Consider the following 57,499-nt stretch of genomic DNA (forward strand, 5'->3'; position numbering starts at 1 on the left):
TATAGTCCGGCCAGAACTGCACCAGCGCGACACCAATGGATAATATGAGCCCGATTGCAGAGCCGACATAAGGAATGAAGCTCAACACTCCTGTGAGCAAACCAATAAGCAAGCCGAAATTCAAACCCGCTAAGGTGAGCGAAATGGCATAAAAGATACCAAGGATCAGGCTTACCGTTCCCTGCCCGCGAATGAAACCAGCCACAGCCTCATTCATATCCCGTGCAATCGCACGCACTGTGGTTACATGATCGCGCGGAATCCAGCCGTCAATTTTGGCAATCATTTTGTCCCAATCGAGCAACATGTAAAATGCCACAACAGGCGTAACAACCAAAAGGCTGACAATGTTCATTGCGGCCTGACCAGAATTCCAAATTCCCTGCACGACGGTTTTAACGACACCAAAACCTTCTTCCAGATAGGTGTCAAAACTATCGGTGATCTTTTTCATGTCGAAGCCAAGATCAACGGCGGCAAAATCAATGCCAAAAAATGTATTGAGCCAAGTCATGTCGATCTTCGCGCTGGAAATGACTTCGCGCAGTCGCACCAAATAGTTCGGCAAATTGCCTGCAAACTCAATTGCCTGCGATGCTAAGACCGGCACAATAATTGCCAAAGCGAGAAGAAACACAATGAGGAACGCCAGCAATATGCTGACAGTCGCCCATATGCGCGACATGCCTTTGCGTTCCAAATAGTCCGCAACTGGGTCTAAGAAATAGGCCAGAACAAAACCCGCTAAAAACGGCAGCAAAACGCTTCTGAAAATATAGAGAAGCACACCGAAAACAATGATTGCACCAAGCCAGAAAAGAGCCTGACGGCGCAGCGCTTTTGCTGATAAATGTTCGCCCATTACTTAATCCTCATATTCTGCCATATGCCGGAACCACACGACGCAATAAGCCGCCGTAGATGCCAAGGTTAATGCAGCGACAATGTAGATAAGAGCGCTGCCTAGAATCGGTATCGAAAAAAATCCAGCCTTCATTGCAATCAGATAGGCAGCCAGACCAATCTGCACAAGTGTATTCGCTTTAGAAATCATAAGTGGCTTTATAACGACATCAGCGCCCATAATTGTTGACAATACCACAGCGCCGATGATCAGCGCATCGCGTGCAACAACTAGAAACACAAACCAGATCGGCACGACCTCATAATATCCAAGTGCTATAAAGACAGCTGTTAAAAGCACCTTGTCTGATATTGGATCGAGATAGGCTCCGACCTCGCTGCCGAGACCGTATTTACGCGCAATAATGCCATCGACAGCGTCTGAAATGCCGGCCAAGATAAATAAAACCAGTGCGGCAGTCCAATTGCCCAAGACAATGAGATAAATAATCAGCGGCACGGTAAATAAACGGGCCAAAGTGATGAGATTGGGGAGAGTGTAGACGTTTTTTCCCATCGAGCTTAATCCTGTTCAGTCTTTATCTAGGTTCAATTCACGTTAAATCCAAACAACGGCTGCAAATGTAGCCAATAAAAGTCCTTTTTTCTGTGATTGTGGCACAAGACCATTGGAACATAAGGACGACCCGTGCCATAGAGCGCTAAAACCGAAGTAGCAAACGGGACAAAGTCAATGTCAGAAAATGCAAACAGTTCAAACGGATTGAGTTATGCCGATGCCGGCGTTGATATTGATGCCGGAAACGCGCTTGTCGAGGCCATAAAGCCTATCGTGCGCGAAACAAGCCGTCCTGGCTCTGATACCGAAATCGGCGGATTTGGCGGATTGTTTGATTTAAAAGCGGCTGGCTTCAAAGATCCTATTCTTGTTGCTGCCAATGACGGTGTTGGCACAAAGCTAAAAATTGCGATCGATGCCAACAAGCATGACACGGTTGGCATTGACCTTGTGGCAATGTGTGTGAACGATCTGGTTGTTCAAGGCGCGGAACCATTGTTCTTTCTTGATTACTTCGCAACGGGCAAATTGAGCGTTGAAGAAGGCACCGACATTGTGCGCGGCATTGCTGATGGCTGCAAACAGGCTGGCTGTGCATTGATTGGCGGCGAAACCGCTGAAATGCCCGGCATGTACCGCGATGGTGATTATGATTTGGCTGGCTTTGCGGTTGGTGCAGCAGAGCGCGGCGCAATGCTGCCTTCTAATGACATTCAAGAAGGTGATGTGATTTTGGGTCTTGCATCCAGCGGCGTTCACTCCAACGGCTTTTCACTCGTGCGCAAAATCATTGAGACAAACGGCCTCGGCTTTGCAGACAAAGCGCCGTTCGGTTCAAAAACAGTTGGCGAAGAATTGCTCGAGCCAACGAAAATTTATGTGAAGTCACTTTTGGCAGCCATTCGCGAGACCGATGCCGTGAAAGCAATGGCGCATATTACCGGTGGTGGATTTACTGAAAACATTCCGCGCGTTCTGCCAAAGAGCCTTGCAGCAACCATTGATCTTGACGCTTTGGAAACACTGCCTGTGTTTCGCTGGCTTGCAAAAGCTGGCGGCGTGAATGCGACAGAAATGCTGCGCACATTTAATTGCGGTGTTGGCATGATCGTTATTGTATCGCCGGAAAACGCAGATGCCGTGAGCGACATCCTTGAACGTGAAGGCGAAAAAACATGCCGCCTTGGAACGCTCACTGCGCGGAGCGGCGAAGCGGTCATTTACAAAGGCACACTTGATCTTGGTTGAACGGGTTACAAAAGTTGCAATTCTGATTTCCGGTCGCGGGTCGAACATGATCGCGCTTGCAGATGCAATTTCTGCACCGGATTTTCCAGCTGAAGTCGTCGGTGTCATTGCCGATAAAAAAGATGCGGCTGGCCTTATCACTGCTGCTGATATGAATATCGCAACAGGTGCATTTGCACGCGCAGATTATGCATCGAAAGCAGAGCATGAGACTGCAATCCACAATCAGCTTTGTGAATGGGATGCAGACATTATATGTCTTGCGGGTTTTATGCGCCTTTTAAGCGCAGACTTTATCGACAAATGGGCTGGGAAAATTATCAATATCCACCCAAGCATTCTGCCGAAATATAAAGGCCTTAACACGCACCAGCGGGCACTTGACGCAGGTGATGATGAGCACGGCTGTACCGTTCATTATGTGACAGCTGGTATGGATGAAGGCCCTGTAATCGCGCAGGCAAAAGTGCCAATATTAAGCGGTGACACTGAAACCACCCTCACCGCACGTGTGTTGGAGCAAGAACACAAGCTTTATGCGCAAGCGCTACGCGATGTGATCGAAAGGCAAGAACCATGAACTACCGCCACGCTTACCATGCTGGTAACTTTGCCGATGTCGTCAAGCACATCATTTTAACGCGCGTATTGATGTATTTCAAACGCAAGGATGCCCCGTTCTTTGTCATGGATACCCATGCAGGTGTCGGGCGTTATGATTTGAAAGGCGTTGAAGCGCAAAAAACGCGCGAAGCTGAAACAGGCATCGCGCGCCTTATAAAGGCACTACCCAACGCGCCAAAAGAAGTACGTGAGCTTTGCGAACCGTTCACAACTCTTTTGAACGACATGAACGAAGACAAACTTCAGCATTATCCCGGCTCGCCCATGGTTGCACAATCATTGATCCGCCGCACTGACCGCCTGTCGCTTGTTGAGCTTCACCCTGAAGATTTTGACGAACTTACGATCAACTTCAACTGGGCCAAGAACACCAAGACGCACCATCTTGATGCTTGGCAAGCAATGAAAGCGCAGTTGCCACCAAATGAAAAGCGTGGCCTCATCTTGGTCGACCCGCCATTTGAAGATCGCGATGAGTTCAATGCGATTTTGCGCGCGCTTTATGATGCTCAAAAACGCTTCTCCAAAGGCACCTATATGCTTTGGTATCCGATCAAAGATTTGCAGATGATTGCCAGCTTTTCCAGAGTCCTTTCCGGCATGGATTTGGGCCGCACGTTAGATGTTCGGGTGATGATTGATCGCCCCGGCTCTCAGGCTAAATTTATTGGCACCGGAATGGTTATCGTCAACCCGCCTTATGTGTTGGAAAAAGAGCTAAAGGTTTTGTTGCCTTGGCTGGTCAAATTATTTGAAGTCGTGCCGGGCTCCGGTTCGCATTCAATTTATGAGCTCGTTGGCGAGCAAAAATAGCCAAGAACGCTTGGCGCAGCATTGTGCTTGCGCTACATCTCAAAATGATAGGGCAAGGCAGGAGAAAATGATGAAGTCGAACATAAGCAAATTTGCAGCAATATTATTGAGCGGTGCAATGCTTAATGCTCCGATTTTAAGCCCTGCCTCTGCAGCTGACATGGTGTATTCGGAAGCTCAAAATAATGACTGTAGCGATGTAAAAGTAATCAATCGCATTAAGTCACGGTTCGATATTCAGGCCAATGAAGTTCACCACAATCCTGACCTTCAAGTCGCCGAACTATATAACACCTATGAGACACGCTACGAGCCAGAGGGCAAAAGCCCCTTCGCGCGGCGTTATTGTAAAGCGCAAGCTTATATGAGCGACGGCCAACAACGCTCCATCTGGTATTTACTGGAATATGGCGCAGGCTTTGCAGGGCTTGGCAATAATGTTGAGTTTTGTATTTCTGGCCTCGATCGCTGGAACGTCTATGGTGCTCACTGCAATATATTGCGCTAAGACCTATGAACCGGCTGATCCTCTGCATAGCTTTAATGCTATTGGCTGGCTTTGTTGCGAGCTGCTCAGCCGAAAATAACGATAGATCAGAACCGCTCTCAACCATTCCTATTGGCAATGGTTTTGATTTCTATGTTCTATCGTTGTCATGGTCGCCTGGCTATTGCGCTTCAGAAGGCAATAATGCGGATTCGCGCCAATGCGGACCGGATAAAAAATATGAATTTGTTGTTCATGGGTTGTGGCCGCAATTTGAACGCGGATATCCAGAAAATTGTAACAGCAATAACAAGCTCGATAACAGTCTCGTCAGCTCCATGACGGATATTATGCCAAGCTTTGGCTTGATCAAACATCAATGGCGCAAACATGGTTCTTGCAGCGGCCTTTCACCTGAAGAATATTTTAGCGTCACGCGAGCAGCATTTAGTAAAATCAGTCTTCCGCCTAGCTTTTCCGGTTTGACAGAAACAAAAACAATTTCACCCATTTCTGTTGAAAAACTATTTCAAGCCGAGAATCCGGACATTCCTAATGATGGGATTGCAGCCACCTGCAAGCGCAAATATTTGCGTGATGTGCGCATCTGCATGACAAAAGACCTTGCCTCATTCCGCTCTTGCCCAGAAATTGATAGAAACTACTGCCGCAGCCGCTCAATGGCTGTCGCCCCTTTACGATAGGAACAACAATGCCAATTATACTCTATTCACCGGCTTCTCCCTACAGCGCCAAAGTGCGCATGGCAGCAGATTATGCAGATATTGGCATTGAAGCGCGCAAAGTGACCACGAGCGACGAACCAAGCGATCTGATTGATGCCAATCCATTGGGAAAAATACCAACATTGGTTCTTGATGATGGTTTCTCGGTTTTCGATAGCCGCGCCATTATGCAAGAACTTGACCGCATGTCTGGCAAAACGCTCTATCCACGCAATGGCGACAAACGGCGCATAGCAGAGCGCCTTGAGGCAGCAGCCGATGGGCTTTGTGATTGCTTGCTCGCACAAATTTATGAAAAGCGTATGCGGCCGGAAGAAAAAGTCCATCAAGAATGGATTGATATGCAAGCACGTAAAGTAGAGCGATCACTCGATTGGCTTGAAGAAAATATTACACCTGTACGGGGAAAACTAAACGGCGGACAATTCGCCGTCGCGGCAGCCATGAGCTATATGGATTTGCGTTTTCCAGATTTAAACTGGCGCCGTGGGCGCGCCAAACTGCGCCGGTTTGAAACACGCTTTCAAGAAGCCTATCCTGCGTTTGATACTTATAAAGCACAGGCTTGAATCAAAAATGCCGCCGAACGCAATGTCGGCGGCATTTTCACTAAGATATTAAATTAGAATTTTAGACCAATACCTGCGCGAACGCTGTGATCTGAAAAGCCTGAAGAAACGGCCGTGCCATCAAGATTGTAATCTTTAGCACCATAATCAGTGTAACGGTATTCAACACGGGTAAAGATATTTTCTGTTACAAGCGCTTCACCACCGACACCAACTGTCCAGCCAAGATGTGTGTTTTTATCACTCACATGAAAACTATTGCCAGCATCATTGGTAACTGTAGCGGTAAGTTTGGCCTGTGTTGCTGCAACACCGGCTGTACCGTAGAGCATGAATGGGTCAAACGCATAACCAAGACGCGCGCGGGCAGAGCCGAAAATACCTTGCTTACCGCCTTCACCATCGATTGAGACTTTTGCATCGGAGTAACCTAGGTCACCTTCGACACCATATACAATCGAGCCGGACTGGCCGTTAACGCCGACAAATCCTAGACCAGAGATGCCTTTTGCATCCACATTGCCGCCTTGCCCTTCATCGCCGCTCAGGTCAAACTTTCCCCATGTATAGCCCAGTGAAGCACCGCCATAGATGCCAGACCAAATGTTTACTGGAGCAGTGTCTACATAGTTTGAAACTGGTGGCTCATATGGCGCTTCAATCGCATCTGCTGCTATTGCCGGCGCTGCGCTCAACAAAGCTGCGACTGCAGCACCTGTTTTTATAATGTTACTAAGCATAACTACTCCTATCGGCATTACCGTATATTAAAAAACTCACTATTCTCCATATAGTTTAATTATTCATACACATAAAGCAGTTTGTACTTAAAAATAACCAATCTTACTGCAGAAATATCAACAATGTTACGTAAATAGGAAATTACTTCACTTTACATCAGTATATTTTCTTAAACGTTCTCTCAGGCACAGAAAGTAATTTCGCTTCAAAAGAACAGGCTTGAATCAAAAATGCCGCCGAACGCAATGTCGGCGGCATTTTCATTAAGATATTAAATTAGAATTTTAGACCAATACCTGCGCGAACGCTGTGATCTGAAAAGCCTGAAGAAACGGATGTTCCACCGACACCTGTATTATAGTCTTTTGAGCCATAATCAGAGTAACGGTATTCAACACGTGTAAAGATATTTTCTGTTACAAGCGCTTCACCGCCGACACCAACTGTCCAGCCAAGATGTGTGTTTTTATCACTGCCAATAGTATCGCTAACTTTGGCCTGTGTTGCGGCAACACCTGCTGTACCGTAGAGCATAAATGGGTCAAACGCATAACCTAGGCGCGCACGTGCAGAACCGAACAGACCCTGTTTAATTTCAGCACCGACACCGATTGATTCTTTTGCATCGGTGTAACCCAAGTCACCCTCGACACCATAAACGATTGAGCCGGATTGGCCGTTAACACCAACAAATCCTAGACCAGAGAGGCCTTTTGCATCTACATCACCGCCGGATGTATCAAACTTGCCCCATGAATAACCCAGTGAACCACCGCCATAGATGCCAGACCAAGTATTTGCTGGAGCAGCCTCTACATAGTTTGAAACTGGTGGTTCAGGTGGTGTTTCAATCGCATCTGCGGCAATTGCCGGTGCTGCGATCAACAAAGCTGCGACTGCAGCACCTGCTTTTAGAAAATTCGTACGCATAACTTCTCCTATCGGTGTTAATTGTGCCCTTGATAAAAATCTTGGGCAGCCCCTCACCCTCAAGAAACGTTTTGCACCTCAATTGCGGCATTTGATTTTCAAAAATGTGGAATTCCCGTGACTGAAATAAGGCGCTTTGTAGTGTTCTAAATAAGCAACAGTTTTATTGAGCAACGAACAAAATCAATGCGCTAGCCCTTTTTATCGGCCCATAGACAACTTATATACTGGTCACATTCTAAGCAGGGACCCCATATAAATGTTACTCAATATCGCAATGCTGGTGGGCGGATTAATTCTGCTCGTTTTTGCTGGAGATTATCTCGTTAAAGGTGCTGTGGGTCTTGCGGAGAAATTTAACATCCCGCCCCTCATTATCGGCCTTACAATTGTAGCATTTGGCACGTCTGCACCGGAGCTTGTTATATCGCTCGATTCAGCGCTGTCAGGCGTTCCCGATATCGCTGTTGGCAATATTGTAGGGTCCAACATCGCCAATGTGCTGCTTGTGATGGGACTACCTGCCCTCATTACCGCCATTCATGCCAACCAGAATGGCCTTTCGCGTAATGTAGGTATTCTTCTGTTTTTCACTCTTGCATTTATGTGGATGATTTCAGACGGTGTTTTATCAAGGCTGGAAGGCGGCATTTTGTTTGCCGGCTTGGTCCTTTATATTATCGCACAAATCGTGCGCGCACGCACACAGACAGAAGATGACGCAACGATACCATCTGATTATCACGACGATGTCGGAGACGCTCCGACACAAAACTCCAAAATAATAGTCTTCCTGCTTGGCGGTCTTATTCTGCTGCCCATTGCGGCTCATTTCACCGTGGAAGGCGCGTCTGGTATTGCAAGCCACTTCGGTGTTTCCGATGCGGCAATTGGACTGACCATTGTTGCTATAGGCACATCGCTACCGGAACTGGCGACCTCTTTCATGGCAGCATGGCGCAAAAATGGTGATGTAGCGCTGGGCAACATTATCGGCTCAAACATTTTCAACATCGCAGCCATTATGGGCATAACAGGCCTGTTGATCGATGTGCCTGTTGCCGACACAATGATTGCCTATGATATGTGGGTCATGTTAGCCGCCGCCGTCTTGCTCGCGGTTATTTGCTTTGCACGCATTACGACCGGAAAATTGCTCGGTAGCGCTATGCTTCTGGCCTATCTGGCCTATATCATTTCCGTATTCTAATTTTTAAACGGAGTTATTTGTGGCCAAGCAGCACATCAATGCATTGATAACTGGCGGTGCCCGCCGTGTGGGCCGCGCTATCGCCTTGGATCTTGCGGCCAATGGTTATGGCGTTATCATTCACGCCAATTCTTCACTTGATGAAGCGCAAGCGCTTTGCGAAGAAATCAAGCGTAATGGCGGCCGTGCCTTTGCTGTTGAAGCTGATCTGACGAAAATGAGTGAAACCACGGCTTTAATAGACCAAGCCGCGCAAAAAGCTGGAAGCGTTGACATACTCATCAACAATGCGTCGGTTTTTGAAGATGATGAAATAAGCGATCTTGATGAAGCTCTATGGGACACGCATTTTAATGTTCACGTTAAAGCGCCTGCATTTTTAAGCAGCGCCTTGGCAAAACATTTAGGTGATAAGGAAGGCCTGATCGTCAATATGATCGATCAAAGAGTATGGCGGCTTAACCCTAAGTTTTTCACCTATACGCTGTCAAAATCTGCCCTCTGGACAGCAACGCAAACAATGGCACAGGCGCTTGGTCCTAACATTCGCGTCAATGCTATTGGCCCTGGCCCAACTCTAAAGAATGAGCGCCAGTCCGATGAAGATTTCGCAAAGCAACAAGCGACGCTCATTTTAAAACATGGGCCTGACTTGTCTGAATTTGGCGCGACCATTCGCTATTTGTGGCAAACAAAATCAATCACGGGACAGATGTTAGCGCTTGATGGCGGTCAGCATCTTGCATGGCAAACACCCGACACCCATGCCAATGAATAGACAATTATTGTCAGTAGGCATTATTCAAATGCGTAATATTGTTGGCTTTAAAGCGTATACCGCTTGAAGCGGCACATGGAACAAGCCCATATTATAAATATGATTCCTGATAATCCAGATATGGCTGACAATGTCCCTGATGTAGAAATTTCTGCATCTGCCCTCACTGATGTTAAGTGGGAGCAGGATGAGACAATCACCAATGATTTGTCTGGTACTGAGCTTATCAATGCCTATGTGAAACGCCTTCCCAACAAGCCCGGCGTCTACCGTATGTTCAATACGAACGGCGATGTGCTGTATGTTGGCAAAGCTAAATCGCTCAAAAACCGCGTCACGAATTATGGCCGTCATGGCGGGCACACCAACCGTATTGCGCGGATGATCCGCGAAACGGCATCAATGGAGTTTGTGACAACACGCAGCGAAACAGAAGCGCTGCTGCTTGAAGCCAATTTGATCAAGCGCCTGCGCCCAAAATTCAACGTTTTGCTGCGCGATGACAAGTCATTTCCATATATTTTAGTAACGGGCGATCATGAGGCACCGGGGCTTTTCAAACATCGTGGTGCGCGGTCAAAAAAGGGCAAATATTACGGTCCCTTTGCTTCGGCTGGCGCGGTTGGCCGCACCATTAACGCATTGCAGCGCGCATTCTTGCTGCGCACATGCACCGACAGCGTTTATGAAACACGCACGCGGCCTTGCCTGCTCTATCAAATCAAGCGTTGTTCTGGCCCTTGCACGGGTGAAATTTCACAAGAAAATTACGCGCAATTGGTGAGCGAAACGGATGATTTTCTCTCTGGTAAAAGCCGTGCGGTGCAAACAGCAATGGCACAAACGATGCAAGACGCATCGGATGAATTGGATTTTGAACGCGCAGCGCTTTACCGCGACCGAATATCGGCGCTAACGGCGATCCAAAGCCATCAAGGCATCAATCCGCAAGGTGTGGAAGAAGCCGATGTATTCGCCATTCATCAAGAGGGCGGTACAAGCTGCATTCAAGTTTTCTTTTTTAGAACAGGTCAAAACTGGGGCAACCGCTCCTATTTTCCCAAAGCAGATTCATCGCTTGAACCAACAGAAGTGCTCGGTGCATTTCTGTCTCAGTTTTACGATGACAAGCCCTGCCCACGGCTTATTCTTCTGTCGCACGAGATTGAGAATCCCGAACTTTTTGAAGAGGCTTTCACGCTTCGCGCTGAACGCAAAGTGACCATCAATACGCCGCAGCGCGGTGAAAAGCGCGATCTTGTGACCCATGCGCTTGCCAATGCAAAAGAAGCGCTTGGGCGACGTTTGGCAGAGACATCAAGTCAAGCACGATTACTCAAGGGGCTTGCTGAAACATTTGAATTAAAGCGCGTGCCGCGCCGCATCGAAGTGTTTGATAACTCGCACATCATGGGAACAAATGCTGTTGGCGCGATGATTGTTGCTGGCCCTGAAGGGTTTGTGAAAAACCAATATCGCAAGTTTAACATCAAATCGACGGAGATCACGCCGGGCGATGACTTTGGCATGATGCAGGAAGTTATGGAGCGCAGATTTACGCGCCTTATCAAAGAGCATGGTATTCCTGATCGTTCTGCCGAAACTGATGACGCGCCAGAAAGCACGGATACATTGCCTGCATGGCCAGATCTTTTGCTGATTGATGGCGGCCTTGGCCAGCTCAATGCCGTGCGCGAAATCGTCAAAAGGCTTGGCATTGAGGATGTGATAGAACTCATTGGTGTTGCCAAAGGCCCGGACCGTGATGCAGGCCGCGAACGGTTCTTTATGCCCGGTAAAACGGATTTCAGCCTTCCACCGCGCGATCCGGTTTTATATTTCACACAACGTTTGCGCGATGAATCGCACCGCTTTGCCATCGGCACGCACCGTGCGAAGCGCAAAAAAGAAATGGTGCGTAATCCGCTTGATGAAATTGCGGGGATTGGCCCTTCTCGCAAGCGCGCACTATTACATCACTTTGGTACAGCCAAGGCCGTTGCCCGCGCACCGCTGTCAGATTTAAGCAAGGTCGAAGGCATTTCAGAAGCAATGGCAAAGCTAATTCACGATCATTTTCACGATGGTGATCAGTAAATCGCTTTAATTGCTTGACCCAAACACTTTGCAGTGTTGATTTGAAATTTCACAGAGAATAGCAAAACCTATGTCTAACGCTCAAAAACTATTAATTTTCTCATTGCCCAACGTGCTCACTTATGCGCGCATTTTGGCGGTTCCGCTGATTGTCTTATGCTTTTTCACCAAAGGGGAATTAGCTTCCAGCGATACTGCGCGGTGGGTTGCCCTATTCATTTTCGCCCTTGCTAGCGTAACCGATTTTTTGGACGGTTATCTGGCACGAAGATGGCAGCAAATTTCCAATATTGGCCGCATGCTAGACCCCATAGCAGATAAGCTACTGGTTTCAGTCGTGTTACTCTTGCTGGTTGGATTAGATACCATTGTTGACTGGTCGCTCTGGGCTGCTGTGATTATTCTTTGCCGCGAAATTCTCGTCTCTGGTCTGCGCGAATATTTAGCGGCCTTAAAAGTCAGCGTTCCGGTTTCGCAAGTTGCCAAATGGAAAACAGCCATACAAATGATCGCTATTGGTTTTTTGCTTGCGGGTGAAGCGGGAGACAAAGTCCTTCCCTATACAAGCCAGATCGGCCTTACGCTTTTATGGATTTCAGCAATCGTTACGATTTACACAGGGTGGGATTATTTCCGTGCAGGTATGCGCCATGTGATTGAAGATCCAAAAGATGGTGCGGCATGACAAAGCTTGTATATTTCGCATGGGTTCGGGAGCGCATTGGGTTTTCTGAAGAAAGTGTTGAGCTGCCAGACGACATTGAAACCGGTGATGACCTTATGCGCTGGTTGAAAACACGCGGTGAAAACTTCGAACATGCGCTCGAATATTCCGATCAAATCCGCATTGCGGTTAATCAGGAACACATTCATCACAGCGAAAAGATCGGTGCGGCAAATGAGATTGCGCTGTTTCCTCCCATGACGGGTGGCTAAGCAAGTGACGCTTAAACCTCACATATCTGTACAAGCGGATGATTTCGATCTTCAAAACGAGGTCGATAAACTCACCCAAGGTCGAAAAGATATTGGTGCCGTTGTTACTTTCACAGGGCTTTGCCGTGATGAAGGCGGAAGGCTCAAAGCGCTTGAGTTAGAACATTATCCTGCAATGGCTGAAGCGCAGCTCAATCAGATTGCGCAAAAAGCCGCCCAGCGTTGGCCGCTTACGGGCCTGACTATTATTCACCGCTTTGGTAAATTTGAGCCCGGTGCGAATATCGTGCTTGTCGTAACAGCATCCAGTCATCGCCGTGCGGCATTTGAGGCTGCGGATTATTTGATGGATTATCTTAAATCCGAAGCACCCTTTTGGAAAAAAGAACATCTTGCAGACGCTGAAGATGGCGATTGGGTTCAATCCAAACAGGCAGATATTGATGATTTAAAGCGCTGGTAGGCGCTTACATCAACACCCCACCCGCAATCGCTACAAAGTGGCAGGTAGAGGCGGCCAACACAAAACTATGCCAAATCGCATTTGAATATTTAATCGTGTTGGACTGATTGAAATAAATGCCAATTGTATAAAGCAAACCGCCAATAATCACGAGCCAAACACTGCGCGCAGCTAACACCTCAAACAACGGCCATAGAAGCAAAATAGAGCTCCAACCAAGCGCAAGATAGATAAAAATCGTATGTTTATCCAAGCGCTCGCCTGCCAATAATTTAATCAAGGCACCGCTTGTTGCGACCAGCCAAATGGCTGCCAAAAGGTAATAGGCAAAATCGGTATTCACGATGAACACCATCGGCGTAAATGTGCCTGCAATTTTGAAATAGATCGCAGCTTGGTCAAAACGGCGCAATATTGGCCGTAATTCAGGGCGCGGCACCATATGATATGCAGCTGAAAAACAAAAAAGGCCGATCACACACGCCGCATAAATTTGAACAACGCCTAAATAGCGCGTATCGAATGCCGGCTGGCTTAAAAGAAGAATAAATGCAGCAATCGAGAGCGTGACACCGACTATATGGACTAACCCATCCGCTAAACGTTCTTCGAACGAATAATCAGGATAAACAAAACTCAAATGAGATGCGGAAGCTTTCGCCTTTATTGTGGTCGCCATATTAAACTCTTTACACTGCTATGATCACCCTCGTGATGAATTAAAATTTCCTCGCCATAAGCATAACAGAGATATGCGAAAAAAAAGTAAACCGGACAGATTGCTCTGTCCGGTTTGCATTAAGTAAAAATTCATTGAAGCGAAATTAAGGAATTAACCTACGATTTCGTTGCCACCAAACCAGAATGCAATTTCTTCAGCAGCTGTTTCAGCAGCATCAGAACCATGCACAGAATTCTCGCCGATTGATTCAGCAAACAATTTACGGATTGTGCCGTCAGCAGCTTCAGCTGGGTTTGTTGCACCCATAACTTCGCGGTTTTTCGCTATAGCGTTTTCGCCTTCAAGCACCTGAACGATGGTTGGCGCAGAACACATGAATTCTACAAGCTCGCCAAAGAATGGACGCTCTTTGTGAACAGCGTAAAAGCTTTCAGCCTGTTTTTGGCTCATCCATACGCGTTTAGAAGCAACAACACGAAGGCCGTTCTCTTCAAATACTTTCGTGATAGCACCAGTCAAGTTGCGCTTTGTTGCGTCTGGCTTGATCATGGAAAATGTACGTTCGATTGCCATTTTTGACATTCCTGTTTTCTTTATGAAGGGATTTGGGCGGTCTATAGCGGCCCTAGCTATGAAAGCCAAGGCTTTTATCTTTCCACTAAACGTTAAGCGGCTATCGTCGCAGCACGTCCTGCCCCATCATACATATCCAGCAGCGTCTCCATCCAAGCTTCTGCTTTGCTGCCTTTCTTCAAGAGCGATTGCCCCTTAAAGATACGGAGCCATTGCAATGCCCCAAACACAACATAGTCAGCATAAAGTGGTTTCTGCCCACCGATGAAAGGTTGATCGGCCAGCATCGCCTCTAACGGCACTAACACATTGTGCAAATCTGTTGATGATGCACCACGTGTTGCACTGAAATCTTCCAGTGTCATTCCAAACGTTTTTTCGCGGGTCGTTCTAAAATGAACTTTGTCTTCATCATTCAGTGAATGATAAATCTGTATGAGGACAAGTCTTGCGACAATCGGATGAAGTTGGTTTTGGCTCCAAGCCGTGACAAATTGTGTTGCCGCTTTGCCACCCTCGCCGTTAAACAGGCTTGGTCTATCTGGGTATTTCTCTTCAAGGTAAAGCGCGATTTTGTAGCTGTCTTCGATGATGTTTTCTCCATCACGCAAAACAGGCACGCGGCGGCTTTCGCCTTCTTCGATACGGGCGACCTTAGAAAAACCAACAGGTTCAGTCTCGTAGCTCAGGCCTTTATGGGCGAGCGCCATGCGAACCTTCCAGCAATGTGGGCTGAAAACCATCTTATTGTCAGCGCCGCAAAGCTCATAGAGTTTGATTGTCATCGTCTATTTTCCCTATCCAATTACTTGGCCCTTTGCATAACGCTTTTCTATCTTGCTAAACAAGCCAATCCGAGCCAAACAGCAGCCATGTTAAATATTAATAATCTTACATTTCGAATGATGGGCCGCCCCCTTTTCGAAGACGCATCAGCGACTATCCCAACCGGCTCTAAATGTGGCCTTGTTGGACGAAACGGCACGGGCAAAACCACACTATTTAAACTCATCAATGGGACTCTTTCGCCGGAAAGCGGCGATATCTCATTGCAAAAAGGTTTGAGACTTGGCCAAGTAGCGCAGGAAGCACCTGGCACGGATGCCACTCTTCTCGAAACCGTGCTTGAGGCTGATACTGAGCGTACCGCCTTGCTTGAAGAAGCTGAAACGGCGACGGATCCAAACCGGATTTCTGAAATTCATATTCGCCTTGCGGATATTGAAGCACATTCTGCCGAAGCGCGGGCCGGCGCTATTTTGCACGGACTTGGCTTTGATGCAGAAGCGCAGCAACGGCCATGCTCGTCCTTTTCGGGCGGTTGGCGTATGCGTGTGGCGCTGGCTGCGGTTCTATTTCTTGAGCCTGATTATCTGCTGCTTGATGAGCCGACCAACTATCTCGACCTTGAAGGCACTTTGTGGCTGGAGAACTATATCCAGAGATATCCGCATACCGTCTTTATCATCAGCCACGATAGGGATTTGCTGAATTCAGCTGCCACCTCGATTTTGCATCTGGAAAATAAACAGCTCACTTTATACCGCGGCAATTATGACAATTTTGCCCGCACGCGCGCAGAGCGCATGTCTCAACTGGTCAAATCTAAAGAGAAACAAGACGCCAAGAAAAAGCATATGGCGGCATTTGTTGAGCGTTTCCGCGCCAAAGCATCTAAAGCCAAACAGGCGCAGAGCCGCTTAAAAGCACTTGAGAAAATGGGCGACATTTCGATCATGGTTGACGAAAGCGTCAAACCTATCGTTTTCCCTTCGCCCACCAGAGAAGCCGCATCGCCAATCGTAACGATGGAATCTGCGCGTGTTGGTTATGATCCGGATAAGCCTATTTTGACGCATCTTAATTTGCGCATTGATGCGGATGATCGCATTGCGCTTTTGGGTGCGAACGGTAATGGCAAATCGACATTTGCGAAATTGCTTTCGGACCGCTTGCAGGCTCAAGAAGGCACCGTTGTGCGTGCGGATAAACTGCGCGTTGCGATGTTTGCCCAGCACCAGATGGATGACCTTCACTCAGATTGGACTGCATTTGACCATTTGCGTGCAGCGCTGCCCGAAGAACCTGAAAGCCGCGTGCGCGCGCGTGTTGCGGCGATGGGACTTGGCACCGACAAGATGGACACAAAAGCTGCTCAGCTTTCCGGTGGTGAACGGGCCCGGTTAACGCTTGGTCTTGCAACACTCGACAAGCCGCATCTGTTGATTCTGGATGAGCCGACCAACCATTTGGATATTGATAGCCGCGCAGCCTTGATTGAAGCGCTTAACGGTTATTCTGGTGCCGTGATGTTGATCAGCCACGATCGCCATTTGCTTGAGGCGACAGCTGAGCGTTTATGGATTGTTGGCGAAGGTACTGTGAAACCTTATGAAGGTGACATGGATGAGTATCGCACGCTCATCCTTAAAGGTCCGCAGAAGAAATCCAACGATGATGACGATGGTAAAAAAGGCGATGGTCTATCGGGTAAAGAGCGGCGAAAACTGGCTGCACAAGCACGCCAAAAAATGGCGCCTGTTAAGAAAAAGATCAATCATATTGAAGGCTTAATGGCGAAAGCCACCAAAGAGATTCAAGTAATTGATGAAAGTCTTGGCACAAAAGCTGTGCTTGATGATCAGGGCAAAGTCTCTGACTTGACGATCAAACGCGGCAAAATTGAAAAACAAATCGCCGATTGGGAAGCCGAGTGGATTGATCTGTGCACACAGTATGAAGAGGCAACGGGCACAAATTTAATGGACGACTAGGCTTCAGTCTTCTGAACCTCGTCCCCATTTTTGATCTGGTTGTTTCTTCTTCTTGGCGACCTCAGGCACTTCTTCCTGCCTGCCGATACGAGAAGCGCGCCCCGTTGTACCGGTTGGCGCGTTTCCAATTTTCTTCTTGCTTCGGCTGCGTGTCAAAAAATAAATGACGACGCCAAGAACCAGCAGAATAAAACCAATTTTAATGTAATCGCCCATACCAGAAAACATTAGGCCGCCCGCTCCCACTTGCCTTCCATTGACTGCTTCCAATAGGTCAATGTGTGACCGTCAGCTTTCAAACTCTTCCAATTGTTGCGCGCCTGACTGACAGCGCTTTCATCATTGCCATCAAACATAATCGCAACGCGCTCATAGCTGTTCAAACCATCAGGAAGTGCCGCATTATCAACGACAAAGCGTATGTGGCTGCCATTTTGATTCAAGTCGGTCGATGTCAGGAAAACCGGATGTTCGGCCTCGAATGGATCGCCGTCTCTTCCATGCGCCAGAAAGCTATCAGCCTTGTACTCCCATAGCCGAACATCAAGACGATCCCGCACATCATCGCTATGAGTTTGAATTGTTGCCTTCCACCCACGACCAAGCGAACGCTCGATGAGCACCGGAAGGGCCTCATCAAGCGTTGTTTCAGTTAGATGGTAGAAGACAATATCAGTCACATTTTTACCGTGCTTAGCCTTCGTAAGAATCGGCAACCATCTGGTTAAGCAACCGCACGCCAAAGCCAGATGCCCAAGATGTATTGATGTCTGATGCAGGCGATGACATCGCTGTGCCAGCAATATCGAGGTGCGCCCAAGGTGTTTCACCGACATAACGCTGAAGGAATTGTGCCGCTGTGATTGAACCAGCGTAACGTCCGCCTGTGTTTTTCATATCGGCGAATTTGCTGTCGATCATTTTATCATAAGCTGGCCCAAGTGGCAGGCGCCAAACTTTTTCGCCAGAAGCGCTTCCTGCATTGAAAATGTTTTCAGCAAGCTCATCATTGTTAGAAAACAGACCAGCATGTTCTTGGCCGAGCGCAACCAGAACAGCGCCAGTGAGCGTTGCCAAATTGACCATGAATTTTGGTTCAAATTTTGTATTACAATAATGCAGCGCATCACAAAGAACCAAACGGCCCTCCGCATCTGTATTGATGACTTCAATTGTCTGGCCAGACATTGAGGTGACGATATCGCCTGGTCGCTGCGCGTTACCATCAGGCATATTTTCAACAAGTCCGATGATGCCGATGACATTTGCTTTGGCTTTACGCGCAGCAAGAGCATGCATGAGGCCGGTTACTGCCGCAGCGCCGCCCATATCACCTTTCATGTCTTCCATGCCCGCAGCAGGCTTAATGGAAATACCACCCGTATCAAATGTAACGCCTTTGCCCACAAAGGCGATTGGCTTGTCTTTGGCTTTACCGCCGTTCCATTTCATAACCACAAGACGCGGATCATTACGCGATCCTTGTGCAACGCCAAGCAATGCGCCCATTTTGAGCTTCTTCATCTCTTTTTCAGTCAAGACGTCGATTTCAACGCCAAGTTTTTTCAAGGCAGAAGCGCGTTTTGCAAATTCAATTGGGTACAGGACGTTGGCTGGTTCATTGACAAGATCGCGCGCAAGAATTGTGCCCTGCGCAACAGCCTCTTCAATTTCCCACTGTTTTTTAGCGTCCGCCACATCTTCAAGACAGATAGAAACCGTTTGAGAAGACGGCTTTTCTTCGTCGTCTTTCTTCTTTGTTTTGTACTGATCAAAATCATAGCTGCGCAAAAGATAACCATGTGCAAAAGCTGCGGCCTGAGCACCAGAACCTGACAGTTGAACAGTTACTTGCTCTTCATTTTCAAGTGCAGCACGGGCTTTACCGCCCAGCGACATCCAATCGTCTATCGACAATTTGTCCAACTCACCGGCACCAAGCACAACGATGCGCGAAACAGGTGCACTCGCTGGTGCAAGCACATCAAGCTTAGCGCTTTTCTTGGCTTTAAATTTTGCAGAGGCTGCGGCTTTTGCGAGCACATTTTCAGGGTCCGCATCATTTACGAGAGCCGATGCGTCGTTTAACGCAGCTTGTACAATCAGCAACGCCCCTTTTTTCGGTGTAGACAGTTTTGCGAATGATATTTGCGGCACAACGGACATGAACGAACCTTTTGTATTTAATTACAAGAAAAAAGAGATTTGCATTGATTTGGGCTCACTAACCAGCTTTGACAAGTCAAATCCGACCTAAAATAGTTGTTAACCATTAAAATTGCCTAAGTGTTAGTCAAACACATGGTAAATCCTTAATAGATAGTTGTCGATGCAGATCGCTTTTTAAGTATCTGTTCGGTGAAAATCAGAGAAGCGAGTCGCCTGTGAACAGCATCCAACGCTACATTTTCGGACGTATGTTGAAAGCGTCACTTGGTTCTACCCTCGCAATGGTTGCGTTGGTTTGGGTAACACAAGCCGTCAGCCGCATTGATTTTGCGACAGGTTCCGGCAACTCCATCACATCGTTTCTACATTTCATGTCATTACTCATTCCTCAGTTTTTAACTGCGGTTCTGCCCTTCGGCATTGCCTTGGGTGCTGTTCAAGTGCTGAATGCGATGAATAGCGATTCAGAAATGCCGGTTTTAGCAAGCGCTGGCATAGGCAAATGGCAAATCGCCAAACCGATTCTTATCGTTGGCTTTATGGCAGGTGCCTACACATTGGTTTCAAGCCATTTTATTGAACCCTATACCAACGCGAAATCCCGTGATGTTTTGACACAATCACGTGCGAATCTTTTGACAACACTTATTCAGGCAGGTCGCTTCACGCGCGCTGACAAAGATCTCACCATCTATGTGAATGATAAAAATGGCAGTGCGCTTGAGCAAATCATGATTTCAGACACGCGCGATCCTAAGCTCGATCTGATTTATTATGCACAATCAGGCGGTGTCGGAGAAGTGAACGGCGAATCATTGCTCATTTTGAACGATGGCGAAATTCATCGCAAAACGGCTGGCACCCAAGACATTACCGTTATCCGCTTTGCGTCCTATGCCATTAGTCTTTCGCAATTTTCACGCGCTGACGGTAAAACCAACTATTTCGTGATGGAACGCACCACGTCTTACCTGCTCAATCCGGACCCAAATGATAGGGAAGTGCAACGCTCTCCTGGCAAAATAACAGCCGAATTGCATCGCCGTTTTTCAAGTTGGCTTTACCCCGTTTTGCTAGGCTTTGCGGGTGTGGCCTTGGCCGGAAAACCGAGATCCCATCGCGGTGCGAGTATTACCAATTTTATTTTGGCTTTTGGGGCGGCAATCATCTATCGCGGTTTGGCAGAATCTGCCATTGGCCTCAATAAAGAGACGGCTGACTACATCTACCTTCTCTATCTAATACCGCTTATCGGCATTGCGATTTCGTGTTGGATGATTGAGACACAACGTACGATTGAAGCGCCTGATTGGTTGCTCAGATATATGGATAAGGTTGCAGAATTTGTGAAAAATATCCGTCTGACTTTCGCACGTAGAAAGGTGTCCTAATGCTCGGACGAACCCTTCAGCTTTATATCTTCAAATATATGCTCAAGATGACGATTTATTTCTTCCTTGGCATAGCTTTGCTTATTTTTCTGATTGATTTCACCGAAATGAACAACCGTTTTGGCAATTTGCAAGGGTATTCATCTTCACTTGGTATTTATATCACGACGATGCGCCTACCCTTCATTTTGAGTGTTGCGATTCCGTTCGTTATTTTGGCAGCCTCTATGACAACGCTCATCCAACTCAATAAGAAAAACGAACTTGTTGTTGCGCGCTCTGTTGGGGTTTCAGCTTGGCAATTTCTTTTGCCGCTCTGGCTCGCGGCTCTGATTTTTGGCTTGTTCTCTATTTTTGTTATCAATCCAATTTCAGCCTATGGCTATTCAGTTGCAACAGAGATGGAAAGCACATTTAGAGGCCAAAAGAAAAGCGCAGATTTATTTGATGATAAGCGGCCTTGGCTGCGTCAAGATTCAGAAGATGGCGGCAGCATTTTAATCGGTGCAGAGCGTGTTTCTGGCAACGGAATTGTTCTTCTCAACCCTGTTTTTCTTGAATTGGACGGTGATGGTAGAATCAAACGCCGCCTTGATGCAAGAAGGGCGCGTCTTGAAAATGACCGTTGGATTTTAACAGAAACAACAGCGAGTATCGTAGGGCAGCCAAGCGAGGATCTGGGTCAGATTTTCGTGCCAACTGATATAGACCCTGCCGTTATTAGAGAAGCACTTGTTCCACCTGAACTTGTTCCGTTTTTACAACTATCTAAGCAAATCAATGCGGCACAGTCATTTGGCGTCACATCGGCTCCTTATCGCATGCAATTTCAAGCACTTTTGTCGACTCCGCTTTTGTTGATTGCAATGACACTTATTGGCGCAACAGTTTCGTTAAGGTTTGCACGATTTGGTCAGTCAGAACGTATGATTTTAGGTGGCATTATTGCGGGCTTCATGCTTTATGTCGTCACTGAGGTCACAAAGTCCTTTGGTGGAGCGGGAATCATATCGCCGATTATCGCAGCTTGGTTGCCAGTGGCAGCTAGCAGCATGTTTGGTATTGCGTATTTGCTGCACCGGGAGGATGGGTAATTGTTGGGTGTGAGAGTGGTGGATCAGCGTTTGATCAATCAAGGGGAAAAACGTTCGTATGGTGCTTGGCGACAAGCAGCAGCGCTTTCGTGTGCAAGTGTGCTTGCCATTGCGGCAGCCATGACAACCCCTGCCCTTGCGCAATCAGGCGAACAAGTCGGCGGCTTTACGAACCCAAGCGCTGATGCACAATTGCTGCTACAGGCCGATGAATTAGTCTACGACAACGATAATCAGACGATCACCGCCCAAGGCGGCGTGCGCATTGATTATGATGGCACTATTCTCATTGCCAAGCGCGTTATCTATCAAGAAACAGGCGGGCGTTTGATTGCCGTTGGTGATGTGGAAATTCTGCAACCTGATGGCACACGCACATTTGCCGACGAAATTGATATTACAGATGATTTCCGTGATGGTTTCGTCAACTCATTGCGTGTTGTCACGACTGATGAGACACGGTTTGCTGCGGAAAGTGCGACACGCCAAAATGGTGAAGTTACCACATTCAATAATGGTATTTACACAGCTTGTAACGATTGCGTCTCCAAAGAAGGCCGCCCTTTATGGCAAATTAAAGCCAAAAAGATCATTTGGAATGGCGAAGAGAAAACGGTTCGTTTTGAACGGGCAACCTTTGAATTCATAGGTATTCCGCTTGCCAAAATTCCAGTTTTCACGACTTCTGACCCGAGCATAAAGCGAAAAACGGGCTTTCTTATTCCGAGCTTTAAAAACTCTAAGGAATTGGGGTTTGGGTTACGTGTTCCCTATTTCATAAATCTTGCACCGAACAGAGATTTAACGCTGGCAGCGACGGGCTACACCAAGCAAGGTTTCTTAGGTGAAGCTGAATATCGCCACCGTTTGGAAAATGGTGTTTTCACGCTCAAAACAGCTGGCATTCATCAGTTTGATCCAGATTCATTTAATTCTGGCTATGTCGATTCCACTGTCGTCAATCGCGGTATGGTTGGAACGACAGGCAGATTTAAAATCAATCCACGCTGGGCTTTCGGCTGGAATGGTATGCTTCAAACCGATGCCAATTTTTCTCGCACTTACGCGGTTGAAGGTTATGACGGATCCACATTTCAGAATAATATATATTTAACGGGTCTTGGCGAACGCAGTTATTTCGATGCGCGCACGATCTATTATGACTACCAAACGTCAAGCACAGCGAGCCGCAGTGAATTTGAACAGGCTATCGTTCTGCCAAGTGTCGATTATAATTACACACTTGAAAGCCCTGTTGCAGGCGGTGAACTCTCCTTCAATATGTTCAGCCGTTATCTGAAACGTAAAGAAGAAGATGCTCGTTTTGGCGGCGATACTACGCGCAGTAACTTTGCGACCCCAGGCGTTGATGCTGATACATTCAGTCTGACAGCGGAAACAGAATGGAAGCGTACATTCATCACGGATGGCGGCCTTATGATTACGCCGCTTCTGCATGCACAGAGTAATTTCACCAACCTAGAAGACCGCACATCTGGCGACCTTTCTGCTACAGATGCTAATCTTGGCGGAAGCGATAGTTATTATCGCGGCATGGTAACGGCTGGGCTTGAAGTGCGTTATCCAATCTTGTTCTCTACCAGCAGTGCAACACATATTTTAGAGCCTATTGCTCAAATTTATGCGCGTCCGGACGAATCTCAGATTGGCCTATTGCCGAATGAAGATGCTCAAAGCCTTGTCTTTGATGCGAACTCACTTTTCGCACGTGACAAATTTTCCGGCTATGACCGCATGGAAGGTGGCACACGCGCTAACCTCGGCGTTCGTTATACGGGAACATTCGACAATGGTTGGGGTGTCAAAGCGATATTTGGTCAATCCTACCATTTGGCTGGCCTTAATTCATTCGCTCAAGCCGACACTTTCAATACGGGTGCCGATTCTGGCTTGGAAACAGACCGTTCTGACTATGTCGGCGCCGTATCGTTTACCAATGGCTCCAATTATTCATTCGATGTTGGCGCACGCTTTGACGAAAAAGATTTTGACGTAAGACGCGCTGATTTGGCCGCCAATTACACTGGCAACCGTATAAAATGGCGTGTGGGTTATGCTTTCATCGGCAGCCAACCGATCTATAATTATATCAGCGACCGCCATGAAGTATCGACTGCTGCCTCCTATGAATTTGCACCGAATTGGACGGTTTATGGCGGCGCGACCTACGATATCGAAAACTCATTCCTAGACCGCTACACAGTTGGTATTGGCTTTGACTGTGACTGCTTTAAAATGCGTGCCAGCTATAGCGAAGATCGCAGCACCAACACCGATACGATTACAAAGCAGTATCAATTGTTCTTATCATTCAGGACTTTGGGTGATTTTGGGCTTAACAGCGACGAGTTTTCTTCATCGCAATATTGATTTGTGTGACATTGTTTGAACAAACATGAATGACACTGCTATATAACACTTGCTGCATTTAGCAGCTGATTTAAGAACTGACTGTCGGAGGCATTCATGCGCGCACATTCACTTTTGACGACCGGACTGCTTGCCGCCGCTATGGCAATCACCCCTTTGGCTTTCCAAAACACCAATCTCAATGTCGTTGGTGCAACCGCTGCACATGCATCTGAGATCAAGGTCATTGTGAATGATGAAGTTGTTACCAGCTATGATATTGCGCGTCGTTCAGCGTTTTTGAAGCTTCAGCGCCGCAAAGGCAATCTTCGTCAACTAGCCATTGATGAATTGACTGATGATGCGCTCAAACGCAGCGCGATAAAGCGCGCAGGCATTCGAATTCCAGACAATCAAGTTGATGCTGCCTTCGCAAACTTTTCAAAAGGCAACAAGCTTTCTGCCCAACAAATGGGCAAAATTCTGGATCAAGCCGGCGTCACATCCAAACATTTCAAAGAGTTTATCCGTCTGCAAATCGGCTGGGGGCAAACTGTTCGCATGCGTTCGCAGCGCAACAGCCTTATGAGTGAACAAGATGTTGTTGCAAAGATGCTTGAGCAAGGTGGCCAAAAGCCCACGTCAACAGAGTATCTGCTACAGCAGGTTATTTTTGTTATTCCGCAAGACAAACGCAGTAGCTTGCTTAAAAGACGGCGCACAGAAGCAGCAAACATGCGCGGCCGTGTTAGTGGCTGCGAAAGCACACAGCAACTTGCAACGCAAATACGTGATGTGACTGTGCGCGATTTGGGCCGCGTTCTTGAATTGAGTTTGCCAGAACGCTGGGAAAAAGACGTAAAAGGCCTAAAAGAAGGCCAAACAACACGCGTGAAGGATACCGAACGCGGTGTTGAATTCCTTGTTGTTTGCCGTGCGCGTGCTGTTTCCGATGACCGTGTTGCCCAACTTGAATTTTCCACACAAGCGCTGGATGATGCAGGCGGCGATCTTGGCAAACAATATTTGGATGAATTGCGCAGCTCTGCTCGTATTCAAAAGCGCTAAGAAAAAGTACAATTGACCGACATTCACGCAACAACAGCGGGAGAAAACCCCAAGCCGCTCGCTGTTAGCTGCGGCGAACCGAGCGGTATTGGTCCCGATGTTATTTTGGCCGCATGGACCATGCGCCAAGAACAGCAGCTCCCACCATTTTATGTTCTGGGAGATGCGGCGCAACTGGCTGCACGCGCAGCAATGCTTAAGCTTGATGTGCTAATTCAAGAAACAAGTCCGCAAGGTGCTTTGTCATATTTCTCATCCTCACTGCCGGTTGTGCCGCTCTCATCTACCCTTTCTGAACACCCCTGCGTCGCATTGCCGAGCAATGCTGCCGGTGTCATTGAAGCCATAGAACGTGCGGTTGCAGATACGGTCAATGGTTTTGCATCTGGGGTTGTCACCGCTCCTATCTCAAAAAAACCGCTTTATGATGCAGGATTTAAACATCCGGGTCACACTGAATTTTTAGCCGAACTTGCTCACAAACATTATGGCCAAACATATCTTCCCGTAATGCTAATTGCCGGGCCGCAACTGCGCACGATACCCGTGACAATTCATATTGCGCTTAGCGATGTACCAACAACCTTGACGAAGGAAATGATTGTCGAAACAGCTGTCGCAACCGACATGGATTTAAAGGCGCGTTTTAAGATTGCGCAGCCAAGGCTTGCCATATCCGGCCTTAACCCGCACGCGGGCGAAAATGGTGCTATGGGCCGAGAAGATATTGAGATTGTAGAACCTGCGGTAAAAGAACTTATAGCCCGCGGCATCAATGCTTTTGGTCCGCTGCCTGCAGATACAATGTTTCATGCAAGCGCACGCGCTACCTATGATGTTGCTCTTTGCATGTATCATGATCAGGCACTTATTCCGGCCAAAGCACTCGGCTTTGATGATGCTGTGAATGTGACGCTTGGTCTTCCTTTTATTCGCACCTCACCCGATCATGGCACAGCATTTAGTCTTGCTGGCACGGGTCAAGCAAAGCCGGATAGTTTTATCGCGGCATTAAAAATGGCAGGACAAATGGCGGCATCATCAAATGTCTGAAGCTCTAGCAATTGATGGTTTACCGCCGTTACGGCAAGTTATTGATAGCCATGGTTTAGCGACTAAAAAATCGCTTGGGCAAAACTTCTTGCTTGATCTGAATTTAACCGGACGCATTGCGCGCACTGCCGGTGATTTATCTGAACTGACAGTCATTGAAGTTGGCCCTGGTCCAGGCGGGTTAACCCGCGCCTTGCTTATGCATGGCGCAAAGCAAGTGATCGCCATTGAGCGCGATAGCCGCTGCCTGCCCGTTCTCGCGGAAATTAGCGATCATTATGGCGACCGGCTTAAAGTGATTGAAGGCGATGCATTAGAGGTCGACTTGGCTTCACTTGCCAGCGGCCCGACTGCAATTGTTGCCAATCTTCCCTATAATATCGGCACACAATTGCTGGTTAACTGGCTGAGTGGGCCTGTATGGCCGCCTTTTTTCCAGTCGCTGACGCTGATGTTTCAGCGCGAAGTAGCACAGCGCATTGTGGCAACGGCAGGCGATAATCATTTCGGTCGTTTAGGCGTTTTAGCAGGGTGGCGTTGCCATTCTGAAATTGCTTTTGATGTTTCACCGCAAGCATTCTGGCCGCCGCCCAAAGTGACGTCTTCCGTTGTGCATTTGACACCGCGCCAGCAACCCATTGAATGTGACGGCGCGGCATTAGAGATGATTACACGTCATGCCTTTGGCCAGCGACGCAAAATGCTGCGTCAAAGCTTGAAGCCAATTGGCGGAATTGCGTTACTCGACCGTGTCGGTATCGACGGTACAAGGCGCGCAGAAACACTCGAAATTGAAGAGTTTTGTGCGCTTGCAAATGCTTTCAAGCAAGTTTGATCAGTTACCAATCAACGTCGTTATAAAATCGTACATACCGGGCCTGCGCGTGCGGCGAAGCCGCTCTGCAACGACAATCGAGCGTACCTCGCCATAGGCTTTCGCCAAATCATGATTAACGATAACAAAGTCGTAATCGCGCCAATGCTCTATTTCGGCTGCGGCATTGACCAAACGCTTTTCAATTACCGCTTCATCGTCCTCAGCACGGCGGTGTAGGCGATCTTTCAATTCTGCCATGCTAGGCGGCAAAACAAACACGGAAACGACATCAGAGCGCATTTTACCGCCGAGCTGTTCTGCGCCCTGCCAATCAATGTCAAACAGCATGTCACGGCCTTCGCGCATTGCTTGCTCGACCGGCTCACGCGGTGTGCCATAGAAATTTCCGTGAACTTCTGCCCATTCGAGCAGATCGTCATTCTCGCGCATTTTCAAAAACTGGCGTTCAGAAATGAAATGGTAGTGTCGTCCATCAATTTCGCTGGCACGGCGTGCACGCGTCGTGACACTCACTGAAAGTTCTATACCTGATCCATCGGCAAGCAGATTACGAGCGATTGAAGATTTTCCCGCGCCAGATGGCGACGATAAAACCAACATCAACCCGCGCCGCGCAATGCCATCTTCCAGTATCATTGTTTCAGAACTATCACTCATATTATTGCCATTACTGTAGGTTTTGAACTTGTTCGCGGAACTGATCATTGACTGATTTAAGCGACAAGCCAATTGCCGTTAAGGTTGCTGATGCCGACTTTGAACAAATTGTATTTGTCTCGCGGTTAAATTCCTGTGACAGGAAATCCAGCTTTTTACCAACTGCCCCGCCCTCGCTTAAATATTTTTCAGCAGCTTTAACATGAGCCGCTAAGCGGTCAATCTCTTCGCGTATATCGGCTTTAGTAGCGAGCAAAGCAGCTTCTGCTGCTAAACGCTGAGCGTCAATTTCAACACCGCTGAGCGATAAAAGCTGATCGACTTGTGCCTTTAAGCGCGCATGTATTTGCTCTTGTCCATTTGCTTCATCATCACGGGCATGTGCGGTGAGTTTTGCAATATGCTGCAAGTGCTCTGACAAAATCGATTTAAGGGATTCGCCTTCAGATTGGCGCATGGCAACAAGCTGCTCCAATGCGATATCGGCTGCCGCACCGACGGCTTGTTCAAAAGCTTCTTGCTCTTCGCTTGTTGCTGGAGCGAGCACTTGATCTTCCGTAATGATAACGCCGCGCATTGCTAAGATTGCATCAGTCGTTGGTGCAGCAAGACCATGTTCAACCGCTAAAGCACGCCCCTCTTGAGCGATTGCACTAAACAATTCACGATTAATAACGGGACCATTACCAGCCTTTGCCGTATCGACGCTTATCGAGACCTGTAAATTGCCGCGTGCGATAAGCTTGGCTATCCGCTTTTTGATCTGCGCCTCAACAGCTTCCAGCCCAGATGGTAAGCGCATACGAACATCGAGGTTTTTGCCGTTTACCGAGCGCATATCGCAGATCACGGTGCGATTGCCGACTTGTACCGAGCCCGAACCAAAGCCGGTCATGGATTGCAAAGCACTCATCTTTTCATCTCCGGCATTCAGTTAATTGTAGCAGCAAACATTTTAGTTGGAATCGGTCTGCGCTTCCCTGCGTTGTTTTTCAATCTCACGCCATTTAGCAACATTCTTATTGTGCTGTTCAAGCGTGCTAGCAAAGACATGTCCACCTGTACCGTCTGCCACGAAATACAAATCTTCTGTTTGCGCAGGGTTGGCGACAGCCTCTAACGCGGCGCGGCCTGGAATTGCAATTGGACCAGGCGGTATGCCGTCAATCGTATAGGTGTTGTACGGGGTCGGTTTTTCGATATCTGATTTATAGATAGGGCGATCTTCTGGCCGACCTTGTCCGCCAAATATACCATAGAGAATTGTCGGATCTGACTGTAAGCGCATGCCTTTGCGCAGGCGGTTGATAAACACTGCAGCAACGCGCGGACGCTCTTCTGCAACGCCAGTTTCTTTTTCAACAATCGACGCAAGCGCTACGAATTCATTGATATCAGCGATTGGAAGATCTGGCGCTCGTTTTGCCCAGACTTGTTCAATCAGCGTTTCCTGCTGTGCTTGCATCCGCGCAATAATCTCAGTGCGTGTCATACCGCGCTGAAAACGTTGTGTATCTGCAATCAGCATGCCCTCTGGCGGCAATTCAGCAGGCATCTCTCCAACAAGGGTTTCATCGGCAGCAATCTTTTGCGCCGCTTGGAAAACTGTGTTGCCCTCAACAATGGTGAGCGGGTGCAAAATAGCACGGCCACTGACAAGTGTTTCCATGACTTTTTTCATCGAAGCGCCGCGGGGAATTTCAAATTCCCCTGCTTTCAATGCTTCTTCATTGCCATAGGCGCGCAAGCCCCATTTGAACACTTCAGCATCGGAAATGATGTTACGGCGATCAAGACCATTGGCAACTTGTGTCATGCTTGAACCGCTACGCACCGTATAGTTCATCGCCTGCTCAAGCGGTCCTGCTTTTTCAAACTGAACTTTTCCATAATAGAAAACACCCGCCAAAAGCACGAGCGCAAGAACGAATGTCGAGAAAAGAAAGTGGAAAAATACAACGACTTGGCTGCGCGATGTTTTTGCACGTTTGCGCTTAGGCGGTTCAAAACCGGGTTGAGCTTTGATTGCCTGACTGGCTGATTGCGGCACGGTGCGAGAACCACCATTAGCGCCAACGGGATCGTCAGCTGGTTGTTTCGCTTTATTATTGGTGCGGCCGAACTTTACATGATCGTTCACATTCACGCCCTTCAATGAATTCATATTCTAACAATGACTCGTCATAATTCGAGTCGTTCGTAATAGAATAGATAGCCTGAGTTAGCTGTTGATAGAAAGGCAATGTGGCGGAAAATCGCCCTTAATTGCACTCATCAAACAGAACTTTTAACCTTCGTAGCGCTTGAGTACCAGCGAAGCGTTGGTGCCACCAAATCCAAAAGAGTTGGACAATGCAACGTCAACTTTTCTCTCGCGCTTTTTATGTGGCACAAGATCAATCTTGGTTTCAACCTCAGGGTTATCCAGATTGATGGTAGGCGGAACAACTTGATCTCGGATAGCCAAAGCACAGAAAATTGCTTCAACGGCACCTGCTGCACCTAACAAATGACCAATCGACGACTTCGTCGAGCTCATGGATACATTTTCTGCATGATCACCGAGCAAACGCTCAACAGCGGCAAGTTCAATCGTATCAGCCATTGTCGATGTGCCATGCGCATTAATATAATCAATGTCAGATGGCTCAAGCCCTGCACGTTTTAGCGCAGCGCGCATACAACGTTCCGCGCCATTACCATCTGCAGATGGTGCCGTGATATGATACGCATCACCTGACATACCGTAACCGACAATTTCAGCATAGATTTTTGCGCCGCGTGCCAGTGCATGTTCTAGTTCTTCAACCACAACAATGCCTGCACCCTCACCCATAACAAAACCGTCACGGTCTTTATCATAAGGGCGCGATGCTTTTTCCGGCTCATCATTTCGAGATGTGGATAAAGCGCGACACGCAGCAAAACCAGCAAGGGAAATGCGGCTAATCGGTGATTCAGTACCGCCAGCGACCATCACATCTGCATCGCCTAAAGCGACCAAACGGCTAGCATCGCCAATAGCGTGAGCACCTGTAGAACAAGCTGTAACTACCGAATGGTTAGGACCACGAAGTTGGTGCTTGATTGAAACGTAACCGCTCGCAAGATTAATCAAGCGACCCGGTACAAAAAATGGAGAAAGACGTCGTGGGCCGCGCTCTTTGAGCACAATACCGCCCTCAACCATGCCTTCAATGCCGCCAATACCTGAACCAATCAAAACGCCAGTGGCGTTACAATCATCATCCGTTTCAGGCTTCCAGCCAGCATCGGCCAATGCTTGATCGGCAGCAGCAATTGCATAGACAATAAACTGATCGACTTTGCGCTGTTCCTTGGGCTCCATCCAATCATCTGCATTATACGTACCGCCAGTGCCATCACCTCGCGGCATAACACAAGCAATTTTTGCAGGCAGATCATCTGTCTCAAAAGTATCAACACGCTTTGCAGCGCTTTCACCATTGAGCAGGCGGGACCAAGTACTATCGAGTGATGCGCCCAAAGGCGACACCATTCCAGCACCGGTAATAACAACGCGTCTTAGGGACATATCACAAATAGGGCCGGAACTCGTTAAAGCACCGGCCTCTCAAAAAACGCAATTAAGCGTTTGCTTTTTCGATGAACTTCACGGCGTCGCCAACAGTGAGAATTGTCTCAGCAGCATCGTCAGGAATTTCAACGCTAAACTCTTCTTCAAAAGCCATAACAAGCTCAACAGTGTCCAAGCTATCAGCGCCAAGATCGTCGATGAAGCTAGCTGCTTCTGTCACTTTGTCCGCGTCAACACCTAGGTGTTCAACAACAATTTTCTTTACACGTTCTGCGACATCGCTCATTTCAGAGTCCTCGAATTTTTAATTTCTGTTCAAGTGTGACTATCCGTACCGCGCAAGCTAATCAAGCAATTTTAGCACAGTACCGACAATTTTCTTCAGCTTTATTGCGTATGAATACGCATTAAATCATAGCCATCCCGCCGTTTACATGCAGGGTTTGCCCCGTCATGTAAGCTGCCTCGTCACTCGCCAAATATGCGACAGAAGCGGCGATTTCGTCCCCTTTTCCCATGCGTTTCATCGGAATCGCACCCATAATCGCATCTTTTTGCTTATCGTTGAGCTTCTCTGTCATAGCACTTTCAATGAAGCCTGGGGCTACACAATTGACGGTGACATTTCGTGTTGCAATTTCTTGTGCCAATGACTTGGAAAAACCAATTAGACCTGCTTTTGACGCGCAATAATTGGCCTGACCTGGGTTACCAGTTACGCCAACAATAGACGTGATATTGATAATTCGGCCGAATCGACGGCGCATCATCGGGTGTGTCAAAGCACGTGTTAGGCGAAATACAGACGACAAATTGACATTGATAACGTCGTCCCAATCGTCATCTGACATGCGCACGAACAAACCATCGCGCGTAATACCTGCATTGTTTACAAGAATATCGACGCCTTCAAGTGTCTCCTCAGCTTTAGCTGCTAAGGCTGCCACTTCATCCTTATTACTAAGGTTAGCAGGCATCACATGTGTCCGGTCGCCCAGATCATCAGCGAGAGCTTTCAGCTTCTCCTCACGTGTGCCGTGAAGTGCGACAACGGCGCCCTGTGCATGCAAAATGCGTGCGACAGCCTCGCCTATTCCACCAGATGCTCCAGTAACAAGTGCTTTACGACCAGAAAGATCAAACATGTAATATCCCTAATTATTGTTAGGCGTTCGTTTCTAAAAACGCTTCTATATCGGCAGGTGTGTTGATGGCAACGCCAGCAAGATCACGGTTTATTCTTCTCGCAAGGCCCGTAAGGACTTTACCGGAGCCTATTTCAGCAAGCGTTGTTACGCCATTGACACCGAACCATTCAACAGTCTCCCGCCAGCGCACCTGCCCTGTGACCTGCTTAACCAAAAGGTCAGTCAACACGGCCGGATCGGTTTCTGGCGCTACATTAACATTGGTTACAACAGGCACAACGGGTGCATTTGCAGTGACTTCTGCCAGCGCTTTTGCCATAGCTTCAGCGGCAGGCTGCATAAGTGCACAATGGAATGGTGCAGATACTGGCAATAACAATGCTCTTTTAGCACCGGCCTCTTTTGCAGCTTCAGCAGCTGTTTCAACAGCAACTTTAGAGCCGGAGATGACCAATTGGCCGCCGCCATTATCATTGGCGATCTGGCAAATGCCTGATGTTGCTGATGCGGCATTTGTGCAAATTGCTTTAACAGCATCATCTTCAAGGCCGATGATTGCAGCCATTGCGCCCACACCGACAGGTACAGCCGCCTGCATCGCGTTACCTCTAATGCGTAGTAAACGTGCTGTATCAGCCAGTGAGAACGTGCCAACGGCTGCATGAGCGGCATATTCGCCAAGCGAATGCCCCGCAACGAATGAAACCTTGGATTTCAAATCAAAGCCTTTGGCCGCTAAGACACGGGCAACAGCCACGGAAACAGCCATAAGTGCAGGCTGCGCGTTGGCGGTGAGCGTCAAAACATCCTCTGGCCCGTCAAACATTGTCGCAGAAAGCTTTTCACCAAGCGCCTCATCAACTTCATCAAAGACCGCTTTTGCCTCGGCGTAAGTCTCAGCAAGTTCTTTGCCCATACCAACAGCTTGGCTGCCCTGCCCTGGGAATGTAAATGCGAGTGTCATGAATAAGTGCTCCACTGGTTTTGGCGGTCAATGAGGATATGATAAAGGATTGTCAAGCTTTCGGCATATCATCAAGTTCAATTAACTTCTTCAAAAAGCGATAAAATTGTTAATCTTTTAACACAATTTTAAACGAAAATAGTCCAACTGAAAGCGTCGACGATTGTCCTCAATCGCTACATGAGTAGCTCGACCGCCATCAGGCATGTTTTTGCATTTAACGCCTGACATTTAGGTCAAGACATTGAAAATCAGTAACATTCGTATCTCAACTCAGCTTTTTTGCTTAGTATTTGGGTTGATTGCAGCATTCTCCATAATGCAATTCTTTCAAAGCAAAGCCGCATCTGAGAATCTTCGGCAAGAGCGCTATCAATTATTGAGCAGCCAGACTCAAAGCGCAATTTCCATATTGCAATATTATTACGACCTATCGCAGACTGGCGAGATGGCGGAAGAAGAAGCGCGCGCTGAGGCTTATAAAACGGTTTCAAATATTCGCTTTGAACCAGACGGTTACTTTTTCGGATTCGACAGCGACACCAATATGATCCTTCACGCCAACCCAAGTACCGTTGGCAAGAACTTTAAAGGCATGACCGACCAAAATGGTTATCCCTTTGCTGATGAGATGATGAACACTGCTGAAAATGGTGGCGGCATAACGAATTATCACTGGCCTAAACTTGGTGAGCCAGAAAATGTCGTATTCCCTAAAGCCAGCTACAACGCCAAATTTGCACCTTGGGGCATTGTTCTTGGTACCGGCGTTTATACCGACGATTTGAACGCTCAGATTTGGGCTGATCAAATGACGTCCATCTTTGCGGCTTTAATTATCCTTATCCTTGGACTTATTGCTGCATATTTCCTTATTCGCGGCATAACAAACCCATTGAAAAATGTGCATGATGCGATGCAAGCGGTAGCGGCAGAAAATACAGATATTGAAGTGCCACACACCGAGATGAGAAACGAAATTGGCATGATGGCAAATGCAACTCAGACTTTGAAAGAAAAGGTCATTGAGCGCCAGCAGCTAACGCAAGCGAAGATCGAGCAAGACGCCCTCATTAATTCTGAGCGTGAAAGCAACACCAACGCCACCAAAGCAGAAGCAGAACGCCAAGCTAATGTCGTAAAGACAATTGGCGCTGCTCTAGCGCAGTTGGCAAATGGTGATCTTTCCACGCGCTGCGAGGCGCTTGGCGGTGAATATGAAACGCTTCGCCAGAACTTTAATAATGCGATGGAAAAGCTTGAAGCCGCTATGGCGAACATTCACCAGAAAGGCAGCGATCTTGATGCTACTTTCTCTGCGATCAGTCATTCGTCTTCTGAGATGTCAACGCGCACAGAAAGCCAAGCAGCGAACTTGGAAGAAACATCAGCTGCCCTCACCGAGCTAACTGAATCTGTTAGCAGTGCTGCGACGGACGCTAAAAATGTTGCTGGCCGTGTTGATGAAGTCAGCATTGATGCAGCCCGTTCAAATGCAGTTGTCGACAAGGCAATTTCTGCAATGAGCAGTATTGAGAAATCATCAGCAGAAATCACAAAAGTTATTAGCGTGATTGATGAGATCGCCTTCCAGACCAATTTGCTTGCACTTAACGCTGGCGTTGAAGCAGCGCGTGCCGGTGAAGCTGGTCTTGGCTTTGCCGTTGTTGCTCAAGAAGTTCGTGAGCTTGCACAGCGCTCTGCTGCTGCGGCAAAAGAGATTAAAGGCCAGATCCAGCAATCAACAACACAGGTTAAAGAAGGTGTTGGACTTGTTGGTCAGACAGGTGAAGCCTTGAAGCGGATTTCAGATCAGATCAATGAGGCTAATCAGCTCGTTGCTAAGATTTCGGTTTCTGCCAGCGAGCAATCTACAACGCTTCATGCCATTTCTGAGGCTGTTAATGAGATCGACTACGGCACACAGCGAAACGCTGCCATGGCCGAAGAGTTGACAGCAACAGCGGGCGGATTGGCGCAAGACACCTCTGAACTCATGTCTATGATCCAGCAATTTAAGCTTACACAAAAACGCGACGAACTGCGTATGGCAAGCTAGATACGAATATAATTCCCAGTTGCACTTAAACAGCAAGCACTTTGCCTCCCCTATTGTTAAAATAGTGGGAGGTCTTTTTTTCTAAAAACACCTATTTGAATATTGTGCTCAGCCCCAAAAATGCCGCAATTGAGGCAATCATTTGAGCGTCCAATCCCACTTCGGTGATTGCTAATAGGGCTTCAATCCGTGACGACACAAATCATTACACAGGCGGGCACACCTGCAAAATTTACCTTCGACCTCATATTGCGAATATTTGGCGGCTTTACATTTATTGCCAGTCAAATTTTCTGCGCGGCGGCAGCGGTCGTATTTTGTACAGCAGGCCTCTTTCATTTAAGCACGAGGGCAACAATGATTGAATCTGCGATCATCGCGGTGCCGACACTTATATTATGTGCACAAGTGTTCATGATGGTCGTGCGTGCAGAACGAGACCCAGACAATAACTAAATTCACGGCTGGATTAGTCCAACCGTGAAATTTCAGTTTTGAGTGTTGATAGCGCCCAAGGCGCATCAATATTCATCGCAATGGCAACAGGCTTGCGGTTTTCATCGGCAATGGTTGCGCCGTAATTTGCTTCATCCAAGCTCACGCGCAAACCGGAACGGTGAAAGTCAAAGCGCTCAGGGTTTGTACAGCACAACACTGCTGCAGCGTCATGCATGGCGCATCCATCAGCGTTGACCACATCGCGGTAGAACTGCAGATAGAACGGCGTGATGCGGCTAATAAAGCCCCCAATTTTCGGCGACTCTTTCGCAAGCGCTATAAAGTCGTCCGACTTCATCAATGTCTGCATGGTTGCATTCAAGCCAACCATTTTGATCTCTAAATCGGATGCAAAAACCTCATCTGCAGCACGTGCATCATGAAAAATATTGGCTTCGGCATGTTCTGTAATATTGCCGGCATGCTCAAATGCACCGCCCATAAGGACCAGTTCCTTAAGGTTTGAAGCAAAAGAATCATCCAACCGCAGAGCGTCGGCAATATTTGTTAATGGCCCTATCGCGCAGACCACGAGCTCGCCTTTGTTTTCGCGCGCCATACGCACCAAAAACGCGGCAGCGGTCTCATCAATATTGGCACCGATCTCAGGCACGTCAATAATATCGCCAAAACCTTCCGGCCCGTGCACATGCGGTGCAGGTTCATATGTGGCTTCGCCATAAGGTAGGCTGGCGCCCTGCGCCACGGGCACATCAGCGCCCAGCAATCCAGCTAAATAGCGTGCATTGCGGCTCGACTGCCCCACAAATGTGTTTCCAAATATTGTCGTTAGGCCGACAAGCTCAATGTCCGGCATGGCATGTGCAAGCGCTATCGCGATCACATCATCAACGCCTGGATCTGTATCAATAATCATTTTCATGCAGCGCTGTTATCGCTATTTATAATCTGTTACAATCTGGTTTTAGAAATTGCGCCTATTTCACCGCGCAAGACTTAACGCTCTCCCCTTGCACTACGGCATAAAAACTGTATAAGGCGGCCATTGCTGATCAGCCGGGGGCTGAACGGAGGGTGGCCTTTTGGCTATTGAACATTGATTGTGTTCGCCTCCCGTGTTCCCGCTCTCGACCCATACCGAGATCAAAGCACCTTTCCTACCACATTTGTGGCGGATCTGGTTGCGGAGGCTTCGCGCTGAACAGCAGCAACGAAAGGAAAGGCATAAAATGGCTTTATACGAGCACACATTTCTTGCACGCCAGGATATTTCTGCGCAGCAAGTTGAAGAGCTAACACAACACTGGAAAGGTGTTTTGGAAGCAAACGGCGGTACAATCGGCCGTGTTGAAGGCTGGGGACTGAAATCTCTTCAGTACCGCATCAAGAAAAACCGCAAAGCACATTTCGTGATCATGGACGTTACTGCACCTGGTGCAGCTATTCATGAACTCGAGCGCCAAATGCGCATTCATGAAGACATTCTTCGCTACATGACTATTAAAGTTGATGCGCACGAAGAAGGCCCTTCAGCAATGATGAAACGCGGTAGCGACCGTGATGATCGTGGCCCACGTGGCAATGATCGTGGTGATCGTCCTGCACGCGGACCGCGTGAAGACTCACGTGGCCCACGCGAAGATAAAGGTGATAACTAATTATGATCGATATTAATCAGCTTCCAACTCGTCGCCCGTTTCACCGTCGTCGTAAGACATGCCCGTTCTCTGGAGCAAACTCTCCAAAGATCGATTATAAAGACGTGAAATTGCTTCAGCGTTACGTTTCTGAGCGCGGCAAAATCATTCCTTCACGCATCACAGCTGTGAGCATGAAGAAACAGCGCGAGCTTGCAAAAGCAATTAAACGCGCACGTTTCCTTGGTTTGCTACCTTACGTAGTAGGCTAATATACGATTGCTCGGCGGTTCGCCGCCGAGCTTTTCTCTTGTGTGTTCGGCATTCACGAGAAACAGAATAATCACACCGCCTATCTGCTTCGACTAAACAGATATGCGAAAATCCGAGTTGGGGTGACATCACCTCTAACTGCTCGATAGCAGGACAGCGAAATGAACATTAACGGCCAAGACATTATGATTGGGTTGATCGCAGGTGCTGCGACGGCTTTGTTGTGCCTTGGTGTTGCGACTGGTTCAGGTCTATCCATTCTGCTTTATCTACTCTCTGCTGTTCCGATTATGGTCGCTGGCCTCGGATGGAGTCTTGCTGCATCAATCATTGCGACCTTTGTTGCGACGATCGCGGTTTTTGTTATTGCAAATGAAATGACAGCGCTGTTTGTTGTTTTGACCACCGCCCTTCCCGCTGCAGCTTGCGCCTATTGGATGACGCTTTCGCGTCCAGCAGAAGAAATTGGCGGCCCACAAGGCAAGCTTGTCTGGTTCCCATTTGCCGACGTTCTATTTCGTATGTGCCTGATGATTGGCGCAGCTTTTATTATTATTGGTATCGCCATTAATTATGGCCAAGAGCTTATGAAGCCTGTTCTTGACGAACTTGTTGCCAATCTTCAGATCAACAATCCCGATTTTGCATTTTCGCCAGAAGCGCGCACTCAGTTTGATGCAGCGATCGTGAGCATGATGCCATTCATGCAGCCCTTGATGTGGACCTGCGTGATGATTGGCAATCTTTACATTGCGATAAAAATTACGGCGACCTCTGGTCAGCTAAAGCGCCCATCAGATGATTTCCCAACAGCTATGCGTATGCCAAAGCCGTCGCTCATCCCATTTGGTATCGCTGCTTTGCTTTCACTGGTTGGCGGCGCTGCCGGCCTTGGTGCCAGCGCGATTTTAGGCGGCCTAGCAGCGGGCTTCATGCTTTCTGGCTTTGCACTATTTCATGCCTATTCACGCGGCCGCGCATGGCGCCCATTTGGCATGTTTGTTTTATATTTTGCGACGGTACTCACAATGTTACCGCCGTTTTTGATGTTCTTGATTGGCCTGTTTTCGCTCGCGCGCAACATGCCGATTTCCAATCCACCACATAACAATTCAAATGAATAGATAGAACGAGAAAGGTTCAATATTATGAAAGTTATTCTTCTTGAACGTATCGCCAAGCTTGGCGCTATTGGCGACGAAGTTACTGTAAAGCCAGGTTTTGCACGTAACTTTCTTTTGCCATCAGGCCGTGCACTACGCGCAAACGCAGCAAACCGCGAAGTGTTTGAAGCACAGCGTGCCGAAATCGTTGCACGTAACGATGAGCGCAAAGGCGTTGCTGAAGAAATTTCAAAAGGCCTCGACGGCAAAACATTCGTGTTTGTTCGCTCTGCTGGTGAAACAGGTCAGCTTTACGGTTCTGTTTCTACACGTGACATTTCTGAGTTTCTTGCGGCACAAGGCCATAAAGTTTCTCGCAACCAAGTCGATCTTAAAACACCAATTAAGACAATCGGCCTTGTGGACATTTCGTTGACACTTCACCCAGAAGTCGAAACAACAATCACACTCAACATTGCTCGTACAGCTGATGAAGCTGAGCGTCAGGAAACGGGTGAAGATCTTTCATCTGCTGATGCGATCTACGGTGAAAACGATGAGAAATTCGAATCACTTGCAGACTTCGAAGATGAAGATGATGATCGTCCACGTCGCAAAAGATCAAATGATGTTGCTGAAGAAGCCGCACCAGAAGCTGCTTCTGAGTAAGCTTTAAAGCCTCACATCAAGCCCGCTTTGTTTATGCAGAGCGGGCTTTTTTATGCGCTATTCCCGTCAACGAAAAAAGCCGATTAACTTTTTTGCCTGTGAATAGCGTGAATAATGTGATGTAGCCAAAAACTCACAACCAAGACCTCAATAAAGCAGCTATAGCTTTAGCTCAATCAGGAGAGAATCATGGCAGACCCAGCGCGCAAACAAAACGCGGCAAATGACGATTCATCGCCATTATACCGTGAAGCGCCCGGCAACATTGAAGCTGAACAGGCGCTTTTAGGTGCTGTTCTGGTCAACAATGATGCATTCTACCGTGTTTCTGACTTTCTAAAACCTGAGCATTTTTACGAGCCGCTGCACCGCCAAATTTTTGAAGTTGCAGGCCAGCAAATCCGTATGGGCAAAACGTCCAATCCGGTGACGATCAAGACATTCTTGCCTGCCGACGAAAAAGTGGGGGACATTACGGTTGCGCAATATCTTGCGCGTCTTGCCGCCGAAGCGGTGACGATTATCAACGCGGAAGATTATGGCCGTGCGATCTATGATCTTGCCATTCGCCGCGCGTTGATCGGTATCGGCGAAGATATGGTGAATATTGCTTTTGATGCACCGGTTGAAATGCCGCCCGGCGAACAAATTGAAGATGCTGAACGCCGCCTGTTCGAATTGGCTGAAACGGGCCGTTATGATGGTGGCTTCCAGCCATTCAATGACGCGCTGCGCACGGCGATCGATATGGCAAACGAAGCCTATATGCGCGAAGGAAAGCTGTCCGGTATTTCAACAGGGTTGAAAACGCTTGATGCCAAGATGGGCGGTCTGCAACGTTCCGACTTGATCGTTCTTGCTGGACGTCCAGGTATGGGTAAAACATCGCTGGCAACGAACGTGGCCGCTAATATCGCGGCGGCATATCGCGGTGAACAACAGGCCGACGGATCCATGAAAGCCGTTGATGGCGGTGTCGTTGGCTTCTACTCTCTTGAGATGTCAGCCGAGCAGCTTGCGACGCGTATTTTGTCTGAAGTGTCGGAAGTGTCCTCTTCAAAAATCCGCCGCGGTGAAATCACCGAAGCCGAATTTGAGCAGTTGGTTACAACGTCGAACCAAATTCAACGTATGCCGCTCTATATCGACCAAACGGGTGGTATTTCTATTGCCCAGCTTGCTGCGCGCGCACGCCGCCTTAAGCGTCAACGCGGTCTCGATGTTATGATCGTGGACTATATTCAGTTGATGTCAGGCTCATCGAAAAATTCCGGCAACCGCGTGCAAGAGATCACAGAAATCACGACCGGCCTTAAAGCGCTGGGCAAAGAATTAAACGTGCCAATTATCGCTTTGTCTCAGCTTTCTCGTCAGGTGGAAAGCCGCGAAGACAAGCGCCCTCAGCTTTCCGACCTTCGCGAATCGGGTTCTATCGAGCAGGATGCGGACGTTGTGCTCTTCGTGTTCCGTGAAGAATATTATATCCAAAACATGGAACCGCGCCGTTCGCCAGAAGATTTCCGAAATGATATTAAAAACGAAGAATATATCGCTTGGGAAGAAAAGATGAACAAAGTGGCCGGCACGGCGGACGTTATCATCGCCAAGCAGCGTCACGGACCAACCGGCACTGCGCGTCTTTCTTTCGTGCCGCAGTTTACGCGCTTTGGCGACCTTGCTGAAGACGATCACGTGCCAGAACAATATGAATAGGCGAATGCTTCGAACATATTGTTTGATATGGCATTAGCAAATTGACGATTATGGCGATAACTGCAATAAGAACGTACCAAGAACACAGGTGCGCGAAACTGCATGGCTAAAAAATCTAAAACCGCATTCATTTGTCAGAACTGCGCCACCACGCACACGCAATGGCAAGGCAAATGCGAAGGCTGCGGCGAATGGAACACGATCGTCGAAGACAACCCTTTAGCGGGCATTGGTGGTGGGCCCGGCCGCGCGCCTAAAAAAGGACGTGTTGTGCCCCTCGCCTCGCTGGATGGCGAAATCGAAGAAGCGCCACGCATTATCAGCCGTGTTGCTGAGCTTGACCGTGTTACCGGTGGCGGTTTTGTTCGCGGCTCCGCCGTTTTGCTTGGCGGTGAGCCTGGTATTGGCAAATCAACACTTCTCATGCAGGCCGCAGCTGCTTTATCCCGCGCAGGGCATAATATTGTTTATGTGTCTGGTGAGGAAGCCGTTGCACAGGTTCGCTTGCGTGCAAAACGGCTCAAAGCCAATGAGACACAGGTGCTGCTTGCAGCAGAAACCAATGTCGAAGACATTTTAACAACGCTCAACGATATGGAGAAGCGTCCTGATCTGGTGATTATCGATTCGATACAAACCATGTGGACAGACAGCGCCGACTCAGCCCCCGGCACAGTCACACAGGTTCGCCAGTCTGCGCAGGCGCTTATTCGTTACGCAAAATCCACAGGCGCAACCGTTGTTATGGTTGGCCATGTCACCAAAGAAGGCAATATTGCTGGACCGCGCGTTGTTGAACATATGGTAGACGCCGTCATCCAGTTCGAAGGCGATGGCAGCCATCAATATCGTATATTGCGTGCGCTCAAGAATCGCTTCGGCCCGACTGATGAAATCGGTGTTTTTGAAATGATGCAATCGGGCCTACGCCAAGTTGCCAACCCATCTGAGTTATTTCTGGGCGAGCGGGCCGATAATGCCCCGGGCGCAGCTGTCTTTGGCGGCATGGAAGGCACGCGGCCTTTATTGGTTGAAATACAGGCATTGGTTGCACCAACGTCGCTCGGCACACCGCGCCGCGCTGTTGTTGGCTGGGATTCTGCGCGCCTTTCAATGATCATTGCTGTGCTGCAAGCGCATTGCGGTGTGAACCTTGGGCAGCACGATGTTTACCTCAATGTTGCTGGCGGCTATCGCATTTCTGAACCTGCGGCCGACCTTGCGGTTGCCTGTGCATTGATTTCTTCACTTGCTGGACTTGCTTTGCCGACTGACTGCGTCTATTTCGGCGAGATTAGCCTTTCGGGCTCGATTAGACCGGTGCCCCATGCGGGCCAAAGGATAAAAGAGGCCGAAAAACTGGGTTTCAAGTCGGCAGTTTTGCCAAAAGGAAGCTCGGATGTACCTAAACGCAACGATGAAAGCATTTTTGCAGCGGAAAAACTTGTAGATCTGGTCGTAAAGATTGCAGGCGGCAAAACACTATCCTATGAGAGTGATGAAAAATAATGGACGAAACGGGACATGTTTTGGTCATTCGGAATTAAGGGATAATTTGGTCGGGCCTTTAATATTAAGAAACCGATCTTTTTACGGGAATAGCATTCAATGCCAATAACACTCCTAGACGGCCTTTTTATCGGCCTTGTTCTTCTTTCAGCTTTACTGGCAATGGTACGCGGATTTTCTCGCGAAGTATTATCAATCGCCTCTTGGGCAGCAGCCGCTGTTGCTGCGTTTTTCTTCTACAAGCAACTTGCGCCAACCGTTGATAATTACATTGGCAATGAGTTGATTTCGCAGCTTGTCGCAGCTGGCCTTATTTTCATTGTCACATTGATTATTGTGACCGTGATCACCATGCGCATTGCTGATATGATTATTGATAGCCGCGTTGGCCCACTTGACCGCACACTTGGTTTTGTATTTGGCGCAGCACGTGGTATCGTGGTTGCAGCTGTTGCAGTTTGGTTTATCGACTTTTTTGTCGGCGGCGCCCAAATTGGCTGGATTGATAATGCCAAATCCAAACCATTCCTTGATACGGTTGCAAACCGCATGATCAACCTCCTGCCAGAAGATATAGACAGTATGATCTCTGGCGAAAATGATTCACAAAATACGGATACTTAGCTATCATGACACATGAATCCGACCACGAAGCAGACGATCATTTTCACGACGAATGCGGCGTGTTTGGCATTTATGGCCGCCCCGACGCAGCATCGTTTACAACCCTTGGTCTGCATGCACTTCAGCATCGCGGCCAAGAAGCTGCTGGCATTGTTACTCACGACAACGGCCAATTCCACATTGAGCGCCATGTCGGGCTCATTGGTGATACTTTCACCAAGCCTTCTGTGATTGAACGCCTGCCGGGCGATAAATCAATCGGGCACACGCGCTACGCCACCACCGGCGATTCATCGCTGCGCAATATTCAACCGCTTTTTGCCGAACTTGATGGCGGCGGCTTAGCTGTTGCTCACAATGGCAACATTACGAACGCGCTAACCGTGCAACGCGAATTGCAGCGCAAAGGCGCGATTTTCTCTTCAACGTCAGATACAGAGACCATTCTGCATCTTGTCGCGATGAGCCAGAAACAAGATATTCTCTCTAAATTCCAAGAAGCTATTGTGCAGCTTGAAGGCGCATTTTCACTGGTTGCACTGACAGCCAAGAAGCTTATTGGTTGCCGCGATCCGCTGGGTATTCGTCCGCTTGTTCTTGGTGATTTAGACGGTTCATGGATACTCGCTTCAGAGACATGTGCGCTCGATATTATGGGTGCACGGTTTGTACGTGATGTAAAACCTGGTGAATTGGTCTGCATCACCGACAAAGGCATTGAGAGCTATTTCCCCTTCAAAGTTGAAGAGGACGTCAAGCCGCGCTTTTGTATCTTTGAATATGTTTATTTTGCGCGCCCTGACAGCAATATCGAAGGCCGCAATGTGTATGATGTACGCAAGCAAATCGGTGTCGAGCTTGCCATTGAAGAACCTTGTAATGCCGATATCGTTGTCCCTGTACCCGATAGCGGTGTGCCTGCGGCCATTGGCTTTGCGCAAGGCGCTAATATACCGTTCGAACTTGGCATTATCCGCAACCATTATGTTGGCCGCACATTTATTCAGCCAACCGATGCCATTCGCCATATGGGCGTGAAGCTTAAGCACAATGCAAACCCGTTTGTCCTAGAGGGCAAAAGTGTTGTGCTGGTTGATGATAGTATCGTTCGCGGCACAACATCTAAAAAGATCGTACAGATGGTTCGCGAAGCCGGTGCGCGTGAAGTGCATATGCGTATTGCTTCTCCGCCCACCATGTCTCCATGTTTTTACGGTGTCGATACACCGGAGAAATCCAAGCTTCTTGCATCGCGTATGAGCATTGAGGAAATGGCCGAATTCATTCGTGTCGATTCGCTTGCGTTCTTATCCATTGACGGGCTTTACCGCGCCGTTGGCGAAGCAAATCGCAATGCGGACGTGCCGCAATTCTGTGATGCTTGCTTTACGAACCAGTACCCTACCCGCTTGCTCGACCATGATGGTCCAGACAATGTGCGTAAATTATCGCTGCTCGCAAATAATAATTGATCGGTGCTTTCATGAGTCTTGTCAAACCTGATTTATCGGGCCGTTTGGCCTTAGTTACAGGCGCGTCGCGCGGTATTGGTTACCAGCTTGCGCTTCAACTGGCTGAAGCGGGTGCAGAAGTTATTGCCGTTGCACGCACCGTTGGCGGGCTTGAAGAACTTGATGACAGCATCAAGGAAAAAGGCGGCAAATGCACTTTGGTGCCGCTCGATCTGAAAGACCTTGAAGGTATTGACCGTTTGGGCGGTGTGATTGCCGAGCGTTGGGGCAAGCTAGATATTCTCGTTGCCAATGCGGGTGTGCTTGGCACGATTTCTCCTGTTGGCCACGTTAAGGCCAAAACATTTGACGAATTGATGACGGTCAACCTCAATAGTGTGTGGCGTTTAATTCGCACCACGGACCCGCTATTGCGCCTGTCTGACGCTGGACGTGCAATCTTGCTATCATCAAGCGTTGCACATTCCGCCCGCGCCTATTGGGGGCCATATGCTGCCTCTAAAGCTGCTGTAGAAGTTTTGGGGCGCACATGGGCAGCTGAAGCTGAAAAAACACCATTGCGCGTCAACAATGTTAATCCTGGCGCGACGCGCACCCATATGCGTGCACAAGCGATGCCTGGTGAAAAAGCCGAAGATTTGCCGACAGCGCAGGAAACCGCGTCAAAAATCATTGGTTTGGCGTCACCGGAGCTTACTCAAACTGGCATGTTATGGGACGTTCCCACACAAAGCTGGCTGAACTATAATCTGCCGTCTTAGACACTTACCGTATTCTTTTTGATTTGCCTTAACGCTGCACATCGCTCGATATGCAGCGCTTAAACTTTAGCTGTCAGATTTCTCGATCTGCTCTGCGTGCTCTGCGGCATGCTTTCGCCCATCTTTGCGATACATATGCACCGAGTACGGCAAGAAGGCCAAATAGGCACATGCCGATAGCGTAAGCGTTGTCCAAGTGAAGTTTGCCAATGCGGCAACATATAAAACTACAATCAACATCATCGGCATAACTGCGGATCGTGCGATACCGCCGACCGTTTTCGCGCTCCAAACCGGTAGGTTTGAGACCATCAGAAAACCAATAATGATGGTGTAAACGGAAACGAATGAGGCTGTGATCCAATCCGCTGGAAGCCCTAAAAACCCAATATAAACAGGCAGTAAAACCAATAGTGCGGCGGCTGGTGCAGGTATGCCAGTAAAGTAAGCCTTTTGCCATTTAGGGCGCGCATGATCGCCCAATGTTATATTAAATCGTGCAAGGCGTAATGCGGCCGCGATCACATAGATCAGTGCGGCAATCCAGCCAAATTGTTTGGTTTCATCAAGCACATAAATATAGAGAATCAATGCAGGAACGCAGCCAAAATTGACCACATCGGCAAGCGAATCCATTTCAGCGCCAAACTTTGACGATGCTTTTAAAAGACGCGCTATGCGGCCATCTAATCCGTCGAGCAAAGCGGCTACGAGCATAAGCCCGATAGCGGCTTCAAAACGCTGTTCAAACGCCATGCGGACTGCCGATAGGCCTGCACATATAGCAAGCACGGTTACAATATTCGGCACTAAATAACGCAGCGGGATTTCACGCAAGCGCTTGTGTTGATTGTCTTTGTACTTATCTGGACCATCCGGCTCAAACGGCGGAAAGGCATCATCCATCGACATCTATCATCAACCTTTGCGCGTTACGCGCAGTTTATACTCACTGCCAAAACCAGCCAGAACCGTTTCTCCGGCAATCGCATTTTGACCAACAGCAACCTGCGGCACAGCGGATTTCGGCAAATAAATATCAAGTCTTGATCCAAATCGAATGATGCCGAAACGTTCACCGGCAGCGATCTGCTCACCTTCATTGGCAAAACATAAAATGCGCCGTGCAATCAAACCAGCAACCTGCACTGTTGCGATCTGGCCGTGCGGGCTTTCGATCACCAAACCATTGCGCTCATTTTCGCGGCTCGCCTTATCAAGATCAGCATTAAGAAATTTGCCGGGCTTATAAGCAATTTTGGAAATCTCTCCGCGAACTGGCGCACGATTAACATGAACTGAAAAGACATTCATGAAAACAGAAATACGGGTCCACTCGTCGTCGCCTAATCCTAGTTCTTCTGGCGGCACAACCGGACCAATTGCTGACACAACACCGTCCGCTGGGCTGACGACAATATCATCGTCGAGCGGCGTGGTGCGCTCTGGGTCCCTAAAGAAATAGGTGCACCAAGCGGTAAGCACGAGACCGACAAAAAACAACGGCTCCCAGATCATGCCCAGCACAATCGTCACCAAGGCAAATATGCCAATAAACGGCCAGCCTTCTTTGTGAATTGGAACAAAGACTTTTTGAATACTGTCTACCAGACTCATTTTTTAACGCTCTAACGGTTTCGTTTATTTCATGTAATACAGACGCCGTGCAGCGTCAGTTTTCGAATATGGCTCAGCTATCGCTTGTTTTTTTGCGTAACACAACACCGAGTTCATCGGTCTCCTGCGCTTTACGCAAGCGTTGTTCTGCTTCGGTCGCTTCCATCTGGCGCTCCCACATTTTAGCATAAAGGCCGTCTTTAAGCGTCATCAACTCGGCATGACGGCCTCGCTCTGCGATCAAACCATCACGTAGAACTATGATTTCATCACATTTGATGACTGTGGACAACCGGTGCGCAATGACCAGCGTGGTGCGGCCTTTTGAAACTTCATCCAGTGAATCCTGAATTTCCTGTTCGGTTGCCGTATCAAGCGCAGACGTTGCTTCGTCCAAAATAAGAACTGGCGGCGCTTTTAGAATTGTTCGCGCAATCGCTACACGTTGCTTTTCTCCGCCCGAAAGCTTCAAACCACGTTCACCCACCATTGCATCAAAGCCTTCTGGCACGGTGCGAATGAAATTGCCGATTTGAGCGAGTTCAGCTGCCTTGAGAACCTCTTCTTGGCTCGCATCAGGCCGACCGTAACGAATATTGTACGCCAGCGTATCGTTAAATAGCACAGTGTCTTGCGGCACCATGCCAATGGCGGCGCGCAGGGATTTTTGCGTTACATTGCGAATGTCGTGCCCATCAATGGTGATCGCGCCGCTTTGAACATCATAAAATCGGAACAGCAATCTGGATAGAGTTGATTTACCGGCCCCAGAAGGACCAACAATCGCAACGGATTTCCCCGCAGGCACTTCAAATGAAATGCCCTTTAAGATGGGACGGTTTGCATCATATGCGAAATGAACATCTTCAAATTTTATTGTACCGTCTTTAATGACTAAAGGCTCGGCATCGGGTGCATCTTCTACTTCAGCAGAAACATCGAGCAGATCGAACATCTGTTCAATATCAGTCAGGCCTTGTCTAATTTCGCGGTAAATAAAGCCGATGAAATTGAGCGGAATGGAGAGCTGCATCAACATTGCGTTGATGAATACAAAGTCACCAATTGTGCGCTCGCCTGCAATGACAGCGCTGGCTGACATCCACATCATGACGAGCATGCCGATACCAAAGATGACGCCCTGCCCGAAGTTTAACCAGCCGAGCGATGTCCAAACACGTGTTGCAGAACGCTCATAGCTGGCCATAGATTTGTCGAAGCGTTCAGCTTCCATTTCTTCATTGCCAAAATATTTGACCGTTTCAAAATTAAGCAGTGAGTCGATGGCTTTGGAATTGGCATCCGTGTCGGAGTCATTCATGTCGCGCCGGATTTGAATACGCCAATCCGATGCGATGATTGTGAACCATGAATAGCCAAAAACAGTAAAGGCCGTTACGGCAACATATTCCCAGCCATAGCTAAAACCGAAGATCGCTGCGACAAGCGCAAATTCTAATATTGTCGGCAACGTATTGAGGATCGTGAAGCGAACAATTGCCTCAATGCCCTTTGTTCCGCGCTCAATAATGCGCGACAACCCGCCGGTGCGCCGCTCGAGATGAAACCGAAGCGAAAGGCGGTGCATGTGCTTGAATGTTTTATGGGCAAGCTGGCGCACCGCATACTGACCAACGGATGCAAAAAGCGCATCACGCAATTGCTGAAAGCCCACATTGACGACACGGAAAACATTATAAGCGATCACCAACATAACGGGCCCAAGCAAAATGGCTGGAACCCAGCTATCGACGGGGAAATCCAACTCACCGTTGAGCGCATCGGTTGCCCATTTGAAGCTGTAGGGAACCAGCATCAAAATGAGTTTAGAAATGACCAAATAAAACGCAGCCCATAGAACACGTCGTTTGAGATCAGGACGATCCGTTGGCCACATATAAGGCCACAGATTCGCTATCGTTTTGAACGTGCCGCTATTATCGGTCGTTACCGTTTTATCTGCCAAGAGAAAATGCCTTTAGTCATGTAAATTGGTGCAGCAAAAATCTACTGCTCGAATAATTTGGGTATGTGCGCACTCAAAGCAAGGCGTGCTTCACATGATTTTATTTGTCAGTCGCTTTAGAGGCTTCTTCGTTTTCTGGTAATGCGAAGATCTGCCCTGGCCAAATCTTGTCAGGGTTTTCAATTTGATCCTCATTGGCTTTGTAGATCGTTGTATATTTTATTCCGCGTCCATATACGCGCTTTGAAATATGCCACAGCGTATCCCCACGGCGAATAATGACGGATGTACCAACTGGTTTCAAACGTTCATTCACATTACCCGTTGCTTGGACTTCAAGTGGCGCTTCATCCGCAATAACGACTTGAACGCCATCTTTTTCAGTCTCAGGCGTCATGTCATCGGCACTTTTCGTTTCAACCATTGCGCCCTTTGGGCTTGCTTCGGATGCATTGCTCATCTCGCTACTCGGCGCCTGATCATCGTCACCTGCTGCGGTCTCTACAGGCATGGATGGCGCGGTGCCAGCAAGCGCTTGGGGAACAGCAACAGCGGCGAGTTTTTCGCCTTCTGAACGGGTAAATGGCACTGCGGCACGGGCAACGACATCAAAACCGTTTTTGCTCAACCTGTCTGCACGAATAACATAATCACCGATTGGCAGATCGCGATTGGCTTCGACGAGAAAGCGCCCATCACTATTTGCTAAATCTTCGCCCAATATGATCTCATTGGCGTAAACCCGAATACGTGCGCCAGCATCGGTTGCGCCAGCCACAAAAACTTTTGCGCCATCAATTTCAACAGCTTCAATGCGAACCACTTCGCCTGCTTTTTGCTGAGGCGCTGCCTCTTCTGATTGCATCGTAGTTTTTACTTCTGCAGGCTCTTTAATTGACGCTGCCGTTTTTTCGGCTTCATTGTCTTTGACAATTTCATCATCTGTTTTGGGTTCAGCCTGTACTGGAGCTTCAACCACTTGCAATGATTGCCCTCCTTCCGATTTTGTAATCAACCTTGATGGCGCGCCCGGTGCTTCAACCAAAGCTAAAACGTCAGTGCTGCCTTTTTCGGGAATTGAGACAATCGCCGTTTCAAGCGATGTTGCGACAGTGCCATCGTCTTGTGTGGCGCGCAGCACAATTGTATAATCGCCTTGCTTTAGCGGCTCATCAAGCGTGGCTACAAACTCACCTCGGTCGTTTGATTTTGTAATCGCCAGGGATTTGGACCCTGCTATGATTTCCACATCAGCGTTACTGGCTGCAATACCAGCGATTACCATGTCGCCATTGGGTTCAACACGCAGAATATCGAATGTCGGCACAATATTTTCTGAAGCGGTTTCAACAGGTGCTGCGGGCTCAGCATTGGTTTGTTCAGCTTGCGGCGCTGCAGCGACTTCCTCAGGCGTGTCAGCACTTGGTGAGGCTTCTTCGCTCTCAGTAGCAACCGAAACATCATTCGCCTCTGGCAAAATTTCAGCTAGCGCTGTGCTTTCCTCAGCTTCGGGTGCAGCGGTTCTATCGCTTTTTGGTGAAGCGTTTGATTCGCTTTCTGGCGTTTCAGTTGATGTGGCAACCGACTTAAATGGTTCTAGCAATTTGTTAGGATCGCCCAGATAACCAGAAGCGACCAGTCCGGTGATCCCGACCACGCCTGCAAATAGCCAAACGCCAATGCTTTCCTTGCCCATGTAACTGCCCTAACTTATTATTTGCTGCGAACAATCGCGCATTTATTCATTAAATGTCTATCCTTTAAAGGCGCAAATCGCAATTGCCTCAACAATATCAGAGGCCTTGACCGTGAAAGGTCTCTAAGACAAAACACGGCATGAAAAAAATTAGCTCCATTTGCGTCTATTGCGGCTCGTCACCCGGTGTCGACAGTAGCTTTGAAGCCGCCGCCCGAAAGCTCGGCAAGTCTATGGCCGAACGTGACATTCGCCTTGTCTATGGCGGTGGCACACATGGTTTAATGGGTGCTGTTGCAGGCGGTGTCATGGAAAATGGCGGCAAAGTCACCGGTATTATTCCTGAATTTTTGATGCGCCAAGAACGCACGCCCGATGCGATGGATCAGATTGATGATTTCATCGTGACGCAAGACATGCATACGCGCAAACAGCTTATGTTTGAACGTGCCGATGCATTTATTACTCTCCCGGGCGGTATTGGCACTTTGGAAGAAGTTGTTGAGATGATGACATGGGCACAGCTTGGCCGTCACAACAAACCCATTGCGCTTGCCAACTTGAGCGGTTTTTGGAACCCATTTATAACTTTGATTGACCATATGGCCGAGGGCGGTTTCCTACATTCGCAAAATAAAATCAAACCGCTTTTGATTGATAATATCGATGCGATTGTGCCTGCAATCATTGAGGCAGCCGCTGCAAAAGAAACGGCTGCAAATTAAGATTGAACGGTATTTACTTGGAAGCTTTAAACAGTGACCACGTATAAAGCGCGAGCCCCATCCAGATAAAGCCAAATGCGATGGCCTGAATGCTTGAGAACGGCTCGCCAAAAACGAACACAGCCGTTAGAAAGATCATCGTTGGTGCAATATATTGCAAAATACCCATCGTGGTATAGCGCAACTGTTTTGCACCAAATGCATATAGAATCAGCGGGATCGCTGTCACTGGGCCTGCAAAGATCAACAGCCCCATATCGCCAAATCCGGTTTGGCCAAAATGCCCCTCACCGCTTGCGGTAATCCACGCAATGACAATCATTGCAGGGATCGCGAGGATAATAACTTCCAGCAAAAAGCCTTGTGTGGGGCCAATGGGCAGTGTTTTGCGCAAATAGCCGTAAATACCAAACGAGCAGGCAAGCGCCAAGGAGACCCAAGGCAAACCGCCTGCGCCAAAGGTGAGAATACCAACAGCAATAACAGCACATGCAACGGCGGCCATTTGGAGCCTTGTAAAGCGCTCACCAAGCAAAACCACGCCCAACAATACGTTGATCAACGGGTTGATGTAATAACCAAGAGCGCCTTCAATTGCGCGGCCTTCCGCGATAGCCCAGACATATATACCCCAGTTTATGGAGATTAATGCGGCTGTTATGCATGCCATAATCAAAGTGCGCGGACTTTTAAGCGCGGCCACCAGATCGTCGGTACGTTTAAGCCATAGGACAATGATTCCAGCGACGGGTATCGACCACAATACGCGGTGCGCAACGACCTCAACAGCGGGCATATGCCCGACCATCTTCATGTAGAGAGGCAAAAAGCCCCAAAGAACATAGGCACTTATGGAAAAAGCAAAGCCTGCGAGGGGTTCTCGTGGTTGCTTGTTCGTCTCATGGGGAAAGGTTGGTCGCATTTAATTGCCATATCCAATTTTGTGCCATTATGCATGACAAAAATTGACATGGTTTCAAAACAAATGTCGATCACAGCTTTACGAAACGAGCCGCCCTATTCCGCTGCGGCCACACCGGCCGTGCCTCTGTTCTTCATAAGCTTGAAATTAATTGAATCCATGAGCGCGACAAAGGAAGCGTCGATAATATTATCGCTGACGCCAACGGTCCACCAGCGCTTGCCGGTAACATCGGTCGATTCAATTAAAACACGGGTTATCGCCTCGGTGCCGCCGTTTAAGATGCGCACCTTATAATCCACCAGTTCCAAGTCCTGAATTTCGGCCTGATATTTGCCAAGATCCTTGCGCATTGCCAAATCCAGTGCATTCACCGGTCCATGGCCTTCGGACACGCTCATATGTTGGATGCCATCAACCGTCACTTTAACAACGCCTTCGGACACGGTAATCATCTGCCCTGTAGCGTTATGGCGCCGTTCAACGCCAATTCGGTAGCTATCAACCGTAAAGAAAGTTGGCACTTCGCCCAATGTGCGCCGCGCCAAAAGCTCAAAACTGGCATCAGCACCTTCATAGGAATAGCCCGATGCTTCGCGCTCTTTGACGATGGAAATGAGCGTATCAAGGCGCGAATCGTCTTTGCTCACATGGATGCCGCGGCGCGCCAGAACATTGAGGAAGTTCGACTTACCGCCTTGGTCAGAAACCATCACGCGGCGTGTGTTGCCAATCTTATCTGGCTCGACATGTTCGTATGTGGCCGGCTCTTTTAACAGCGCAGATGCATGAATACCGGCTTTTGTGGCAAAAGCTGACGCGCCAACATAGGGCGATTGACTTGCCGGAGCACGGTTAAGCAACTCGTCAAATGAGCGCGACAAATGCGTCAGCTCACTGAGTTTGTCCTGTGTGATCGCGGTTTCAAAACGCTCCGACCATTTGTCTTTTAATGCCAGCGTGGCAATTAAAGTCACAAGATTTGCATTACCGCAGCGTTCGCCCAGCCCATTCAGCGTTCCTTGAATTTGGCGCACACCTGCATCCACAGCTGCCAATGAGTTTGCTACGGCCTGCTCGGTATCATTATGGGCATGTATGCCCAATTTGTCGCCGTCGATGCCTGCAGCAGTGACCGCTTTTACGATGCTGTAGATCTCGCTTGGCTGTGTGCCGCCATTTGTGTCACACAGCACTATCCAGCGCGCACCTGCCTCATAGGCTGCTTTAGCGCAGGAAATCGCATATTCAGGATTGGCTTTATAACCGTCAAAGAAGTGTTCGCAGTCGATATAGGCTTCTTTGCCAGCGTTAAGGGTTGCCTCAACAGACTGCGTAATATTGTCGATATTCTCTTCATTGGTGCAACCAAGCGCAACGCGAACATGATAGTCCCAAGCCTTTGCAACAAAGCAAACTGCATCGGAATTTGAGGCAATAAGCGCGGCCAATCCGGGGTCATTTGACGCTGAAACGCCTGCCCGTTTGGTCATGCCGAAAGCAACAAATTTAGCCTTTTGCGTGCGTTTTTTGGCAAAAAAGTCCGTATCTGTTGGGTTTGCACCCGGATAGCCGCCTTCGATATAATCAATACCAAATGCATCAAGCATGTTGGCAACATTGATTTTGTCTTCAACGGAAAAATCGACACCCGGCGTCTGCTGACCATCGCGCAGGGTTGTATCGAAAAGATAGATACGTTGTTTGTTGTCTGCACTATGCGTCATTGAACTGTCTTGCCTGCGAAACGATCTGTTGCTCGGATGAGTTGGTCCAAAATGCCTGGTTCTGAAAATGCGTGTCCTGAACCCTCGATCAAGTGAAAATCGGCTTTTGGCCATGCCTTATGCAATTCCCACGCAATACGCGCCGGACATGGCATGTCATAGCGGCCATGAACAATCACGCCATCAATATCGGCTAGTTTATGTGCATCACGCAGCAATTGGCCTTCATCTAACCAGCCGCCATGCACGAAAAAGTGGTTTTCAATACGCGCAAACGCCAAAGAAAATTGGTCTTCGTGGAATTTGTCGCTGGTTGACGGTTCCGGCAAAAGCGTAATTGTTTCGCCTTCCCACGCGCTCCACGCTTTTGCGGCAGCAAGCTGTTCTTCGCGATTATCGCCGACGAGGCGCTTGCGATAAGCCTGCATCATTTCACCGCGTTCAGCTTGTGGAATTGGCGCGCAGAAGCGCTCCCATTTTTCGGGGAACATTTCTGAAACGCCGAATTGATAATACCAATCCAATTCAGCGCGGGTGAGTGTGTAAATGCCGCGTACAACGAGTTCGCTCACGCGGTCTGTATGTTTTTCAGCATAAGCAAGCGCCAAGGTTGAGCCCCATGAGCCACCGAAGACGAGCCACTTATCAACGCCGATCATTTCTCTGAAACGCTCAATGTCGGCAACCAAATGCCATGTGGTGTTGTTTTCAAGCGATGCAAAAGGTGTGGATTTTCCGCAGCCGCGCTGGTCGAATAAAATCACATCATAAAGCGCTGGATCAAACAGCCTTCTATGAACAGGGCCAAAGCCGCCGCCCGGACCGCCATGAAGAAAGACTGCAGGCTTTGCGCCCTTGGTGCCCACGCGCTCCCAATAGATCGAATGGCCGTCTTCTGTTTCTAAATAACCACTGTCGAAAGGCTCTAGCTCTGGATAGAGTGTACGTAAATCGCTCATCATTTTTCCGCCTTGTGACATACTGCTTCAATATTGTTGCCTTCAGGATCGAGCACGAAAGCACCGTAATAATTTTCATGATAATGCGCCCGTATTCCAGGCGCGCCATTGTCTGAACCACCAGCCTTGAGCGCTGCCTCATAAAAGGCATCGACAGCTGCGCGGGTGGGCGCTGCAAAAGCAAAATGCACAGGTGGTTTTTGTGCCTCGCCCTCGCTGAGCCAGAATTGAGGGCGCTGCGTACCATAGCCGACAACACGTTTTCCATCGGTAAATTCTATTGGCACTTCGGCAAGCATTAAGATGCTAAGAGGCGCAAATGCCTGATCATAAAATGAAACCGCTTTGCTGATGTCTGCTGCGCTTATGCCTGAATGATCAATCATGTTTTGCCCTCACCTTGCTGATGAATCTAGTAAATCAGGATGAGAATGAGTGCAATGCAGCTTGTCGCTACTTCTGCGGCCAATCCTTGGTATCGTGATCGGGGTGCTGATTGGAGACAACGCCTGCGTTCCATTGTGCATTTTCTTCAAGCTGCATCGGCTCGACTTCCGGCAGTTCAAAGAGCCCAATAGTGGCACTGCATCTTTGTGAAAAATTCACCTGAACTTGCGGCGGCGCCATAGACGGGTCGTCCAATGTTCCGATTGCAAGCTCCATCCCGCCTTCAAACTCGTAAGTCAGCGGCGTTCCGCAATTGCCGCAAAACCCGCGCCAATTGCGGTTTGAAGAATGAAAGTGCTTTGGCTTTCCGCGCGTCCAAACGACATTATTTGCCGAGACAAATGGCGCGAAAAAACTACCGAATGCTTTTTGGCACATTCGGCAATGACAGATGGATGCTCGCCCTAAACTATCGGCTTGATACCGCACGGCACCACATTGGCATCCACCTGTAATTTTCATGTCACGCCTCTATCGTTTGATTTCCCATGTCGTCACGCGTTCGCCAGTTTCTGAGTCTTTTGAATCCTTTAGCTGGATTCCTTGAGATAGGAGTTTATCACGAATACGGTCTGCCTCGGCAAAGTTTTTATCGGCGAAGAAGGCAAGGCGTTCCGTGATTAAAGCGTGCTGTTCACTGGTAAGCTCTTCTTTCTGCCGAAGATCAAAACCAAGCAGCGAGAAAACTCGGACTAGAGTACGACGAGTATCATGAGTATACTCATATTTATCATTTTTTGTAGGCAAATCAGCGCCTTGAAATCCTGTACTGATAGCAGTAATTGATGCTTGCGCTCGGGCGATTACACTCCGAATATCCAAGTCTTCACCTAGCGGCCTCAAAAAGAATTGAAAATTTCGGTACTCTTTTCGAGTATCTTTAAAGTTCAAATCTTTATTTCTGTAATACTTAATGACGTCCTCATCTGCCCCATCCGGTGCATCACCATAAAAGCACTCAACCACACTACGCCATTTCGTAATTGTCTTTTCCGCCTCAACTAAGCGACTAATAGAAAAATCAATTGGCTCGCGGTAATGCGTCATCAGCATCGCAAGGCGCAACACTTCGCCTGGCCATTTGCGACCGCCGAATTTTTCCGTGTGCAGCAATTCATGGATCGTCACAAAATTGCCGACAGACTTCGACATTTTTTTACCTTCAACCTGAAGGTAGCCATTATGCATCCAGATATTGGCCATTTTTTGCGTGCCGTGCGCACAGCAGCTTTGGGCAATTTCATTTTCGTGGTGCGGGAAGATTAGATCTAAACCGCCGCCATGAATATCGAATGTTTCGCCAAGATAGGCTGCGCTCATCGCAGAACATTCGATATGCCAGCCCGGGCGACCATGAATAATTTCGCCGTTAAACGTCGCATCCCAGCCCGGTTCATTTGCGCTCGACTCTTTCCATAGAACAAAGTCGCCTGCGTTTTTCTTATGGTCTTTGGCTTCGATGCGTGCGCCCGCTTGCTGGTCTTCAAGCTTACGGTTTGACAATGCGCCATAGTTATCCATCGAAGTCACATCAAAAAGCACTTCGCGCCCCTCGCCGCCCGTTGCGATATAGGCATGGTTTTTATCAAGGAGATTTTGAATAAGCGTTGCCATGTCTGATTTACCATCAGCGCGCGGCAATACAAATTCTGTTGCGCGTGGCTCAATCGTTGGCGGCAAACAGCCAAGCGCTTCCACATCTTTGTGAAACTGGTTTGCGGTTTTTTCCGTAACGTTGCGAATGGCTTCATTGAGC

Annotated in this window: 59 protein-coding genes (2 of these 59 running past the window's edge); 31 read left to right on the top strand and 28 right to left on the bottom strand. The window is 48.3% G+C overall.

Translation table 11 applies throughout. From position 1 onward, the window contains the following. Positions 1–862, bottom strand: the 5' portion of a protein-coding gene (locus N530_RS0105645) for an AI-2E family transporter (protein WP_026479898.1). It extends 293 nt beyond the left edge of the window; the window shows 862 of its 1,155 coding nt (coding positions 1–862); its start codon is at positions 860–862; its stop codon lies beyond the left edge, outside the window. A 3-nt stretch (positions 863–865) separates the two neighbouring features. Next, positions 866–1,420, bottom strand: a complete 555-nt coding sequence (locus N530_RS0105650; protein WP_035266438.1) for a CDP-alcohol phosphatidyltransferase family protein — start codon at positions 1,418–1,420, stop codon at positions 866–868. A 177-nt stretch (positions 1,421–1,597) separates the two neighbouring features. On the opposite strand from N530_RS0105650, the gene purM reads away from it, so the two are divergent. From purM to N530_RS0105680, 6 genes are all read left to right on the top strand, one after another. After that, entirely contained in the window at positions 1,598–2,671 is a 1,074-nt protein-coding gene (gene purM, locus N530_RS0105655) for a phosphoribosylformylglycinamidine cyclo-ligase (RefSeq protein ID WP_026479900.1), read from the top strand. Then, the gene (gene purN, locus N530_RS0105660; RefSeq protein ID WP_026479901.1) at positions 2,658–3,251 is read left to right on the top strand and encodes a phosphoribosylglycinamide formyltransferase; all 594 of its coding nucleotides are present in this window, start codon (positions 2,658–2,660) and stop codon (positions 3,249–3,251) included. The genes purM and purN overlap by 14 nt, the downstream gene beginning before the upstream one ends. Continuing rightward, positions 3,248–4,108: a 23S rRNA (adenine(2030)-N(6))-methyltransferase RlmJ gene (locus N530_RS0105665; RefSeq protein WP_026479902.1), complete on the top strand. Its 861-nt coding sequence runs from the start codon at positions 3,248–3,250 to the stop codon at positions 4,106–4,108. Before purN ends, N530_RS0105665 begins: the two co-directional genes overlap by 4 nt. A 67-nt stretch (positions 4,109–4,175) precedes the next feature. Then, positions 4,176–4,616 (top strand): hypothetical protein, encoded by a 441-nt coding sequence (locus N530_RS0105670; RefSeq protein WP_026479903.1) that lies wholly within the window; start codon positions 4,176–4,178, stop codon positions 4,614–4,616. Between the two features lie 5 nt (positions 4,617–4,621). Beyond that, on the top strand, positions 4,622–5,299 hold the full coding sequence (locus N530_RS0105675; protein ID WP_026479904.1) for a ribonuclease T: 678 nt from the start codon (positions 4,622–4,624) through the stop codon (positions 5,297–5,299). An 8-nt stretch (positions 5,300–5,307) separates the two neighbouring features. Next, on the top strand, positions 5,308–5,910 hold the full coding sequence (locus tag N530_RS0105680; RefSeq protein WP_026479905.1) for a glutathione S-transferase family protein: 603 nt from the start codon (positions 5,308–5,310) through the stop codon (positions 5,908–5,910). A 53-nt stretch (positions 5,911–5,963) separates the two neighbouring features. Here N530_RS0105680 and N530_RS0105685 read toward each other — a convergent pair whose 3' ends face one another. Together N530_RS0105685 and N530_RS0105690 are read right to left on the bottom strand one after the other, a co-directional pair. Beyond that, positions 5,964–6,650 (bottom strand): outer membrane protein, encoded by a 687-nt coding sequence (locus N530_RS0105685; protein ID WP_026479906.1) that lies wholly within the window; start codon positions 6,648–6,650, stop codon positions 5,964–5,966. A gap of 277 nt (positions 6,651–6,927) precedes the next feature. Next, positions 6,928–7,581, bottom strand: a complete 654-nt coding sequence (locus tag N530_RS0105690; RefSeq protein WP_026479907.1) for an outer membrane protein — start codon at positions 7,579–7,581, stop codon at positions 6,928–6,930. A gap of 259 nt (positions 7,582–7,840) precedes the next feature. On the opposite strand from N530_RS0105690, the gene N530_RS0105695 reads away from it, so the two are divergent. The 6 genes from N530_RS0105695 to N530_RS0105720 all read left to right on the top strand — a co-directional run bounded on the left by N530_RS0105695 (position 7,841) and on the right by N530_RS0105720 (position 13,065). Then, positions 7,841–8,791 (top strand): calcium/sodium antiporter, encoded by a 951-nt coding sequence (locus N530_RS0105695; RefSeq protein ID WP_026479908.1) that lies wholly within the window; start codon positions 7,841–7,843, stop codon positions 8,789–8,791. Positions 8,792–8,810: 19 nt separating this feature from the next. Next, positions 8,811–9,569, top strand: a complete 759-nt coding sequence (locus tag N530_RS0105700) for an SDR family oxidoreductase (protein WP_026479909.1) — start codon at positions 8,811–8,813, stop codon at positions 9,567–9,569. A 99-nt stretch (positions 9,570–9,668) separates the two neighbouring features. Then, on the top strand, positions 9,669–11,666 hold the full coding sequence (gene uvrC, locus N530_RS0105705) for an excinuclease ABC subunit UvrC (RefSeq protein WP_035266525.1): 1,998 nt from the start codon (positions 9,669–9,671) through the stop codon (positions 11,664–11,666). A 70-nt stretch (positions 11,667–11,736) separates the two neighbouring features. Further along, the gene (gene pgsA, locus N530_RS0105710) at positions 11,737–12,351 is read left to right on the top strand and encodes a CDP-diacylglycerol--glycerol-3-phosphate 3-phosphatidyltransferase (protein WP_026479911.1); all 615 of its coding nucleotides are present in this window, start codon (positions 11,737–11,739) and stop codon (positions 12,349–12,351) included. Next, the gene (moaD, locus tag N530_RS0105715; protein WP_018687508.1) at positions 12,348–12,602 is read left to right on the top strand and encodes a molybdopterin converting factor subunit 1; all 255 of its coding nucleotides are present in this window, start codon (positions 12,348–12,350) and stop codon (positions 12,600–12,602) included. The genes pgsA and moaD overlap by 4 nt, the downstream gene beginning before the upstream one ends. A 4-nt stretch (positions 12,603–12,606) precedes the next feature. After that, the gene (locus tag N530_RS0105720; protein ID WP_026479912.1) at positions 12,607–13,065 is read left to right on the top strand and encodes a molybdenum cofactor biosynthesis protein MoaE; all 459 of its coding nucleotides are present in this window, start codon (positions 12,607–12,609) and stop codon (positions 13,063–13,065) included. Positions 13,066–13,069: 4 nt separating this feature from the next. Here N530_RS0105720 and N530_RS0105725 read toward each other — a convergent pair whose 3' ends face one another. The 3 genes from N530_RS0105725 to N530_RS0105735 all read right to left on the bottom strand — a co-directional run bounded on the left by N530_RS0105725 (position 13,070) and on the right by N530_RS0105735 (position 15,105). Next, positions 13,070–13,744 (bottom strand): hemolysin III family protein, encoded by a 675-nt coding sequence (locus N530_RS0105725; RefSeq protein WP_018687506.1) that lies wholly within the window; start codon positions 13,742–13,744, stop codon positions 13,070–13,072. Between the two features lie 153 nt (positions 13,745–13,897). After that, positions 13,898–14,320 (bottom strand): nucleoside-diphosphate kinase, encoded by a 423-nt coding sequence (gene ndk / locus N530_RS0105730; protein WP_026317124.1) that lies wholly within the window; start codon positions 14,318–14,320, stop codon positions 13,898–13,900. A gap of 92 nt (positions 14,321–14,412) precedes the next feature. Further along, positions 14,413–15,105 (bottom strand): glutathione S-transferase family protein, encoded by a 693-nt coding sequence (locus N530_RS0105735; protein WP_026479913.1) that lies wholly within the window; start codon positions 15,103–15,105, stop codon positions 14,413–14,415. 87 nt (positions 15,106–15,192) lie between these two features. On the opposite strand from N530_RS0105735, the gene N530_RS0105740 reads away from it, so the two are divergent. Next, complete coding sequence (locus N530_RS0105740) at positions 15,193–17,094, top strand: ABC-F family ATP-binding cassette domain-containing protein (RefSeq protein WP_026479914.1); 1,902 nt, start codon at positions 15,193–15,195, stop codon at positions 17,092–17,094. A 3-nt stretch (positions 17,095–17,097) separates the two neighbouring features. Here N530_RS0105740 and N530_RS0105745 read toward each other — a convergent pair whose 3' ends face one another. From N530_RS0105745 to N530_RS0105755, 3 genes are read right to left on the bottom strand one after another with little or no spacing between them, the layout of a single operon-like run. Then, complete coding sequence (locus N530_RS0105745; RefSeq protein ID WP_026479915.1) at positions 17,098–17,322, bottom strand: hypothetical protein; 225 nt, start codon at positions 17,320–17,322, stop codon at positions 17,098–17,100. Further along, a complete protein-coding gene (locus N530_RS0105750; RefSeq protein WP_026479916.1) occupies positions 17,322–17,774 on the bottom strand; it encodes a DNA polymerase III subunit chi in 453 nt (150 codons plus the stop codon). Before N530_RS0105750 ends, N530_RS0105745 begins: the two co-directional genes overlap by 1 nt. Positions 17,775–17,787: 13 nt before the next feature. After that, positions 17,788–19,260 (bottom strand): leucyl aminopeptidase, encoded by a 1,473-nt coding sequence (locus N530_RS0105755; protein ID WP_026479917.1) that lies wholly within the window; start codon positions 19,258–19,260, stop codon positions 17,788–17,790. Positions 19,261–19,478: 218 nt separating this feature from the next. Between N530_RS0105755 and lptF the strand changes: the two genes are divergently transcribed. From lptF to rsmA, 6 genes are all read left to right on the top strand, one after another. Continuing rightward, positions 19,479–20,654, top strand: a complete 1,176-nt coding sequence (gene lptF, locus N530_RS0105765) for an LPS export ABC transporter permease LptF (RefSeq protein ID WP_162150937.1) — start codon at positions 19,479–19,481, stop codon at positions 20,652–20,654. Continuing rightward, positions 20,654–21,748 (top strand): LPS export ABC transporter permease LptG, encoded by a 1,095-nt coding sequence (lptG, locus tag N530_RS0105770; protein ID WP_026479919.1) that lies wholly within the window; start codon positions 20,654–20,656, stop codon positions 21,746–21,748. The genes lptF and lptG overlap by 1 nt, the downstream gene beginning before the upstream one ends. A 9-nt stretch (positions 21,749–21,757) precedes the next feature. Further along, the gene (locus N530_RS0105775; protein ID WP_247869171.1) at positions 21,758–24,139 is read left to right on the top strand and encodes an LPS-assembly protein LptD; all 2,382 of its coding nucleotides are present in this window, start codon (positions 21,758–21,760) and stop codon (positions 24,137–24,139) included. 96 nt (positions 24,140–24,235) lie between these two features. Further along, positions 24,236–25,186 carry a peptidylprolyl isomerase gene (locus N530_RS0105780; protein ID WP_026479921.1) on the top strand — a complete coding sequence of 317 codons (951 nt, stop codon included), beginning with the start codon at positions 24,236–24,238 and terminating at the stop codon, positions 25,184–25,186. A 12-nt stretch (positions 25,187–25,198) separates the two neighbouring features. Further along, a complete protein-coding gene (pdxA, locus tag N530_RS0105785; RefSeq protein WP_051540778.1) occupies positions 25,199–26,239 on the top strand; it encodes a 4-hydroxythreonine-4-phosphate dehydrogenase PdxA in 1,041 nt (346 codons plus the stop codon). Then, a complete protein-coding gene (gene rsmA, locus N530_RS0105790) occupies positions 26,232–27,074 on the top strand; it encodes a 16S rRNA (adenine(1518)-N(6)/adenine(1519)-N(6))-dimethyltransferase RsmA (RefSeq protein ID WP_026479923.1) in 843 nt (280 codons plus the stop codon). Before pdxA ends, rsmA begins: the two co-directional genes overlap by 8 nt. Here the strand turns inward: rsmA and gmk are convergent, their stop codons facing one another. The 7 genes from gmk to fabD all read right to left on the bottom strand — a co-directional run bounded on the left by gmk (position 27,075) and on the right by fabD (position 33,405). Continuing rightward, positions 27,075–27,734: a guanylate kinase gene (gmk, locus tag N530_RS0105795; protein WP_018687492.1), complete on the bottom strand. Its 660-nt coding sequence runs from the start codon at positions 27,732–27,734 to the stop codon at positions 27,075–27,077. A 10-nt stretch (positions 27,735–27,744) separates the two neighbouring features. Next, positions 27,745–28,647 (bottom strand): YicC/YloC family endoribonuclease, encoded by a 903-nt coding sequence (locus tag N530_RS0105800; protein WP_035266441.1) that lies wholly within the window; start codon positions 28,645–28,647, stop codon positions 27,745–27,747. Positions 28,648–28,689: 42 nt separating this feature from the next. After that, positions 28,690–29,898 carry an endolytic transglycosylase MltG gene (gene mltG / locus N530_RS0105805; RefSeq protein WP_051540779.1) on the bottom strand — a complete coding sequence of 403 codons (1,209 nt, stop codon included), beginning with the start codon at positions 29,896–29,898 and terminating at the stop codon, positions 28,690–28,692. Between the two features lie 123 nt (positions 29,899–30,021). Beyond that, positions 30,022–31,290 carry a beta-ketoacyl-ACP synthase II gene (gene fabF / locus N530_RS0105810; RefSeq protein ID WP_026479926.1) on the bottom strand — a complete coding sequence of 423 codons (1,269 nt, stop codon included), beginning with the start codon at positions 31,288–31,290 and terminating at the stop codon, positions 30,022–30,024. A 52-nt stretch (positions 31,291–31,342) separates the two neighbouring features. After that, entirely contained in the window at positions 31,343–31,579 is a 237-nt protein-coding gene (locus N530_RS0105815) for an acyl carrier protein (protein ID WP_018687488.1), read from the bottom strand. 121 nt (positions 31,580–31,700) lie between these two features. After that, positions 31,701–32,438 (bottom strand): 3-oxoacyl-[acyl-carrier-protein] reductase, encoded by a 738-nt coding sequence (gene fabG / locus N530_RS0105820; protein WP_018687487.1) that lies wholly within the window; start codon positions 32,436–32,438, stop codon positions 31,701–31,703. Positions 32,439–32,457: 19 nt separating this feature from the next. Further along, positions 32,458–33,405, bottom strand: coding sequence for an ACP S-malonyltransferase (fabD, locus tag N530_RS0105825; RefSeq protein WP_026479927.1), 948 nt, complete (start codon positions 33,403–33,405; stop codon positions 32,458–32,460). A 250-nt stretch (positions 33,406–33,655) separates the two neighbouring features. Here fabD and N530_RS0105830 point away from each other — a divergent pair, with 250 nt between their 5' ends. Together N530_RS0105830 and N530_RS0105835 are read left to right on the top strand one after the other, a co-directional pair. Then, entirely contained in the window at positions 33,656–35,464 is a 1,809-nt protein-coding gene (locus N530_RS0105830; protein WP_026479928.1) for a methyl-accepting chemotaxis protein, read from the top strand. A gap of 189 nt (positions 35,465–35,653) precedes the next feature. Beyond that, positions 35,654–35,920, top strand: a complete 267-nt coding sequence (locus tag N530_RS0105835) for a hypothetical protein (RefSeq protein ID WP_155851930.1) — start codon at positions 35,654–35,656, stop codon at positions 35,918–35,920. 13 nt (positions 35,921–35,933) lie between these two features. Here N530_RS0105835 and N530_RS0105840 read toward each other — a convergent pair whose 3' ends face one another. Continuing rightward, positions 35,934–36,845: a nucleoside hydrolase gene (locus N530_RS0105840; protein ID WP_035266444.1), complete on the bottom strand. Its 912-nt coding sequence runs from the start codon at positions 36,843–36,845 to the stop codon at positions 35,934–35,936. A gap of 307 nt (positions 36,846–37,152) precedes the next feature. Between N530_RS0105840 and rpsF the strand changes: the two genes are divergently transcribed. The 9 genes from rpsF to N530_RS0105885 all read left to right on the top strand — a co-directional run bounded on the left by rpsF (position 37,153) and on the right by N530_RS0105885 (position 45,684). Continuing rightward, the gene (gene rpsF, locus N530_RS0105845; protein ID WP_026479931.1) at positions 37,153–37,581 is read left to right on the top strand and encodes a 30S ribosomal protein S6; all 429 of its coding nucleotides are present in this window, start codon (positions 37,153–37,155) and stop codon (positions 37,579–37,581) included. A 2-nt stretch (positions 37,582–37,583) separates the two neighbouring features. Continuing rightward, a complete protein-coding gene (rpsR, locus tag N530_RS0105850; protein ID WP_026317115.1) occupies positions 37,584–37,832 on the top strand; it encodes a 30S ribosomal protein S18 in 249 nt (82 codons plus the stop codon). Between the two features lie 162 nt (positions 37,833–37,994). Continuing rightward, the gene (locus N530_RS0105855; RefSeq protein WP_026479932.1) at positions 37,995–38,957 is read left to right on the top strand and encodes a DUF2232 domain-containing protein; all 963 of its coding nucleotides are present in this window, start codon (positions 37,995–37,997) and stop codon (positions 38,955–38,957) included. 24 nt (positions 38,958–38,981) lie between these two features. After that, positions 38,982–39,605: a 50S ribosomal protein L9 gene (gene rplI, locus N530_RS0105860; protein WP_026479933.1), complete on the top strand. Its 624-nt coding sequence runs from the start codon at positions 38,982–38,984 to the stop codon at positions 39,603–39,605. A gap of 189 nt (positions 39,606–39,794) precedes the next feature. Further along, complete coding sequence (locus tag N530_RS0105865) at positions 39,795–41,318, top strand: replicative DNA helicase (RefSeq protein WP_018687478.1); 1,524 nt, start codon at positions 39,795–39,797, stop codon at positions 41,316–41,318. Positions 41,319–41,420: 102 nt separating this feature from the next. Next, positions 41,421–42,827: a DNA repair protein RadA gene (gene radA / locus N530_RS0105870; RefSeq protein ID WP_026479934.1), complete on the top strand. Its 1,407-nt coding sequence runs from the start codon at positions 41,421–41,423 to the stop codon at positions 42,825–42,827. Between the two features lie 99 nt (positions 42,828–42,926). After that, complete coding sequence (locus N530_RS0105875; protein ID WP_018687476.1) at positions 42,927–43,451, top strand: CvpA family protein; 525 nt, start codon at positions 42,927–42,929, stop codon at positions 43,449–43,451. Between the two features lie 5 nt (positions 43,452–43,456). Beyond that, entirely contained in the window at positions 43,457–44,923 is a 1,467-nt protein-coding gene (purF, locus tag N530_RS0105880; RefSeq protein WP_026479935.1) for an amidophosphoribosyltransferase, read from the top strand. A gap of 11 nt (positions 44,924–44,934) precedes the next feature. Further along, positions 44,935–45,684 (top strand): SDR family NAD(P)-dependent oxidoreductase, encoded by a 750-nt coding sequence (locus tag N530_RS0105885; protein ID WP_026479936.1) that lies wholly within the window; start codon positions 44,935–44,937, stop codon positions 45,682–45,684. A gap of 66 nt (positions 45,685–45,750) precedes the next feature. Here the strand turns inward: N530_RS0105885 and pssA are convergent, their stop codons facing one another. The 4 genes from pssA to N530_RS17490 form a co-directional block, all read right to left on the bottom strand. Continuing rightward, entirely contained in the window at positions 45,751–46,590 is an 840-nt protein-coding gene (pssA, locus tag N530_RS0105890; RefSeq protein WP_026479937.1) for a CDP-diacylglycerol--serine O-phosphatidyltransferase, read from the bottom strand. 12 nt (positions 46,591–46,602) lie between these two features. Continuing rightward, on the bottom strand, positions 46,603–47,301 hold the full coding sequence (locus tag N530_RS0105895) for a phosphatidylserine decarboxylase (RefSeq protein ID WP_026479938.1): 699 nt from the start codon (positions 47,299–47,301) through the stop codon (positions 46,603–46,605). A 73-nt stretch (positions 47,302–47,374) separates the two neighbouring features. After that, entirely contained in the window at positions 47,375–49,267 is a 1,893-nt protein-coding gene (locus N530_RS0105900; RefSeq protein ID WP_026479939.1) for an ABC transporter ATP-binding protein/permease, read from the bottom strand. Between the two features lie 100 nt (positions 49,268–49,367). Continuing rightward, complete coding sequence (locus tag N530_RS17490) at positions 49,368–50,963, bottom strand: LysM peptidoglycan-binding domain-containing protein (protein ID WP_051540781.1); 1,596 nt, start codon at positions 50,961–50,963, stop codon at positions 49,368–49,370. Between the two features lie 140 nt (positions 50,964–51,103). On the opposite strand from N530_RS17490, the gene N530_RS0105910 reads away from it, so the two are divergent. Continuing rightward, entirely contained in the window at positions 51,104–51,688 is a 585-nt protein-coding gene (locus N530_RS0105910) for a TIGR00730 family Rossman fold protein (RefSeq protein ID WP_026479940.1), read from the top strand. Between the two features lie 13 nt (positions 51,689–51,701). On the opposite strand, the gene rarD is transcribed toward N530_RS0105910, so the two are convergent. The 6 genes from rarD to cysS all read right to left on the bottom strand — a co-directional run. Further along, a complete protein-coding gene (gene rarD / locus N530_RS0105915) occupies positions 51,702–52,610 on the bottom strand; it encodes an EamA family transporter RarD (RefSeq protein WP_051540782.1) in 909 nt (302 codons plus the stop codon). Positions 52,611–52,705: 95 nt separating this feature from the next. Continuing rightward, positions 52,706–54,337 (bottom strand): citramalate synthase, encoded by a 1,632-nt coding sequence (gene cimA, locus N530_RS0105920; RefSeq protein ID WP_026479942.1) that lies wholly within the window; start codon positions 54,335–54,337, stop codon positions 52,706–52,708. Further along, on the bottom strand, positions 54,334–55,299 hold the full coding sequence (gene pip, locus N530_RS0105925) for a prolyl aminopeptidase (protein WP_026479943.1): 966 nt from the start codon (positions 55,297–55,299) through the stop codon (positions 54,334–54,336). The genes cimA and pip overlap by 4 nt, the downstream gene beginning before the upstream one ends. Continuing rightward, on the bottom strand, positions 55,296–55,682 hold the full coding sequence (locus N530_RS0105930; RefSeq protein WP_026479944.1) for a VOC family protein: 387 nt from the start codon (positions 55,680–55,682) through the stop codon (positions 55,296–55,298). The genes pip and N530_RS0105930 overlap by 4 nt, the downstream gene beginning before the upstream one ends. A gap of 67 nt (positions 55,683–55,749) precedes the next feature. Beyond that, complete coding sequence (locus N530_RS0105935; protein WP_026317113.1) at positions 55,750–56,205, bottom strand: GFA family protein; 456 nt, start codon at positions 56,203–56,205, stop codon at positions 55,750–55,752. Positions 56,206–56,214: 9 nt separating this feature from the next. Further along, on the bottom strand, positions 56,215–57,499 hold the 3' portion of the coding sequence (gene cysS / locus N530_RS0105940; RefSeq protein WP_026479945.1) for a cysteine--tRNA ligase. It continues 266 nt past the right edge of the window; 1,285 of the gene's 1,551 nt are visible here — the last part of the coding sequence; its start codon lies off the right edge, out of view — the gene reads right to left on this strand; its stop codon occupies positions 56,215–56,217.

Origin of the sequence: Ahrensia sp. 13_GOM-1096m, assembly GCF_000620605.1 — a bacterium.
GTDB lineage: Bacteria > Pseudomonadota > Alphaproteobacteria > Rhizobiales > Rhizobiaceae > Ahrensia > Ahrensia kielensis.

Excerpts from the sequence above, each read along its gene's own strand:
- N530_RS0105855 (WP_026479932.1), top strand. The coding sequence starts at position 37,995 with ATGAACATTAACGGCCAAGACATTATGATTGGGTTGATCGCAGGTGCT.
- rpsR (WP_026317115.1), top strand. The coding sequence starts at position 37,584 with ATGATCGATATTAATCAGCTTCCAACTCGTCGCCCGTTTCACCGTCGT.
- N530_RS0105910 (WP_026479940.1), top strand. The coding sequence starts at position 51,104 with ATGAAAAAAATTAGCTCCATTTGCGTCTATTGCGGCTCGTCACCCGGT.
- fabF (WP_026479926.1), bottom strand. The coding sequence starts at position 31,290 with ATGTCCCTAAGACGCGTTGTTATTACCGGTGCTGGAATGGTGTCGCCT.
- ndk (WP_026317124.1), bottom strand. The coding sequence starts at position 14,320 with ATGGCAATCGAACGTACATTTTCCATGATCAAGCCAGACGCAACAAAG.
- N530_RS0105885 (WP_026479936.1), top strand. The coding sequence starts at position 44,935 with ATGAGTCTTGTCAAACCTGATTTATCGGGCCGTTTGGCCTTAGTTACA.
- rpsF (WP_026479931.1), top strand. The coding sequence starts at position 37,153 with ATGGCTTTATACGAGCACACATTTCTTGCACGCCAGGATATTTCTGCG.
- N530_RS0105755 (WP_026479917.1), bottom strand. The coding sequence starts at position 19,260 with ATGTCCGTTGTGCCGCAAATATCATTCGCAAAACTGTCTACACCGAAA.
- N530_RS0105780 (WP_026479921.1), top strand. The coding sequence starts at position 24,236 with ATGCGCGCACATTCACTTTTGACGACCGGACTGCTTGCCGCCGCTATG.
- pgsA (WP_026479911.1), top strand. The coding sequence starts at position 11,737 with ATGTCTAACGCTCAAAAACTATTAATTTTCTCATTGCCCAACGTGCTC.
- N530_RS0105685 (WP_026479906.1), bottom strand. The coding sequence starts at position 6,650 with ATGCTTAGTAACATTATAAAAACAGGTGCTGCAGTCGCAGCTTTGTTG.
- fabG (WP_018687487.1), bottom strand. The coding sequence starts at position 32,438 with ATGTTTGATCTTTCTGGTCGTAAAGCACTTGTTACTGGAGCATCTGGT.
- N530_RS0105670 (WP_026479903.1), top strand. The coding sequence starts at position 4,176 with ATGATGAAGTCGAACATAAGCAAATTTGCAGCAATATTATTGAGCGGT.
- N530_RS0105650 (WP_035266438.1), bottom strand. The coding sequence starts at position 1,420 with ATGGGAAAAAACGTCTACACTCTCCCCAATCTCATCACTTTGGCCCGT.
- N530_RS0105865 (WP_018687478.1), top strand. The coding sequence starts at position 39,795 with ATGGCAGACCCAGCGCGCAAACAAAACGCGGCAAATGACGATTCATCG.
- lptG (WP_026479919.1), top strand. The coding sequence starts at position 20,654 with ATGCTCGGACGAACCCTTCAGCTTTATATCTTCAAATATATGCTCAAG.
- cimA (WP_026479942.1), bottom strand. The coding sequence starts at position 54,337 with ATGACGCATAGTGCAGACAACAAACAACGTATCTATCTTTTCGATACA.
- N530_RS0105895 (WP_026479938.1), bottom strand. The coding sequence starts at position 47,301 with ATGAGTCTGGTAGACAGTATTCAAAAAGTCTTTGTTCCAATTCACAAA.
- pssA (WP_026479937.1), bottom strand. The coding sequence starts at position 46,590 with ATGGATGATGCCTTTCCGCCGTTTGAGCCGGATGGTCCAGATAAGTAC.
- N530_RS0105745 (WP_026479915.1), bottom strand. The coding sequence starts at position 17,322 with ATGTTTTCTGGTATGGGCGATTACATTAAAATTGGTTTTATTCTGCTG.
- purM (WP_026479900.1), top strand. The coding sequence starts at position 1,598 with ATGTCAGAAAATGCAAACAGTTCAAACGGATTGAGTTATGCCGATGCC.
- pip (WP_026479943.1), bottom strand. The coding sequence starts at position 55,299 with ATGATGAGCGATTTACGTACACTCTATCCAGAGCTAGAGCCTTTCGAC.
- N530_RS0105675 (WP_026479904.1), top strand. The coding sequence starts at position 4,622 with ATGAACCGGCTGATCCTCTGCATAGCTTTAATGCTATTGGCTGGCTTT.
- N530_RS0105680 (WP_026479905.1), top strand. The coding sequence starts at position 5,308 with ATGCCAATTATACTCTATTCACCGGCTTCTCCCTACAGCGCCAAAGTG.
- N530_RS0105935 (WP_026317113.1), bottom strand. The coding sequence starts at position 56,205 with ATGAAAATTACAGGTGGATGCCAATGTGGTGCCGTGCGGTATCAAGCC.
- N530_RS0105840 (WP_035266444.1), bottom strand. The coding sequence starts at position 36,845 with ATGAAAATGATTATTGATACAGATCCAGGCGTTGATGATGTGATCGCG.
- moaD (WP_018687508.1), top strand. The coding sequence starts at position 12,348 with ATGACAAAGCTTGTATATTTCGCATGGGTTCGGGAGCGCATTGGGTTT.
- purF (WP_026479935.1), top strand. The coding sequence starts at position 43,457 with ATGACACATGAATCCGACCACGAAGCAGACGATCATTTTCACGACGAA.
- N530_RS0105725 (WP_018687506.1), bottom strand. The coding sequence starts at position 13,744 with ATGGCGACCACAATAAAGGCGAAAGCTTCCGCATCTCATTTGAGTTTT.
- N530_RS0105695 (WP_026479908.1), top strand. The coding sequence starts at position 7,841 with ATGTTACTCAATATCGCAATGCTGGTGGGCGGATTAATTCTGCTCGTT.
- gmk (WP_018687492.1), bottom strand. The coding sequence starts at position 27,734 with ATGAGTGATAGTTCTGAAACAATGATACTGGAAGATGGCATTGCGCGG.
- radA (WP_026479934.1), top strand. The coding sequence starts at position 41,421 with ATGGCTAAAAAATCTAAAACCGCATTCATTTGTCAGAACTGCGCCACC.
- N530_RS0105690 (WP_026479907.1), bottom strand. The coding sequence starts at position 7,581 with ATGCGTACGAATTTTCTAAAAGCAGGTGCTGCAGTCGCAGCTTTGTTG.
- rarD (WP_051540782.1), bottom strand. The coding sequence starts at position 52,610 with ATGCGACCAACCTTTCCCCATGAGACGAACAAGCAACCACGAGAACCC.
- mltG (WP_051540779.1), bottom strand. The coding sequence starts at position 29,898 with ATGAATTCATTGAAGGGCGTGAATGTGAACGATCATGTAAAGTTCGGC.
- N530_RS0105735 (WP_026479913.1), bottom strand. The coding sequence starts at position 15,105 with ATGACAATCAAACTCTATGAGCTTTGCGGCGCTGACAATAAGATGGTT.
- N530_RS0105800 (WP_035266441.1), bottom strand. The coding sequence starts at position 28,647 with ATGAGTGCTTTGCAATCCATGACCGGCTTTGGTTCGGGCTCGGTACAA.
- N530_RS17490 (WP_051540781.1), bottom strand. The coding sequence starts at position 50,963 with ATGGGCAAGGAAAGCATTGGCGTTTGGCTATTTGCAGGCGTGGTCGGG.
- fabD (WP_026479927.1), bottom strand. The coding sequence starts at position 33,405 with ATGACACTCGCATTTACATTCCCAGGGCAGGGCAGCCAAGCTGTTGGT.
- uvrC (WP_035266525.1), top strand. The coding sequence starts at position 9,669 with ATGATTCCTGATAATCCAGATATGGCTGACAATGTCCCTGATGTAGAA.
- N530_RS0105665 (WP_026479902.1), top strand. The coding sequence starts at position 3,248 with ATGAACTACCGCCACGCTTACCATGCTGGTAACTTTGCCGATGTCGTC.
- N530_RS0105815 (WP_018687488.1), bottom strand. The coding sequence starts at position 31,579 with ATGAGCGATGTCGCAGAACGTGTAAAGAAAATTGTTGTTGAACACCTA.
- rsmA (WP_026479923.1), top strand. The coding sequence starts at position 26,232 with ATGTCTGAAGCTCTAGCAATTGATGGTTTACCGCCGTTACGGCAAGTT.
- rplI (WP_026479933.1), top strand. The coding sequence starts at position 38,982 with ATGAAAGTTATTCTTCTTGAACGTATCGCCAAGCTTGGCGCTATTGGC.
- N530_RS0105875 (WP_018687476.1), top strand. The coding sequence starts at position 42,927 with ATGCCAATAACACTCCTAGACGGCCTTTTTATCGGCCTTGTTCTTCTT.
- N530_RS0105930 (WP_026479944.1), bottom strand. The coding sequence starts at position 55,682 with ATGATTGATCATTCAGGCATAAGCGCAGCAGACATCAGCAAAGCGGTT.
- N530_RS0105740 (WP_026479914.1), top strand. The coding sequence starts at position 15,193 with ATGTTAAATATTAATAATCTTACATTTCGAATGATGGGCCGCCCCCTT.